This is a genomic window from Leucothrix pacifica (assembly GCF_003172875.1).
GTDB classification, from domain to species: Bacteria; Pseudomonadota; Gammaproteobacteria; order Thiotrichales; family Thiotrichaceae; genus Leucothrix; species Leucothrix pacifica.
This window is the reverse complement of the sequence record NZ_QGKM01000043.1, coordinates 1-56,494: the sequence shown is the minus strand read 5'-3', so window position 1 is coordinate 56,494 and position 56,494 is coordinate 1. Positions and strand designations below refer to the sequence as shown.

The window sequence follows — 56,494 nt, the reverse complement described above, 5'->3', positions numbered from 1 at the left end:
AAGACTTGCGATGTAAGTACGCATCGCCGATAACGGCTGCCCCAACTCATGAGTAATCGATGCAGATAATTGCCCCATTGCAGTGAGCTTACTGGTACGTCGCAGATCGGTTTCAGCCTTTCTTAATGCAGCCTCCACCTGTTTACGCTCAATAATTTCATGTTCAAGCGAGCGGTTTAACTCGCGCAGTTTACTGGACTCACCTTGGGAATCACGCAAGGCATTATGGGCATTGATCATGCGTATTAACAGCAAGGCTGCAATCGCCATCAGAGCGATGATAATTGCCTTAGACCAAAACGAGACCAACTGACTTTGCACCACAGAATACGGCACGAGGTAGTGAAGCTCCCAGCCCATTTTGCCGATATCTGCGGTCGTTTGCAGGTATTGTGTATTCTGAATCGTGACCAATAACTGGCCTTCTCCAGACTCCTTCAGCCCCAGAGGAGCGAGCGTTTCATTACCAAACTGACGTTGCTTTCGAATTTCTTCGCGCTGCTGTTGAGTGATGGGGCGTAGTGATTTATAGCGCCACTTTGGGCTACTACTTAAAATCACAATGCCATTTTTATCAGAAACAAAAACCTCTGCCTCGCTCCCTTTCCAGTTTTTATCCAGGGTCGATGAGTTGACTTTCACTGCAGTGACCGCTTTGACCGGCCCTGTCTCAGGATAGCGCGCAGAGACAAAGTACCCTGCAATACGGGTCGTCGCACCGATTCCGAAAAAGTCGCCACTGCCCTGCTCCACAGCTCGGGAAAAGTAAGGTCTGAAGCCATAGTTTTCACCAACAAAGCTTTCCTCATGGTCCCAGTTACTGGAGGCAATAGTGGTGCCATCTGCCGCCATTATGTAGATAAAATCAGCCTGAGACGCACTTCGAACCGACTCTAAAACAGCACTGGCTTGCTCTGGTTGCTCAAAGGCTTTTTCAAACAGTGCATCGTTCTTGCTGAGTACGCCGGGTAAATAATCATGCCGACTCAATGTGGCAAACAATGAGCTTCGATACACTTCAACACGCTCATTTTGTCGCGCAGACTGCTGTTCAAGATAATAACCGCGCAAAAAAAGATGCGCCAAGACCAGCGCCAATAAAACAGTCAATGCAGCGATTAGTTGAAGTGCTCTGGAGTCTTTGAATGCTTGCATAGTGAGGATAGGCTGAGCGCTGAAGTGCGCCTAACCCAAAAAGCGCTGACGGCTAATACCGTGCTTTAATAGCTTTTCATTGAGTGTACGGCGGGGAATTTTCAACAAATCACAAACCTTGCCGACGTGACCAGAACACTCTGTCAGTGCTTGTTCCAGTAGTGATTTTTCAAAATTATCAACATACTCACGCAGCTTTAAATCTTTATCTAATTTGGGCTGCGTTGACTGGCTTCGACGCGCCTGAGCTGCCTGCAGTACCTTTTCTTTCATCACGGCGGGATCAAATGGCTTTTCGATAAAATCATAAGCGCCCAAATTCATTGCTTTCACAGCGACAGGAATATCGCCAAATGCCGTCATCAAAATAACCGGCGGGGCATCTGACGTGTTATGCAGCGCTTCCAGTACTTCTAAGCCACTCATCTCTGGCATTTTCAGGTCGCAAACAACGACTCCGTCAAAATGTTCCGGGAGACTTTCCAGTAACGCCTTTCCCGAACTGAAACTGGTGACGCTAAACTCCGGCGCGCTGAAAAAAGCTTCCAGAGAGTCTCGCAAATCAAAGTCATCATCGACAATGATTAACTGAGTAGCCGGTCTATCAGTCATGTGACAGTAACTCTATTAGCACGCAGCCTCGTTCACCCTGCTCCACCGCTTCATGCGCCTGCACAATGCCATCCAAACTAAACAGCTTGGCAACACGGTGAGTAAACTGCTCTTTTTCCAGCATCTGCGTAATGTAATCGATGGCGTCTTTTTTGGCCGACTCCGGCATGGAGTAAATAATGATTGGATGAATCGAAATGTTCTTAAACATCAGATCATAAAACGGCAAGGTAGGCGTCGGGCTCTTGGTTGATGCATAACAACCAATCGCGGAATTGTCCGCCATTGCCGGTAAGTACTGCGGGAGGTTCACCCCAAACTCCACATCCACCACCCGATGAAGTAATGGGCCACCTAAGTGTTCAATCACCTTATCTGCAAAGGCTTCATCATGGTAATTGAGCACCAATTCTGCGCCTAGTTCTGCTATCGCTTCAACATCATCTTCTGATCCGACTGTCGCAATGACCTTCGCCCCCATCGCCACAGCAACCTGTACCGCATGATAACCGACGCGCCCCATGGCCCCCGTGACTAATACATTAAGCCCTTCAATATCGCCTGCAATGGTCAGGCAACGGTGCGCCGTCATCGCCGGAATACCTAAGCATGCTCCTTCGACCAGATCAGTGGCAGAGGGAAGTTTGACGGCTTGGCTATCAGGAAGATTAACTAACTCAGAGGCGGTTCCCCAATGGCGATTGTGTTGCGCTTCATATAACCAGACATTTTGGCCAATGCGTTCTTCTGACACACCTTCACCAACCGCAACGATAACACCAGAACCATCACTGTGAGGAATCACAAAGTCAGCAGGAAAGTCACCGCGCAGTCCCGCGCGTTTTTTTACATCAGAGGGATTAACACCAGAATAGTGTACTAAGACTTCAACTTCACCGGGCGCAGGTGGCTCAATATCACGCTGAGCTATTTCCAGCACATCGGCTGCACTTCCGAATCTAGAGTAAGACGCTGCAATCATAGGAATTCTTCGTGGATACAATTCCTTATTATCTCACAAAAACTCCCATTTGGAGATACTCCCTCACTCCATCGTGGTATGTAAGGGAGTTTTGTATATTTTTAATGCTTTTTAGTATTACCTGCTATCCAGTCCATCAGTGCAAAAAATACCCCCGACACAACAAAAGTCATGTGAACAATGACTTTCCACTGCAGCGTATTCTCATCACCCTCGGTCATCGTGTTATTAATATTCATAAAGGTCTTTAACAGGTCAATTGCAGAGATCGCCACAATCGCTCCAATGACTTTCAGCTTGAGTCCGGAGAAATCAACTTTACCCATCCAGGCCGGACGGTCTTCCTCGTGCGCCACATGAATTTTGGAGACAAAAATTTCATAACCGCTGAATATGATCATCAGCAATAAACTCCCCACCAGCGCCATATCAACCAGTGCCAGAATACCGACAATCACCTCACTTTCTTTGGCAACTAAGACATGTGTCAGCATGTGCCAAAACTCCTGCACAAACTTCACAAACAATAAAAACAAACTGAGGATTAGACCCAGATAAAAAGGCGCTAACAACCAGCGACTACGGAAGATGGTCGATTCTAATTTTTCTTCTATTTGTTTAAGCATGATCAGTCTGTTATCTCGGCTGTAATAATGAACGCGGGTAGATTATTCGTTTAAATGGTGCGATGCAATATACCTGCAATTACAATTCTTACATTTACTCAAATCTTACATAACTGACTGCTTTTCCTCCTTCAAAGAGAGCCAACTGTAGACGACCAACGTTGTGATGATGAGGCTACCTGCCACCGTTGTTTTTAGTGATGGTTGTTCTGATAACACCAACCACACCCACAGTGAACCCAGAATCGATTCGAGCAGGACAATCAAACTGGTTTCAGCGGCGGAGATATAGCGTAGCGACAGCACAAATAATACAAACGACAAGGGCGAGACAATTAATGTCATCAGCAGAAGCGGCGGCCAGGAGGACATTGGTATCGACAGATCACTGACAATGATCATGCAAACCAGACCCGATAAAATATTTCCCAAACCAATACAGCCCGTTAAGTTTTCTCCCGGAAACGCACGCATCACCACAAACTGTGCCGCGAGCGTGATAGCACAGATGACCGCAGCTACGATGCCCAGCCACTGACTACCACTATTTGATTGGGAAAATAGAATGGCTAAACCTACACCGCAAACCAAGGTCGCTACCCAAGTGCGGAGTTTAACCTCTTCAGCAAGAAAAATGGCAGAAAGAAAGGCACTAACAAGGGGAGCAAACGCAATGATGACCAGTACATCAGACGCATTAGTATGGCTCACGCCGTAAACAAAGCCGATCTGGGAGGAGCCGTTAAACACGATGGTGACCAAGACCCACCACACACCCACTGGGCGGAGCTGCTGAAACAGGTTTCGGCGATCCAGAAACTGGTTATAAATAAGCACCATACTGCCACCAATAACACCACGCCACGCACTAATCAGCAGTGGGTTATCACCGACCAAACGAATTAACACGGCATCGGGGGATAGAATGAAAACACCCAGTAGCGCTAGCAGGTAACCTTTTACGATTGATTGAGACATGAACTCTCCTCTTGATAAGGAGAGAAGGTAACGCGTTTCTATTGGTGGAGCTATGCTTTTTTAGCACGCCTGCTTAAGCCGTTTCACGCATTGCTTTAGAAGACAAATCAATGGCGACTACCCGGTTTCGTCCGCTCTCTTTAGCTTGATACAAAGCCTGATCTGCATGTTCATTCAAGCATGCACCCGCAATATCAACTGTTGGGATCACCGTTGCGATGCCCACACTAATGGTAAACTGAACCGGCTTACCCTCATGCATCATCGTGATTTTTTCGATATTAGCGCGAACTCGCTCACCGACTACTGCGGCATTTTTTGAACCGGTATTTGGCAGCATAATGATGAACTCCTCACCACCAAAACGTGCCGCTAAATTGCCAGACTGTCCCACACATAACTTCAACACTTTAGCCACTTTGGTTAAGCATTTATCGCCGAACATATGCCCGTAGGTATCATTGATCTGTTTAAAATGATCAATGTCAGCCATCAACAATGACATAGGCTGTTTGAGCCGTTGATTACCCGCCCAGGCTGTATTAAAAGCCTGTTCAAAGTTCCAGCGATTTGACAGCCCTGTCAGGCTATCTAAGCGCGCAAGGTTATCCAGCTTATGATTGGCCGCGGTTAGTTCGTGCATTGCTGATTCCAGCTTTTGCGTTCTTTCCTGAACCTCACGTTCCAGCTGATTGGTGGTGTCTTTTTGCAACTTTAACAATGAATTCTGTGCTTCACGCGCCTGACGCTCATTTCTTAACGCTAATTGCTGGGCACTCATGCGGGCATCACGCTCACTTTTGATGTGATTAGCCAGGGCAAATGAAATCAGTGCGGCTTCAAAGGTAGAGCCTATCATCATGGCATTTTCACTTAACCACATTGGCATCGGCACGCCCACTCGCCCTAAAGCGAACAAACAAATACCCACTAACAAAGACACCCAAGCTATTAACAATAACTGGGCGGAGCGGTTTCCCTTAAATGACAGCCTGGCTAGTAGCACCAAGGTGGTGACAGTAATCGTTACTCCTAACACCACCGTCGTGATTATCAAGGCCTGATAACTGATAAGGTAGGTATCCGTCATCACAACAGCCGCTGTCGCTGCAAACGCTGCTAATGATATCCAGATAAATGAACGGAAGATCTTGATCGTAGCGGGGTGATGACTTGGCTTTAAATTCAGAAAGTGCAGGATGAAAAACAAACTACTAATCAATAAGCAATAATTTGCCACCGGCACACTTAAGTGATTGAACAGCGTTTCACCTGGCCAAAAATATTGGAATCCTACTCCCTTTTGAATGAGCTGAAGGTAAATGACGGAAGCGGTGTAACCGACGTAATATAAATAACTTTTATGATGCGTCGAAAAGTACAGCAATAGGTTATACACCAGCATAATCGACAGGAAACCAAAAAATAAGCCAATCAATAATAGTTGGTGTTGGTCTTGCTGAAAGAAGGCATTTGCTTGCCACACTTTTACCGGCAAATACATCGCATCGCTTGTTTGAACTCTCACGATCGCACGCAACGCCTGATTTGGCTCCAGGGTGTATGGGAATAAATAATTTCGGTGTTCAATAGGACGTTGTCTGAACGGGTATTCATCACCACTGAGATAACCTTTAACGACCTTATCTCCGTCCAGTAAGAAGACATCAATCTTGTCATGTAGCGGAAATGCCATCTCTAACAACATTGACGTCGCCACCGCGTTTGGATTAACAAACGGCAGACTCAACCAAACCGTTGTATCGGTAAAACCAAAGTTAGGACTGACCTTATCTGCAATCTTCCATTGACTGGAGAGATCTTTTTTACTGACCTCATGAAGCGTCATTGTCCCTGATTTGTCCTCAAGCCAATGCATCACCCGCGACTCATCCACACCCGGACTTTGTGACACGCAAGCGGTCAGTCCAAGTAGTACGATCAGCAGCAACGGCAATAACTTACCGTTGATTTTATGGGTGAATTTCAATGCTAGCTGCCTTGCGCCTTGTCTTTATTATTTTGGTCGGTCATGAGTCTGTGTGACACCGACAGACCATCATTTGGGGGGTAACATTAATAAAATCGGCCAGGTGACAGCTTCCGTCACTTGCTATGGCCAGGTTATGGTTTATTTTTATTTTGGGTTCGACCTCGCAGATCTCAGTCTATTTTTACATTAAGCGAGGATTATCAGAAACTATTTTCGATGAACTGGCGGGAATGGGGGATATTTCAGCGGGTAACAAAACACACTCAAGATTTCCAGCTTGCAACAATGCTATAATGACGCTGTCAGAAACTCAGTACATGCAATATCAGTTATATGGAAGTAACAAATGCGAGAAGATAAAAAGAACAAGAATAGTAACGCTGTAGACACGCTTATGAGCATCAAAGGCAATGCTGTATATAAACCACACAACCCCAAGCGCGACCGTTTCATGCCCTTTTGCGCTAAAACAAGTGTCTGCGAATCGTTAAATGCTAATACAATTATTATTAGTGATAGCCCCATTGCTATAGCAAGTCAGTACCCATTTCCCCATCAAGTTGAAGCCCAGGTGAGGCTCTTGCTTGAAAACCGTACTCCTGCGCTTGTCATATTAGCCAGTAGCTCAGATATTCAAAATCACCAGCTACCTGTTTACTTCTCTGGCTCTGCGAGCTATGGAGAGTTGCAGACACAATCCAAGTTTGTAGACTACATTGAACTAAGTGAAAACACTGAAGTAAAAGTCTTTAGGTTAACAATCATATACGGCGATGACTCTGTCGAAATTCCGGTACTACATGTCCATAATTGGCTGGATCACCAAGCCATCAGCCCTGACACCACGTCTAAACTGATTCAGTTAATTGAATCAACTGTTAATAAATCCACTGCTACCCGTACCTCAGAAACTGAGACAGACTCTCAAATCGCGGGTAAAAATCTTCCGGTAATTCATTGTAAAGCGGGAGTCGGGCGAACAGGCCAAACTATCGCAGCCATGGCCATGAAAAAACACCCAGATTTAAGTTTAGAAACGATTGTCAGAGACATCCGAGCATCTCGAAATGATCACATGATCCAAACTAATAAACAAATGAGAACATTGATTAAGATCTCACTAAACACAAGTGCTGTAAAAGAACTACCAGTGACCAAGCCTACGTTTTCATGGCGCAAGGTATTTGGCATGAAATAGTCGGCTCGGAGTATAACCTCAGTGAGCCTTCCAATGGTGCTCCTCTAACATCTGCTGAATATCTTGCTTCAATAAATTTGATGCCAGATCCCCGCATGTAGTTGAGAATATGACTATTGCTCATCGATGAAGTTCTGCGACTCCATCAACATGCCAGCACTACCACAAGCTGGTTCATAAACTGTCATCATTAACGGCAAGATGAGATTCATCTAAGCGGGTAGTTTTCCACACAGTATTAGAAAACGTATTTTCATGCTTTCAAGCTAAACTCCAGTCAACTAGCACTCCAGTAGCGTCAGCGCTATACTAAAATCAACACACCAACGGATTCGACCATGGCTCAAGCACTCCACAATGAATACGTAAGCTTTGATGACTACCTCGCAGGTGAACGAGACGTGGATGTGCGCAACGAGTATGTTGATGGTCAGGTCTATGCCATGGCAGGAGCTAGTGAAACTCACAATACCATCTGCACCTCTCTCACATCCACTATCGACAATGCCTTACCGGAATCCTGCCGCGTCTGGCAGTCCGATATGAAAGTCATTGGAGAAACTCAGGGCAAGCACTTTTCTTACTACCCTGACATTATGGCAGCCTGTGGTGAAAACGAAGGCGACCAATACGCCCGAACTAATCCCGTTCTAATAGTTGAGGTGCTTTCGCCGAGTACACAGCGTGTTGATATGAAAGAAAAGTTCGACAACTACAAAAGCATCTCGTCTCTGCTTGAGTATGTCGTGATTTCTCAGGATGTTCCGCTAGTTCGTATTTTCAGACGCCGCAGTGCATGGAGTATGGAGTCGTTTTATGCGGAAGATAGTATTGAGCTTGAGTTTGTTGGTATTACAGTAGCAGTCAGCCATATTTACAGACGTGTACGCAAAGAAGTCGGCTTAGAGTCACTACTACAATAACTCACAACAATGAGCGTGAATGCGTCAACGGCGAAGCCATCAGCCGCTTGTGCTCACTAACCTGCACCCTTTCAGCCTGAAACACAGCCTGTAATGCTGGCAAGCACAAATGCGGATCTAAGCCCGCACAAAAGAACACATCAATCGCCACCATCTGCTCTTCAAACCAGGTATTCACACAGATATGTGACTCCGCCAGAATGGCGAAAGCTGTCACCCCCGCATGCTCACCAAAGTCTGACAGGTCCATTTTCAGCAAGGTGGCATGACTATCTTCAACCGCTTGCAATATAGCACTTCGAATTGCCTCTTTATCGTCGGTGCGTTTTGCCCCCCACATATCCACAAACAAATGAGTGCCAGCGTATTGAACGCCATCTGGTCGGCGGTGCAATGCGCCTTTTTGTCTATTATTATCCATCGGTGCCATCACCCCAAACTACTAGTCCTGCATTGTAAACAGGGCAGGAGTAATAATGAAGCAGTCGATTCAGGCGCTTAATGAAAACGCCTGACTAATCCCATATAGCGCGGGATTTTTGGCATTAATGACAAAGGCCGGTACTTGCTTCAGGTGTTTTCTGAAACGTCCTTTCGCTTCAAACCGCTCACGAAAACCAGAGGTCTCAAAGTAACTCCCCAGCTTTGGTACAATGCCGCCCCCAATGTAGACTCCCCGAAATGCACCCAGCGTCAGTACCAGATCGCCGGCCACCGAGCCCAATAAACAACAAAACGTGGCCAAGGCTTCTGAGCAGCAGGCATCTTCACCACTTAAACCCATTGCTGATATCTCGGCCGGCTTCAGGGGCTTTGCTTCGACACCCTCAAGCTGGCAAATCGCTTGATAAAGGTTCTGCAGGCCCATTCCGGAGATCAGTCGCTCAGCTGAAACATGTGGGAATTGCTGCCAGCATAGCTGTAAAATATCGCACTCCCGTGCAGTACCGGGACTGATACTGACGTGTCCGCCTTCACCCTCAACAGGCACCCATTGATCACCGCGCTTTAGCAAGCCCGATACCCCTAAGCCAGTGCCCGGACCAATTACTGCGACTGATGAACCTTTATTTGATGGCGCAACGCCACCAATCTGATGCAAATCACCCGCATTCAGTAGCGGTATCGACATTGCCAAGGCAGTGAAATCATTTTTGAAAATCATTTCATCAAAACCCAGCGCCTGACAGGTCTCCTGAATAGAAAAGGCCCATTGGTGATTGGTCATTTCCACCCAATCACCCGCTATCGGGTTCGCAATGGCCAGTGCTGCCTGACGGATCGTTGGCGCACCAAGCTGCGATAAATAGTGTTGAATCGCAGTAGTAATATCCGGGTAGTCCGCACAGGCCAAAATCATTTGATGGTCAATACTCCCTGATTCAGAGAGCAACGCGAACCGCGCATTGGTGCCACCGATATCGGCGACTAAACGCATTCCTGACTGCGCTTTTCCGACGATATCGACAGCCTCCGGCGAATGATGAATTACATGGTGAACCGCGGACATCAGTAGATACGCTGCTCAGTGTCAGGATCAAAAAATACCGCTTTCGACATATCGAACTGTAACGGCATTAACTCACCTACTTTACTTTGTGCCGTTGGATGAACCCGGCAGACCGTTCTAACGCCATTCAAACGAGCAGTTACCATGGTATCTGGTCCTGTCGGCTCAATGATTTCAATCAGACAAGGTATTGTCATGGTATCAGGCTTATCTTCACTCACCTGAGTAAGCTGCTCCGGACGAATACCGAGTACAACTTTTTTCCCAACATACTCAGACAAGCCCTCAATACCATTTTCCACTGGTAATTCATGGCTGGCACCACCACTTTCCAATACCAACACTAAGCCATTCATACCCTGTTTCACATCACACGGCACAAAGTTCATGGATGGGCTTCCCATAAAACCTGCAACAAACTGATTCTTCGGGTTATCGTAAATGTCTTGTGGCGACCCGAACTGCTGAATCTCACCGTCCTTCATCACAGCAATCACATCACCTAAGGTCATCGCTTCAATTTGATCATGCGTGACATAAACGATAGTCGTACCTACACGCTGATGCAGTTCTTTGATTTCACTACGCATTTCCACGCGCAGTTTAGCATCAAGGTTTGATAATGGCTCATCAAACAGATAGATCGAGGGGTCACGTGCTAAGGCTCGCCCCATGGCTACACGCTGGCGCTGCCCGCCCGATAGTTGTTTCGGCTTGCGGTTTAACAGAGGTTCGATTTGCAACATCTTAGCCACTTTCGCTACGGTGGCTTCCAGCTCATCCTTCGGTGTTTTATTGATTTCAAGACCAAACGAGATGTTCTGCTTTACCGTCATGTTCGGGTATAAGGCATAGGACTGGAACACCATAGCAATATCCCGATCCTTAGGATCAAGATGTGTCACATCACGATCGCCAATAGTGATATTACCGTTACTAACTGATTCCAACCCTGCAATCATATTTAGCAAGGTGGACTTACCGCAACCCGACGGCCCCACCAGAATCAAAAACTGACCCGGTTCGATTTCAAGATCAATACCTTTAAGCACTTTGATGCTGCCAAAGGTCTTTTCAACATTTTGAATTTTTAACGCTTTCATAATTTCCTTTAACCTTTAACTGCGCCTGCGGTGAGGCCCCGAACGAAGTACTTACCTGCGACGATATAGACTAACAATGTCGGTAATGCTGCAATAATCGCAGCCGCCATATCGACGTTATATTCTTTAACACCCATGGAGGTATTGACCAGATTATTCAGAGCGACAGTAATTGGTTGCGCATCCCCCGAGGAGTAAACCACTCCAAACAGAAAGTCATTCCAGATTTGTGTGAACTGCCAGATTACTGACACCACCACAATCGGTACGGAAATCGGCAGCACAATCCGGAAGAATATTAACCAAAAACCCGCACCATCAATGCGTGCGGCATTGACCAGTTCATTTGGAATGCTGATGTAATAATTTCTGAAAAACAGCGTGGTAAACGCCAGACCATAGATGATATGCACCATGATCAAACCGGAGGTTGTTCCGGCTAATCCCAGAAAACCCAGTGTGCGCGCCATTGGTAACAGGATCACCTGAAACGGGATCATAGTGCCGATGAGCAACATGCCGAAGAACAGATTACTGCCTCTGAAGCGCCATTTAGTCAGCACATAACCGTTCAGCGCACCCAGTATCGTTGAAATAATAACCGCCGGTACCACGATCAATACAGAGTTCCAAAAAAACCCTTTCATACCGTTACAATCAACACCTGTGCAGGCCGTACCCCAAGCCTTAGACCAGGCGTCAAAGTTCAGCCCTTGTGGTAGTGATAACAGAGTGCCGGAGCGAATCTCTTCCAAATCCTTTAGCGACGTCATCAACATGACGAACAGGGGTAACAGGTAGAAAACAGCAGCAAGCAATACCAAACTATAAATTAAAACTCGACTTAAGCTCATTGTTTGCGCTCCCTAAGTTCGGAATATAGGTATGGCACAATAATCGCTACAACCGCCATCAACATCATCATAGACGCGGCTGATCCCAGACCTATCTGGCCACGCGTGAAAGAGTAGGTGTACATAAATGTTGCTGGTACATCCGTTGCATAACCAGGCCCACCACCCGTGAGTGCCACAATCAGGTCAAAACTCTTAATAGCGATATGGGTGAGTACGATCAGCGCACTAAAAAACACAGGGCCTAGTCCGGGAATAATAATTCTACGGTAGATCAATGGCATCGATGCACCATCGACTCTGGCCGCCTTAACCACATTCTCATCAACTCCGCGTAAACCCGCTAAACACAGCGCCATGACAAAACCCGAGGACTGCCAGACACCCGCCAGCACTACGGTATAAATCGCCATGTCAGCATTGACCAACCAATCAAAACTAAAGGATTCAAAACCCATCTCCCGCACCATTCGCTGAATACCCAGCTCAGGGTTTAAGATCCACTTCCAAACCGTTCCGGTTACGATGAAGGACAATGCCATCGGGTACAGATAAATCGTACGAATCGCGCCTTCAGCCCGTATTTTCTGATCCAGGAATATCGCCAGAAACAAACCAACAAGCAAACAAATAACAATAAACAAGCCACCGAAGACCAACAGATTCTGAGCAGCCACCCACCAACGGTCATTAGCAAACAGTTTTTCGTACTGGATAAAGCCAGCCCAATCGTACTTTGGCAGCATGCGTGATGAGCTAAAGGATAACCAGGCATTCCACAGCATGAAGCCATAGATAAAAACGAGTGTGACGACAAACGTCGGAGCAACCACTATTTTTGGTAGTAAGGTTCCCAACGATTGTCGGGACGAGCTGGATACGTTCATGACAAGATGAACCCTCCTGAAATACTAAAACAGAGAAGAAACTGAGACTCAGCACTACATGCCAAGCCTCAGTCCACTGGAAAGGCTAGAGACTACTGAGCAGCCGCAATAGCATTAACCATTTTGTCAGCCGCAGCCTCTGCTGTGACAGAATCATTGTTATAGAACTCAGTCACTGCATCAGAGATTGCCCCTTGTACTGCAGAGAATGTAGACATTCCATGCGCCATACTTGGCACCAATGTTTTGTCAATTGACGAACTAACGAAGTCAACAGATGACAGCTTTGCACAGTCATCAAACTTGCTCATCGATAAGTTCAGGCGTGCTGGTACTGAACCTTTATTCAGGTTAAACACTTCCTGAAACTCAGGGCTTAGAATAGTGCTTGCCAAATCATTCTGGCCCTCCTCTAATTCCTTGTTATCCAAATCGAACATCACAAAGCTATCGATATTGAACGTGTAAGCATTCGACGTGCCCGGTGCTGCAGCACAGATATAGTCAGCACCCGGCTTTTTACCCGCAGCAGTGAACTCACCTTTTGCCCAGTCACCCATAAATTGCATACCCGCTTCGCCTTTAATAACCATCGCAGTTGCCAGATTCCAGTCACGTCCTGGTGCACCTTCATCGGTGTAAGCTTTGATTTTACGGAACGTATTTAAAGCCTTGATCATGGTTGGGCTTTTGATCGCCTCAGGGTCTAGCTTAACGAATGCCTGATTATAGAATTCTGCACCGCCAACACCCAACACAACCGACTCAAAGGTTGTGGCGTCTTGCCAAGGCTGTCCGCCATGAGCCACCGCTGTCATACCGGCTGCTTTGATTTTATCGGCCGCAACAAAGAACTCATCCCATGTTGTCGGAACGGTTGCGCCTGCTTTTCTGAATACTTCCGGGTTTGCCCACATCCAGTTAACACGATGCACGTTTACAGGTACTGCCACGTATTCGCCGTTGTACTTCATAACATCTGATACAACGCTTGGTAGTAACGCATCCCAACCTTCCGCTTTCGCTACAGAGTCGATGTTTGCTAATACGCCCTCTTCGCCCCACTCCTGAATACTTGGGCCTTTGATTTGTGCCGCTGCGGGAGGGTTACCAGAAACAACGCGAGACTTTAGTACGGTCATTGCACTTTCACCGCCACCACCAGCTACTGCAAAATCTTTCCAGCCGTGCCCTTTTTCTTCCAACATTTTCTTTAGCTCGGCGACTGACTTAGCTTCGCCGCCCGATGTCCAGTAGTGCAGTACTTCTACATCAGCCGCTTGTGCGCTCATTGACAGACCAAGTGCTAAAGCAACGCTTAAACCAATTTTTGAAATTCTCATTTCGACTTCCTCCGGTAAAAATAAATCTGCTCCGGTTTCTGGAACAGCTGCGCAAACCTTATATTATTTATTTTCCGAAGTAAATAATATAATTCACTTTGTGAACTAATTAAAATCAACTACAGATATCTGGATAGATTTGCAGTATATTGCCCAAACATCAGGAGGTTATAAGCACATGAGCAAGCAAAAACAGGGCGCATCAAGGGGGCCAGCAAGAATCAGGCACCTAAACAGAAGAGCAGTGCTTTCTCATTTACGTTATGAAGGTGACAGCTCTCGCTCGGCACTAGGACCTGCCTTGTCACTATCCGCTGCTGCTGTCTCTTCGGTGATGAATGACTTGCTTGAAGACAATCTGGTACTAGAGTCAGAAAACCGTCCACGTGACGGCAGACAAGGCAGGCCAATATCCTTGTTGTCACTTAATCCCAACGCAGCATTTGCCTTTGGCATTGTGCTACGCCCCACTAAGACCTCAACCGAGCTTGGCATGGCGTGGGTTGACTACACCGGTAAAAGCACCGCACTAGCTGATCTTAAAGTGGAAAAGCATCAGGACGCTGAGATTTTAATCAAGAGCATTGTGAAAGCCGTCAGTCTGTTAGAAGCGGCTGTTCCCTTTCCTGAGCGTGTCTTCGGACTCACTCTGGCCATACCCGGTGTTGTGGAAAACAACACCATTCCTACATCACCCAAATTAACCTGTATCGAAGGCAGTGAGTTTATTGAGTCGCTTAGGCAAGAGATTGATTATCCAATGACTTTAGAAAATGACGTCAATTTGGCAGCCACCTCTGAGCTATATCAGCAGCCACGCTTACGTGAGATTTACTTTGCTTATCTGTATCTCTACACCGGTGTGGGTTCAGGCATTTCACTGAAAGGCCAAATCCTCAAAGGCAGTGGTGGCTGGACTGGTGAAATTGGTTCCTTACATGTTAACCGTCGCGAACCCAATACTACCTCCTTTGAACACTTGTTGACGACTGATGGCAGCCTTGCAGACTTACTGAAAGAGCTGGGTGAAGCACGCGATGACCTTGATACGCTGGCGGACTACATTGACAAGCGTGATCCTCACGTACTGGAAGTTGTAGATATATACTGCGAGCATATTTGTGATGCTATCAACGTATTAAACAGCGTGCTGGATCTGGATGAGGTGCTCATTGATTTTCGTTCGGATAAATTATTCCAGCGCCTCAAGCCACGATTAGAAATCTTACTGCAAAGCTCACGGCGACAGCCTGTGATATCAACACCTTTGATGGGTAAAGAAGCGACGCTAAATGGAGCCGCTTTGGCTGCACTTAGCCACGCGCTGGAGACAATAGAAACACAGAATAAAGAATAATCTATACCCGGTGGTGCTGAGTAATTCACCATCGCAAAAGCCTGCCAGCTAAGCTATGATTAGGATTATTATAAAAATGACAGGATCAGATCATGGCCACTCTGAACTGCCCTAGTTGCGGCGGCGCCATTGAAGGAGTCTCACCGTTCATACGAAGCATCGACTGCAGTTACTGCGGAGCTTGGGTGCGTCTGAGCAATCAAGTATGGCAAGCCGAAGACGGGCAAAAAACACCGTTAGACGCACCCAGTTATCTACGCGTGGGCTTACGTGGTAACGCGCCAGATGGAGCACAATTCACCGTTCGCGGGCGCATTCGTTTTCAATACGGCATGGGTACATGGGACGAATGGTGGGTCGAGAATAATCAGGGCGATGGCTTTTGGGTTGAGGAAGATGACGGCGTTTACTACCGCCATGCACCCGGTGATGAGATCACCCTGAGCGGCAGTGAGTCAGTCGGCGTCGGTCAAATGTTATCACTCCCCAATGGCCCCAGCTTATTCATTACTGAGAAATTTGACGCGGTGATTATCGGTCGCGAAGGCATGCTTCCCAACGAGCCGGTGGCCAGTGAAACCATTACTTATATGGACGGTGTGGCCGATGGTGATGAGTATTCCTTAGAGATCGACGGCAACAGTGCCTATGTGTCTCAGTCAGAAGTGTTTAATCTGCGTGATATCAAGTGGGATCAGGCATGAAGGAATTTGAACCGGTCAGTGTCGTCAATTGCAGTAACTGCGGTTTTCCCATGCGCCAGTACAATCCAAATTCGATGATGATGGTGTGTGAGTCTTGCGGTACGCGTACGGGTGACAATGAACAACCACCCACCTATAAGCCTGAAATCCCTAATAATCCTCTGTTTAAGTTACACGCCTTTTTCGACATGGACGGCACGACCTGGCAAGTGATTGGTTGCCAAAGTTATGCCGGCGTTGTTGAGGAGTGGGACAAAGAAGACGATGCCTGGGAGCGCACCCCGTGGCATTATCACACATGGTGGGTAATCAACAGCGCACGCGAATTAGCTTGGATCGTACAGGATAAAACGGGCTATAACTGGTCGCGCAAAGCCAAAATCACCAGCGGGATTCCGGAAGGTGATATCAGTTATGAAGTGGGCCGCTGGTCACTCATGTCGGCAGTCGGAGAGTTCTCTTACCGACCGACTGAAGATGAGCAGGTGCTGACTTATGAGAAGGACAATAAAAGTCTGGAAATATTGCTGGATGAACAGGGCAATAACAAAGAAATCGAAGCCTTTGAAGCCGTCAAAATAGAGCCTACCGATTTACTAGCAGGGTTCGGTAAAACAGAAGTCATTGCCTCAATCAAGCGCGCTGGTCTGGCCATAAAACTCGCTTTCGCCACCATCATCTGTTTGGTGCTGGGCTTTTTTGGCATGTCGATGATGGAGCAGACGCTAATGACCGTGCCCTCCACCACCATTAATTCACAGCTACTAAAAAAGCCGATTGATCTCGGTAGCTTTACACTGGATAAAAAAGGCTTGGTTGAGTTTTCAATGTCTGGTTCGATTGGTTCGGGTAATGGCAGTTTTGACGGCGACTTAGTGGTTAAAGACAGCGATCAGTCAACCGTGGCAGAAGTACCGGTATCACTGTGGCGCGAAAGTGGTCGTGACAGTGACGGACCATGGACGGAAAGCCAAACCCACGATGCTCCCAGAGTGGTATTACCTGCAGGTGACCGTTATCAGTTATCACTGCTGCCGGATGAATTAAAAAACTGGTCACAAGTCACACTGCGCGGCACCATTACCAAAAACGTCGTATCGCTGTTGCCGATCATTCTTGGGGGGATTACCGCCCTGCTACTGGCCTTTTTCATTATGAGAATACGCCGCAAACGTATCCGTAAAGAGACAGGGATTTAAACATGAGTAAATTAACCCTGATTATGATTATCCTTTTTTGCGCTGCCTTAGTGCTGCTGCCGCTTTGGGCTTCCTGGCAAGGCATGGGCGAAGCGACAGTCACTAAGGAGCGGGATTCCAGTGGTCGCATTTTGTATGTTGGCTCGCGCGGCTGGGCGGGCGGCGGCCCTTCCACCGGAAAATAACCTTATTCATCAACACATCTGCATTTCGGAGTAATCCTATGAACCCACGTATTTTGGCACTTAGCCTGTTTTTATTTAGCACACCGGCAATCGCTGCGGATACCTCCTTGTCAGGGCTGGCAGGTGGCATCGTTGCAACTGTTTTATATTCATTAATTGGCATCGTGATGGCGACCATCGGCTTTAAAGTGGTTGACTGGCTAACCCCCGGCAACCTTGCGGATGAAGTCGCTCACAAAGGCAACCGCGCACTAGCGATTTTGGCTGGCAGCATGATTTTAGGCGTCTGTATCATCATCGCGAGTGCGGTCGTTGGTTAATTCTGACTCGGTGATTGAGTCCGGTCACCCCCCTCAGTCACCTAGCGTTGCTGACCAACGCCTACTGTTATTCTCGATTTTCATTATTGCTGGTTGTAGCCTCATTTATGAGCTACTTATCAGCAGCCTCTCGACGTATTTATTAGGGTCCGGTGTCGTTCATTACTCCGTGACCATCGGCCTGTTTTTGTTTTTTATGGGCGTTGGGGCGTGGCTGGCGCAGTTTGTTAAACAAGATCTGCTAGGCGCATTTGTGCGCGTGGAAATATTACTGGGGCTTGTCGGCGGCTTATCGGCGCTGCTGCTCTACGCCGCCTACGCGTGGACGCAGTATTACTACCCCGCCATGCTGATTGTAATCGCCACGATCAGCATTCTGGTGGGTATGGAAATCCCGCTACTAACCCGTGTCATCGAGCAAGACAAAGGTATTCGTCAGGGCTTAAGTGAAGTGCTGGCAACCGATTACGTCGGTGCGCTGCTGGCCTCATTATTGTTTCCGTTTATTCTGCTGCCCTACCTTGGGCATTTGCTGACAGCGTTTGCGATTGGCGCGGTGAACTTGCTCGTAGCATTGGTAGTTGTCTGGCATTTTCGTCATCAACTCATTAAACCCAAGCTGCACCTGCTGATGAGCTCGTCTGCCGTTGTGGGCTTATTGTTGATCAGCCAATTCACGACGATATTTACCGGCATTCTGGAACGCTCTTTATACCAAGACCCTGTTATTCATACCGAGCAATCGACTTATCAAAAAGTGGTGGTCACTGAGCGTGGTCGCGACCTGCGGTTGTTCTTAAATGGCAGCCTGCAATTCTCCAGTATGGATGAATACCGCTATCACGAACCATTGGTGCATTTGCCAGCCAGTCATAGTCGGAGCCTAGAACGTGCATTAATTATTGGTGGTGGCGATGGCTTGGCTGCGCGTGAGCTACTCAAATACGACACGATAAAACAGATTGCCTTGGTCGACCTTGACCCTGCTGTGACAAATCTGGGACGCGACTTGGATAAGCTTAAAGTACTCAATAAAAACGCACTGGCTAACCCAAAAGTCACCGTTCACAACACTGATGCCTGGCGCTGGTTAGAAAGCGATGGCGACCTGTTTGATGTAGTTATTATCGACCTGCCAGACCCGGATACGGCAGATATTGCCCGCCTGTACACCGTGGAGTTTTACCGAAAAGTGGCACGTCGTTTAAGTGTGGGTGGTGTGATGATTACTCAGGCATCCAGCCCATGGCTTCAGCGTAATGCGTTTTGGTGTGTGGCGAGTACTTTGGATACTGTGTTTGAATCAGTGCAGGCCGTTTATAGCCAAGTGCCGTCATTTGGGCCTTGGGGCTATGTGATGACCTCGGATACGGCATTTAGTAAGCAGCGCGCTATTCCCAAGGACACGCGCTATGTGACGGATAATGACTGGCAGTTTACGCTGGATCATCCTAGTGATTTGCCACCGCTGGAGTTACCCGCGAATCAACTGCAAACGCTGAAATTGATGCAATACTACGCGGAGGGGTATCAGGCGTTGCAGGATGGGGAGTAGTTGCTTTAGAAGAACAACAACTTAACCGCAATAATGCCGAGGGACACCATCAACACAAGGCGAATCACCTCTTCGCCTTTCTTAATCGCCGCCTTCACCGCAATCCACGCACCCAGTGACATACCCACTGCCAACGCAATTGCCGCAAACCAGTTAATATTGCCCGTTACGGTAAACAAGATCACCGCTGGTATCGTAAACACCAGCGTGATGAACATTTTGTGCATGTTCACCTTCATCAGATCCATACTGTATAGGTGGGTCAGACAAGCCATAATCACAAAGCCCACACCCGCCTGAATAAAGCCACCATAGAAGCCCACCAGAAACATCACTGGCCACTTTAACCAACCAGCCCATGCGTGATTTTTGGCGTGTTCCAACACTTTCGCTTTAGGGAATAACAAGGAGATAATGACAAATACCATGACGACACCAAGTATCTTCATAAACAGTTCGTCATCGACCTTGACCGCATAAATCGCTCCGAAAATAGCGCCGGGCAAGGTCATTGCAGCCAACTTCCAACTCATCTTAAAGTCAGAATATTTATTCTTTTTAAAAGCAGCAACACCGGTCATCGCCTCGGCTAAAATAGCGATTCGGTTAGAGCCGTTAGCAACGGTGGGGTCGTAGCCCATAAATACTAACAACGGCACGGTTAGCGCAGAACCACCACCAGCCAGCACATTCATAAAGCCAGCAACACCACCGACAAAAGCCAATAATAAAAACGTGAGGATATCTGACATAAGTACTGCCGCTGTAGAGTGAAAGCGGTGATACTGAAAGTCCCGACATGGAAAGTCAAGCGCCAGACAGGGTTGAGAGATTATCTACATTGATAAGCAATCTTCACTATTAAAGAGGTAACCCCTTATTCGAATAACATCCCCAAGCGATCCCAACGCACACCCTCCTCACCTTTGGAATACCAAATCTGCTGCGCTTTTCCAACCACATCCCGCATCGGCACCGGCCCAAACTCACGTGAGTCTCTGGTTTTACTGCGATTATCGCCCATTACAAACACCTGCCCTGACGGCACAATCAGCTCGATCATGTCCTCAGTATCAGAGGTGTACCACTGTACCTGATACTCCGCTTTGCCCAGCTGCTCAGAGACAATGACTTTACCCTCTTGCTGCTCGGGTACACCACGTGACAACGGTCGGCCATTCACAAACACTTGCTGCTGGTTGATCTCAACCCGATCACCCGGCAAGGCGATAATGCGTTTGATGTAGTATTGCGTGCGATTATTCGGGTAGACAAAAATTCCAATATCGCCACGCTCAATAGCATCGGGGCATTGCGGGCAGTTATAGCGTTTATTGGCAAATAGCACATCACCGGTCATTACCGATGGTTCCATACTGGCCGAGGGAATTTTGAAAGACTCCACCAGATTATGACGAATGTACTGCGTCATTCCCGGCAGGATAAAGATCATCGCACTGAGGAATATCAGCAGATAAGCGCCTGATGTTTGCCATGATTTCAGCGTGTACTCGCTCAGTTTACGGGCCTTTTTCCACGCATCAATGATGCCATAGAGCCACAATCCCACACTCAGCAAAATGGTAAGAGCCAACATTGGCAAGGTGAGTGCTGCCGGTAAATACAAGGCAATCATCACCACCAATGGAATGGAGCACAGCGTGAAACCAATAAATATCAGCAGTCCGCGATTGGCCTCTCCGTTATAAATCTGCCCGAACCCTGGCAAAATAAAGGACATTAACGCTGCCATTAATGGCTTTCTGGGTTTTAATTCACTCATCATCAATCTCCTTATCTAGCCTAAACTGGCAACATTCCACGCGCTAAAAATAAACGCTAAGAGCTGAAATAACGCGGGAATACCACCACTGATCAATGCTGCCCACTGCCACCATTGTGTTTTTTGATCTGTAGCTACTGGTGTCGGCAGCTGGTCAATTTCCTGCATCACTTGCTGAGTAAATCCTTCAGGTACTTCAGCAAAATCGACATTACCTAATAACTCATCCAGATCATTCTCTGAAATAGTTTGTGGTGTCGTCTGCGCTTCTGGTCTGCGGTATTTATCAGTCATGGAATGCGTCTCCATTTAAGGTGTTCTGTAATTGCTGCCGGATGCGATGCAAACGTGACTTCACTGTCCCCACCGGAATGCCTTCGATCTCGGCGATTACACTGAATTCAAGCTCTTTCAGATAGGCTAATGCCAGCAAACTTCGATCCTGTAAGGGGAGTTTTTGTAAGGCTCGCCTCAGTGCTGTCTGTAACTCAGCTTGTTGCAATGATTGCTCGGGGTCTGCTTGCTTAGTTTGAGCTAAATTGGTTTGCGCTTGATCAGATTGAAATCGTGTTATTGATGTGTCATCAATATTCACACGAGCAGCATTCAAACCTGTGCCAGAGGACTGATCAGCCACTTCAAACCGTCGCGCAGCCCGATCCAATTCATTCAAGGCCAAACGCCTGGCAATGGTAAATAACCAAGTGCTTACCGACGCGCGTTTCTCATCAAAACTTTCTCTGGCTTGCCACGCCCGAATAAACGTTTCCTGAGCAATTTCCTCAGCAACCGCTTGTGCCAGCGTCATTCTTCCCAAGTAGACAAACAGTGGTTTTTGAAAACGCTCAACCAGCGCCGCAAATGCGGTTTTGTCTCCTTGCTGGATTAGTCGTAGCGTTTGCTTATCCACATGCGTTCCTGCTGTATTGTTATTAGGTTATACAGGTGAGTCGTTGTGCGGTTCAGATTATTTCACAGGATGCGACAAGATACTTTCACCAGCGCACTATTGGCGAATATCGTTTAAGGAAGGATAATAACTTGTGTTGTTAAGCTCAAATGCTTGCCAAATAAACAAGACAGAGTATTGTATTTGACGAGGAACCCATTTTAACGAGAGGGCAGATATGAAACATAGAAAAATAATCGCCATACTGCATGGCATCCCCGAAGGCGAAATGCTGGATATCGCAGAAGCGTTAGTCAGCAGCGGCATCACCCTATTGGAAGTCTCCATGAACGGTGCACAACCTTTGCAAAAAATTCAGATGATGGTGAACCACTTCGGTCAGCGCGCCATCATTGGTGCGGGTATGGTGATACAAAAAGACCAGCCTTATGAAGTGGCAAACCTGGGAGGACGATTTATCTTCTCACCTTACACCGACACTAACGTCATCAAACAAACACTAGACTTAGGCATGTATTCATTCCCCGGATGCTTTAGTCCAACGGAATGCTTTGCGGCGATCTCCAAAGGGACGCACACGATCGGCCTGTTTCCGGCAAGTGTATTGGGGGCTACCGGGGTTGAAGCGATTCGCGGCATCCTGCCTGAAGATATTCAACTGTATGCGGTGGGCGGTGTCACTAGCTCGAATATGGCGATTTACCGAAAGGCAGGCTGTGTTGGTTTTGGAATGAAGAGCTACTTATATCAACCGGGCTATACACCTGAAATCGTTGCTGAAAAAGCGATGAAGGTTGTGAAAACCTATGACGCACTGGAAAGTATGCGCGCCTAATACAAAAAAAGCCTCCCGGGTGTGGGGGGCTTTCTTCCTTTTTTGTAATCAGTTTCTTCTGATTAGTACTCTGCCATGTGGCAAAACACGATTGTTTCGACCACTTCTAGGCTTGCTGCCTGCAGGCCTGGCAATGATCACGGTAGGAGTAACATTCGGCACTCTTACCGGATTGGCGACAGGTGCTTCCCTCACCCGCTCAGTTCCTGATGATACGAGAACTTTGCGTTCGTCTGCTTGTGGATGGGGAGTCGAGGTAGCGGCCTGAGACAGGACGAACAACGGCAGCAAGCAGAACATTCCTTTTTTCATGATACTGTCCTCTTTGTTGATATTCGGAAGACGTCTCGATTATTAAAAGAGTATTTACGGCTTCCATACTGAGTAAAGCGCAAAAGGATCAGAAAAAGGTCATTGCATATACTTATGCATGTAATGATATATTTTTATAACTAGAATAAAGACTTACAAGAAAAGAAAGCCTGTACAAGATTGAATCAACAGAGTAGTTATGGTGTTTGACGTGTCTACTGAAAATAGTTCCACTTGATTGAACAGACTCTTCCATATTGACTCAAAGTTATCATTTTTGAACTCGATCGCACTATTTAAACGTTAACTTCAGATCTGAAGTATTCGAATGTAAAGTAAAGCACTACCATATTTTCAGTATCTCACCTACAATCACTAACATCTAAGTAAACTAAAGGGCAGCTGTCATGAACCCGGATATCACCCCCGCAGAACTTCGCCAACAAATTCGTCGAGGCGACCACACAGGGAACACATCTGGCCTGTGCGCAGGCTTCGTTCAGTGCAATATGGTTATCCTGCCAAAGGATTGGGCCGCAGAGTTTTTACAATTCAGTCAACTGAATCCAAAACCTTGTCCGGTACTCGGTATGTCAGCCCCCGGTAGTTGGGAAATTCCTGAGCTGGCGGCAAATCTGGATGTACGCAGCGACTTACCCAGTTACAAGCTATTTGAAAATGGTGAATTCATTCAGGAAGTCACTGATATCAAAGAGCACTGGCGTGATGATTTAGTCACCTTTATGTTGGGCTGCTCTTTCTCGTTCGAAGAAGCGCTGCTCGCTGATGGTTTAGAAGTTCGTAATATTAGCGAAGGTTGTAATGTGCCGATGTATCGCACGAATATACCTTGTCGCACTGCCGGACGTTTCAGTGGAACCATGGTTGTGAGTATGCGGCCGTTTTTAGCCGCTGATGCGATTCGTGCTGTGCAGATCTGTACCCGCTTCCCTTCGGTACATGGGGCGCCAGTCCATTTAGGTGACCCGTCGCTCATCGGTATCGACGACATCAGCAAGACTGACTTCGGTGATCCGGTGACCTTACATGAAAATGAAATTCCCGTGTTTTGGGCTTGTGGTGTTACGCCTCAGGTGGCGCTGGAGCAGGCTAAGCCACCGTTCTGCATTACGCACAGCCCGGGCTGCATGCTGGTAACGGATGTGCCAAACAGCAAGTTGGCGATTCTGTAATAACGTAAGTGGAAGACTCCGTGATTGCCCATGTTATTGGCTCACGGAGTTTATATTGGATCTAAACATGCCATTAATCTGGCGCTTTGTGTTGCCGGATCATGACTGATAAAACAGGTAACTATTATGTCTTTAACTCTTAACTGCGATTTAGGCGAAAGCTTCGGCTCCTGGAAAATGGGCATGGACGAAGCTGTGATGCCTCACATTCACCAAGCCAATATTGCCTGCGGATTTCATGCGGGTGATGCCATTATCATGCGCCGTACACTGGCACTGGCAAAAGCCAATGGCGTGAGTGTGGGTGCACATCCAGCCTATCCTGACCTCCAAGGTTTCGGGCGTCGTTCAATGCTATGCAGCCATGACGAAATCGTTGCCTATGTGCAATACCAGATCGCTGCTATCGAAGGCATGGCGACAAATATTGGCGTGAGCATGGACTACGTAAAACCACATGGTGCGTTATATAACGACATGATGGCAAAGCCTGCTGTACGCGCGGCTGTGATGCATGCGGTTGCCGAGCATCATTCAAAGCCTGCACTGATGTTACAAGCTGTGCCTGAGAATGATCTGCACATCGAAGAAGCAGAAAAACTTGGTTTAAAGCTTCACTTCGAGGCTTTTGCTGACCGTTGTTATGACGATGACGGAAAACTGCTATCGCGTGCTAAACCCGGCGCGGTTCACACCCGTGAAAAAATGATCGCGCAGGTCAGGCAGCTGTGTAACGAAGGCACTGTCACCACCGTCAGTGGCCACACCCTGCCGCTTCGCGCCAATACCTTATGTGTGCATGGTGATAATGATGAGGGCATCGCCGCCATTGCAGAAATTCGGGCATTGGTTGACGCATGAGAATCGAAGTTGCGGGTGAAAACTCACTCATCATCTATTTCGGCGACACTACCGTGCCTGAGATATCCGAGCAGGTACAGCGCGCCTCAAAAGCCTTAGCAGAGGCATTAGGTGACCGCATTATTGATCAGGTCACCTCTTATGCCTCCTTGCTGCTGATTTTTGATCCCTTGCGATGTGACCAATTAGATATTCGGGCGGTGATCCGACGTACATTGCAAAGTACGACTGCAACACAGACAGATCAAACCGACGCTTCAGTACAGCAGTCGACATCAAACTGTGTTGAATTACCAGTGTATTACAGCGAGGAATCTGGCCCGGAGTTGACACTCATCAGCAAAAACTCAGGCTTAAGTATCGATGAAATCATCGCACTTCACCAAAGCCTGACCTACCGCGTGTACGCCATTGGCTTTGCGCCCGGTTTTGCCTTTTTAGGGCAAGTCGACGAGCGCATTGCAACACCCCGCCTTAGCACGCCACGTCTGAAAGTACCGCGTGGTGCCATTGGTATCGCGGATCGTCAAACCGCGATCTATCCGGATGTATCACCCGGCGGCTGGAACCTGATTGGCTTATGCCCGACACGCATGTTTGATCCACAAGCGACACCTACTATGCCGGTCAGCGTAGGCGATGAGGTGCGTTTTAAAGCAATTAGCCGGGAAGAATTTTTCAGCTTAGGCGGTGAAATCGGAGTGCTATCATGAGTACCGTTAACAGTGGATTCAAAGTGCTACAACCCGGCATTCTCTCACTATTACAAGATGCAGGACGTTTTGGTCAACACGCTATCGGACTCACTACCGGCGGGCCATTAGATAAGTCTAGCTTCGAGTCTGCCAATCGCCTCTGTGGTAATCCGGTCAATAGCTGCGCCATCGAAGCCAGTGTGGGCGGACTGAGCTTGGAGGCACAAGCCGACACGCAGATCGCACTGACAGGTGGCGATGCAGTGCTGAGTATCAACAAAAAGCCGGTTGCTAGTTGGCAAACCCACACCATCAAAGCCGGTGACCGGATTGAACTGGGTTTTGCGCAGCACAATACACGCCACTATCTCGCTGTTAAAGATGGGTTTAAGGTGGCTGAAATGTTTGGCAGTGCCTCAACCGTAGCGCGTGAAAAACTTGGTGGACTGGATGGCTCTGCATTAAAAGCAGGCGATATTATTCCCTACCAAACACAAAACACCGCAGCGCTGCCACAATTCAGTCTTGATGCGTCCAACCGGCCAGATTACTCCGGCGATGTCTTGCTGCGGGTAGTACTGGGTTATCAAAAGGATCACTTCTCCAGCTTGCAACAACGACGCTTTTTTACCAGTGAGTTCACTCTGGATGATCGCTGTGATCGCATGGGTTTTCGCACCACCGGCCCTGAGATTAAAGCGGATATTGACGGTATTCTTTCTGAAGGGATTTGCTTTGGCGCTATTCAGATACCACCAGACGGGCAGCCCATCGTCTTATTGAATGACCGCCAAACGATTGGCGGCTACCCAAAAATCGGCTCGGTGTTGTCACTAGACATTCCCGCGCTGACACAACGTTTACCGGGAACAAAAGTTCGCTTTGAAGCCATTACCATTGATGAAGCGCAGCGCCAGTTGCACCTCGCTCGTTTCCGTGAACAGCACATGCGGCTGATCCAGCTCGATTAAGCCACGGCTTAGTAACGCGCCCAAGCGGCCCAGAGAACACACCTATGACACAACAATCAACTGACCTAGCAAACATCACCCAACAAATCGAAGACTTGATGGTGGCACGTGATCTGCGCGGTATGAAACGCATCCAACAAGTACTGACACCGGGCTATTATCAGCGCGCAGCTGAGATACTCTACCGCTGTCGTGGAACGATTCTGATTGGTACGGGCTTTCCGGTTGATGACACGTTTGAAACAGATGGCCCTGTCGGTGCTATCGCTCTGTACGACACCCTAAAACATCTCGGTGCCGATCCGGTCATAGTCTGCGGCGACCCGCTGGCACGGGTGATTCGTGATGATTACAAAGTGTATCAAATCAGCGTGGGAGACCTGAGTAAAGGGCAGCAGGAAGCCAACGAAGCATTGCAGTTATTAAAACCGGAAGTGGTGTTATCCATTGAGCGCCCGGGCCTCACTGCTAAAGGCATTTACGCGAATATGCGCGGTGAAGACATCAGCAAACGCTGCGCCTGTTTTGACTACTTCCTACGTGAAGCGACCTGCCCGACCATAGCCATTGGCGATGGTGGTAATGAAATAGGCATGGGTAATGTGACCGAGGCACTGGCTGAGTTATCCATTATCCCATCGGTCACCACCTGTGATGAGCTATTGGTTGCTGATGTCTCTAACTGGGCGGCTCACGGTATCATTGCGCTATTAGGTTTATGGAGCAATGAAGATTTACTCTCAAAGATCAATACCTTAGATATTTTGAAATACATCTCAGCACGTGGCAGTGTCGACGGTGTAACCCGCCTCAACACGCTCACTGAAGACAGCTTAGAGTCCGGTGCCGGACAACAACTCATTGATGAGTTGCGCAGCATTACCGGCTTTAATTAGACAGATCGTATCGGGAATATTGGCTGATCAATTGATACAGTTTGCGCGGGTCAAATGGCTTACTCAGGAAGTCATTCATACCCGCCTCAAGACAGGCATCGCGGTCTGTATTCTGAGCATTGGCAGTCAACGCCACGATTGGAATAGTACTACCTGACTGACGAATCTTACGGGTTGCCTCAAAACCATCCATCACTGGCATCTGGCAATCCATCAACACCAGATGGAACTCCGCTTTTTGCAAAGTATCCAACGCTTCCACCCCGTTATTGGCAATGGTGACGATACAGCCCTGTTTTTCCAATAACTTGCGCGCTACCATCTGGTTAACCTTGTTATCTTCCACCAATAACACTTTTGCAGTAATGCCTTCCAGCGCATTCTCCTCAGACACTTGCTCGTGACGATTCTGCTGGTCAAACTCCTCTTTGGTAGCAACTTTTAGTGGTAGCTCTGCCCAAAAGCGTGACCCTTTTCCAAACTCACTCTCGACACCCACATCGCCGCCCATGAGCACGGCTAGCCGCTTCGAAATAGCCAGACCAAGCCCCGAGCCACCAAAGGTACGATTCGCCCCAGTATTGACCTGAGAGAAGTCTTTAAATAAGTCTTCTTTATCTTCCGGACTAATCCCGATACCAGTATCACGTACACTAAAGTTAAATGCTCCAGACTCCAGCTGAGTCACGGTGAGGTAGATATTGCCCTGGGTAGTGAATTTGAGTGCGTTATTCAGGTAATTGTTAAGGATCTGCTTAATACGAATTGCATCACCTTTAACATACTGGTTACGAACATCATCGTACTTTACATCCAGCAACAGCCCTTTTTCTGTGACGATGGGGCGATAGAATTGCTCGGTTTCATTTAACAAGGCTTTCAGATCAACCACATGATTATCCAGCGAGAACTTGCCCGCCTCAATCTTGGAATAATCCAGAATATCATTAATGATGGTGATCAATAGTCCTGACGATTTACGTACCGTATCCAAGTGCTCACTGTCTTCTTCCGACAATCGTTTACGATCCATTAAGTTGAGTGAACCGATCATACCGTTTAGCGGGGTACGAATCTCATGACTCATCACCGCTAAGAATTCAGACTTCGCCTTACTGGCCACTTGCGCCCGGCTTCGCGCTGATGTCAGCTCCTGAGTGCGCTCAACAATGTTACGCTGCATGGTTTTCATCGCGCCATACAACTGATTTATCTCATCCCCGTTGTCTTTAAAGCGCGGCACAAACACCGGATTATCATTAGCGATTTCATTGGCAGTGTTGGTCAACGCATTTAACTGCGAGGTAATCCGGTAACCCAAAACAATGGCGATCAAAGTACTCACTAGTAACGCCAACGCCGCAAGGAAGTACGTAACAAAGTTACTCTTTCGCACCGTCTCCACACTGTCAGAAATATCGTAGATAAAACGAATTTCACCCAGCACATCGCCATCGACTTCAATCGGATTTCTGTATTGATAGAATTGCCTTCCGGCAATATTCAAAGACTCCATCAGCTCGGCTTTGTCTGCCGCAAAAGCGCTGATAAAACGATTTTGCATCGTCTCACTTTTAAACACATCAGACTTATTAAAGTTTTCCGACAGCAGATTATTATCTGTGTTTAATACGCGCACAGCTGCCACGTTGGCAATGGAGGCAAAGTTATTCGTGGCATCATCTAAGGTTGCCAGATCATTGACTAACACCGGCGTTTTAACAATCTCCACAAAGATCTCGGTCGCCGCTTCAATCTTTTGTGACACCAATTTATCAGAGGTGCTTTTTAATGATGAGGTGTTGAACAGAACAATCAGTACAATAAAAAACGCTTCGATCAGAATAAACGACAGAATAAATTTATAGCGAAATGACATACTCAGTCTCTAACCACAACATCCAGCTTTTCCGACAGCTCACGTATCACGGAAAATTCATCATCCTCGGTACTGATGATTTTTTTCATACTCAAATCTGCCAGTAGTGCTTCCGGTATTTCCAGGAAAGCTTCAACCAGCTTGGCACGGTCATCTTCAGGCATATCAGCCCTGACCGCGATCGGATGACTTGGGTAGGCCTCGGTTTGGTAAACCTCTTTGAGTACCGCATCAGGGTTTGATGCTTTGAAATTGTTAAACGTGCGCTGTATACCACCGCCTAACTGCCCTATACCGCGCTCAACCCCCAGATACACCGAGTCATGTGAATTGACATATTGGTAGTTACCAGCCTCATTCAGGTCAACCCCAAACTTGGTCAGCATTTCGTATTTGATGATTAACGTCGCTGCGAATGCATTGGCTGAAGGAAACAAAAACTTTGTGTTTTTATCTTTAATTAACGCTTCCATTTCCGCGTCATCCGACTTCATCACCAGAATGCCACGGATCATTTTTTTAGCGCGTACTACCGCATCGTAGTGCTGACGTTCATTGGCTACTGTGTAGTGAAACGGGTTCATATACGATAAGTCGTAACCACCGTCATACAAGACTTTTTCAAACTCCGCGATGGACTTCTCAGTCTTCAAGGTCACTTTAAAGCCGGTTTTTTCAGACAAATAGTCCGTGACTGGCTTCCAGGATTTATACAACTTGATCGGGCTCTGCTGAGGAACAATGCCTAGGGTATATTCTTTGGCAAACACCGCACCTGATAAACACAGCAGACTGAAACTTAGCAACAAGGCTTTCATGACTTTCCCCTAATCCTGATGGTTATATACACGTTATAGCATGGACTATGATGATTTTTTTACAAACTTAGTCAAAATGACAATACGTGTTCCGTTAACCCGTCCTTCGATGTGTTCCGGGTTGTCGTGCACCAAGGCAATACCCCTAACAGCTGTCCCACGTTTGGCCACAAAGCTGGTCCCTTTAACGTTGAGGTCTTTGATGAGTGTGACGTTGTCCCCGGTTTCAAGTAAGGTACCATTGCTATCCAAATGTTTCACCTCATCGTCATCACCCGCAGTGTCTTCAATCGCGGCGGCCCAGCTTGCAGTTTCTTCATCCAGATACATCATATCCAGAGCATCCTGTGCCCAGCTTTCAGTGGCACTGAGTCTTTTAAGCATACGCCAGGCAACCACCTGCACCGCTGGCTCTTGCGACCACATACTGTCATTAAGGCATCGCCAGTGGTGTACATCCATCGTCTCAGACTGATCAATCTGCCCGTTGCAGTTACCACAAATCAGGACTGAATCATCCGCATTGCCCTGTGATGCCGGTGGAACCTGATAAACGGCCAAGCCTTCAGTTACGCCGCATAGTTCGCATTTTGATTCGCTACGGGCTTTTAACGCTTGTTCTGTGCTCATTTGAAAGCTGTCTCTGGTAAATTGAGCGGATTATAACTGATTCAACCCGATGAAATTTAGCTAATTAAACACTAACCACCTGATTTCGTCCCTGATGTTTGGCTTGGTATAACGCTTCATCGCAGGATTGCATTAATTGCTTAATAGAGTCATTAACACCACCATAAGCGGATACCCCAAAACTCGCCGTGATGGTAAACGATCCCTCGCCCGATTCCAGTGTTAATTCGGCGACAGCATGGCGTATTCTTTCTGCCAACTCCACCGCACCCACCAAATCAGTTTCTGGCAATATAATGGCAAACTCTTCCCCACCAATCCGTGCCTGAATATCGCGTGACCTGATAATGCGTAAGATAATATCAGCCACTTCACAAATCACCTGATCCCCTACCAAATGACCATAATTGTCATTCACCTGTTTAAAGTGATCAATATCCATAAGCACCATCGACAACGTTGTATGATCAACCTCCGCTAACAAAATCGCATCGTTACCCCGCTCGTAAAACAACCGACGATTTCCCATACCACTGAGATCATCGGTATAAGCAATTTTATCGGACAACTCTTTATCCCGGCGCAAGCGCTTCTGAACTTTTCTTCGCTCAATAATCTCCTGACTGAGACGAATATATCCACCCCACAACGCAACCATTGCCACCGTTAAAAACGATAAAACAATAATCAATACCCGAACCATTGTCAGGTTACTCGTCTCCTCGGGTGGCTTGGGCGGCTCGTAGATAAAACCATCCAGAGAATAGTCCGGTTTGATTATTGCTAAATCAGCTAAGGTATCCGCCGTATGACGCCACCGTTCAGCGTTGATATGACCAATCTCAATCAAATTTGGCAACATCAGACTTTCAATGGCTTTGGCCTCTGCCATTAAACGCCGTCGTGAATGATGCGGTGCATACTTTGCGATAATCAGATCGACAATGTCTGCCTGATGATTCATGGCATAGCGCCACCCCCGCAGTGATGCTTTGCGAAATGCCTCGACCTGATCCGGACGTACTTGCAGGAGCCGCTCACTGGTTAACAAGACATCGCCATAAAAATCAACACCATAGTGACGAGGACTGATTATTTTATACTCGATACCTTTTTCCCGCAGCTGAAATGGCTCATTAGTCGAAAAGCCATACAGTGCGTCGATGCTGTCACCCAATAGCACTGATACATTTGTTGTGTTTTCGTAGAGTTTTATCTCATTCAGCTCAACACCTTGATTGCTCAACATGGCATGAATTTCAGGAATAGGGACACCTGATAACAACATTTCCACCCTTTTTCCAACTAAGTCGCGCGGGGTGAATAAACCATCCTTCTTTTTAGTAATTAGCACAATAGGGGAATGTTGCAGAATGCTGGCTAATACAACAATCGGCTGCCCCTCAACCCGCTGTTTCACAACCGAGCCAGAGGCATTGCAAAAATCAATCTTTGCTAGCATTTTCCCATCACAAAGGGTTCCCGGGCCGCCCTCTAGTAACTCAATGTTTAAACCTGCTTCCCGGTAAAACCCCTGATCCAGAGCTGCATAATAGCCTGCAAACTGAAACTGATGCTGCCAGGATAATTGCAGTCTCAACACTGAAGGTTGAGTGTTTTTCGCATAAGTAGACATCGCCAGCATACTTAACCACAGAGTGACGAATGTTATTATTGTAATTTTCATTTTGACAAAGGCCTTAGGGATTCGTGCCTACAAAGAAGATGTGAGGAAATAATTCAAAATTACAGATTATTGACACTTTATAGCACTACCCGGCAAGGAAGTGTGATTGAATTTTATACAAAATAACATAAACCCTGCTTTGCATCCGAGGCGGTCACTTCTCCGTAAATAAACTAAACAAAACGGAGGTTTACCATGCGATTCATCAAGTCCAGCGTACTTAGTCTGATTATTTTATGCATCCCACTGTCTTTATCAGCCGCAAGCAAAAACGGCTTTGACCTCACCAATAGTCTGATTCCTGCTGATCAAATTTTACAAGGTGGCCCGCCCCGTGATGGCATCCCCTCTATCGACAAGCCAAAATTTGTGGCCGCTCGCAGTGCTAACTTTCTAAAACCCGGCGACCGCGTAATCGGTGTCACCTACAACGGCGAGTCACGCGCCTACCCGATTAATATTTTAAACTGGCATGAAATCGTTAATGACTCTATACGAGGCAAAGCCGTGTCGGTGACCTATTGCCCATTGTGCGGGACTGGCCTGGTATACGAAGGAAGCGTTAACGGACGTGCGCTTACGCTAGGCGTATCAGGACTGCTATACAATAGCGACGTGTTGCTCTATGACCGTGAAACGCAAACATTATGGTCGCAAATTCTGTCAAAAGCGATTAACGGGCCGCTATCCGGACAGAAGCTCACTATGATCAGCTCCTCGCAAACCAGCTGGGCAAAATGGCTGAAGCAACACCCAAATACCAAAGTACTGTCTACTGACACGGGCTTTAACCGTGACTACACACGCTCACCGTATGGTAACTATGACAACAATACGGAGACCTATTTTCCGGTAAACGCTCAGAGCCGCCAGTACCATCCTAAAGAGCGCGTAATGGGCATTACCATCAACGGTAAACACAAGGCATATCCTTTTGCAGAGTTAGCGAAACTGGGTACGACCCGTTTTCAGGATCAGTTTCAGGGGAAACAGCTGACGCTTGAGATTGATGTACCGAATCGTGACGGTAAAATCCTTGATGCCAATGGTAAACCGATAGATTTGGTCAATGGATTCTGGTTTGCCTGGTATGCCTTCCATCCTGATACAACCGTGTTTAAGGCCGGTCAATAAGGCACGGGGACATAGTACTGAATTGTCAGCGGGAGGATTTCATCCTGCTGGCAAACAGTGGCAAGGTTAAGAAAATCAGCAATACCCGCACGGTATGATGGAATGCGACAAAGGCCACATCAAACCCAAAAATAAGTGCCAGCACAGTCACCTCATAAATACCACCGGGTATGAAGCCCAGTACCATTTTCATCAGCCCCAGATCACCCAACCAACCTATTGTTAGGGCAACCGCACAATAAATCGAAACCACGATGACGGCATTGGTGATGGCATCCCAGAAATAACTCAGCAATTCTTTACTATCGATTTTGGAGAGTTTAGCCCCCACGCCACCACCAATCGTGATCTGAGCCAACAGAATAAACTCATTGATGCGCGGGACTTCAACCCAGCCGGTGAGGTGCACCAATGCGCTGAGAATTAATGGCCCCAGCAAGTGAGGAATCGGTATACGCAACCACTTTGCGATGAAGTAGCCGCCAATGCCGATGCCTAAAAACTCAAATAAAGTCAGTGGTGGTAACTCCAGAATACCGGGGAGCTGAGCGGTCACTTCATAAGATGCGGCAACGCCATCGCGCCCCTGAGTGAGTGCCAGCAATAAAGGAATCATTCCCACCACAATCACCACGCGCACCAGATGGCAGAAAGCAACGACATAGTCCTTATCCACCAAGTCCCGACTCAGTGCGATCACCTCTGCCTGACCACCCGGCAAGCTGCATAGAAATGCCAGGTTACGCTCATAACCACGGACTCTGTGCAGGTATTGATACCCTGCCAGCGTGGCAATCACAGTGGTAACTAACATGGCGAATACCGTGCCTGCCCACAGTGATAGCTTGGGAATCATTTCAGGATTGAACGTGGCGCCGATCAGCGTGCTTAAACCCAGCACAACTATGGTATGAAACCAGCGAGGCACGCCTAATTCGCCTAGTGAAACGGGTATAAACTTACCGGCGATCCATGTACCGAATAAACTGCCCAATAAATATGGCGCGGGTAGGTGTAGTAGCTGGAACAGAGAACCGACTACCAGACACACCATTAAGGTTAGGGCTAATTGTTTTAGGTCTTTCAGCATTGGGTGGCTGGCTCTAAAGGTAATATCTGTCAGTAACAAAGCTAATGAATCAGGCTGTCACCAGCATACTGATGATGATTAACCATCTGTATAAAACGTGTTACACACTGGTGAAATCAGCATCTAGCAAAAGTATTTCAAGCCTAAAGGTCGATACGTTAGAATTCCTCATGGATTCTAAATACCAAAAGTTACAGAAAGTACAAAGAGGGAGCTTATCCCTTCGCCGTATTAAAAAATACATCGCTCTCTACGGCGTCGGCTTTTTCTTTTGGGTAGCCCACCTCTGGCAGTTGTTGCTGGTACAACTGAAATACATCGATGAAACAACCAGCCACTGGTCATGGCGCTGGACTGTTGGCTTATTTCAGGGTGATCCACCGCCTAAGGTTTATCCTATCGTCTATGCTATTGACACGATTGGATTCATCTTATTTTTGCTTGGTTTGACCTATACCGTTTATTGGATCTATGCGGATTGTTACTGCGAGTCTGTTGAAACTCAGCAAGAGGTTTCTTTTGCCAAACACTTGGGGATAGCGGCGGTGGTTAATGTTATTACCTACGCCATTTTACGTTTGGTTATCTGAAATATTCCCGCCGATACCATTATCTACCAGACAAAATGTATTTTTTTGTGGGTTCTCGACTCCCTGCACCAGTCGCATTATATTTTTCTTATGCACCTCTCATTCCTTCACCGCCCTATTCACCTCCTAGCTGCACTTAGCCTGCTTATGCTTTTAACTGCCTGCCAAGTCTCCGCACCACAAGCGATGCTGGAAGATTACACCGCACGCATGAGCAACGTGCTGACAACCGATATCAAACTAAACTTGGGGGAGGCTGCATTAGCAATCCCGGCTTTCCCTGCAAAACGTGACCGTGTCGTAGCCACACAGGAGCTGCGAGAAGGCTTATGGGATGTACTGGATTTTCGTCAGTGCGACATGTTGTCACTGATCTCTGAGCGCAACAGTTCACTCGGTAAAGTGATGCTGCCCAGCCAAAAAATGCGATACGAATTGCGCTTTATCGTCGCCTTGCAAGCCTGCCGGAAAATACTAGTGGACATCGAGGAACCGGACGACACGCAACTTGCGTTTCAGGAGCGTTTAGACGCTATTTACCAAACGAAGTCTGACAATTTGCCACGTGAAATCTGGAACGGCATATATGGGGCGGACGAGATCAGTCAGCACTTTAAAATTGGCACGCCACCATTGGCACTGGATACTGATAGCGGTAATCCTCCGCGCTATGCGTTGCAACAACTATCCGGGTTAGCAACCTTAAGTCGAACTGATTCCATTACATTACCGGCTTGGCTGGAGCAAGTTGAGGCACCTTATGAAACGCTGCATCACAGTGAGTTTGGTGCCAGTTTACTGAGTAGTTTGGTGATGATGACACAAACGTTGGATCGCACTGCGCAAGCGATTGAAACGCGCCTCCAAGCTAAGCCTTTTTGCTTTCCCGGACATAAGCCGCCACGCGCGACAACCTTATATAACGTTTTTCAGAAGTTTTATGCGGGCAAAGTGCAGCCGTATATGGCGGTTATCCAACGTCAGGGTAGCCCCTGGTTTGCACTGCATGATGAACTGATTCAGCAATTACCGGCAACTGACTCGATGAATGATTATCGGCAGCAGGTGTTGGGCATGAATGTTGATGGCAGCCTCTGGGATCAATGGGTCAAGGCTCGACAACGCCATACTCAGGCGTGGCAAGATATCTTGGGGCAGTGCAATATGATGCCGGGGAGTCAAACGAGGACTGATTAACAGTAAGTTTACCGCATTGTATTCCAGCCTTGTTCAATAGCTACTACTGTAAAATGCATCAGCATCTCAGAGAGCAACTAACGACATTACACTTCGGGGTGATTGGTCTGTATATCCGGATGAAAAACCAACTCCGGCACACCCTTAGCGTCAATAAACAACACCGCATTCTGCTCATACTGACAGCAAAGCTCAATTGCTTGCGAGTGACTAACCGGAAAAGCCAACAAGCTATCCTCCCGGTATTCCTCACAAGGACTCGCGCCATAGCAATTCATCACAGTTTCAAATCGAGCTTCCAGATCCTTTTGTAGTAAATGGTTGGCTGCGGTGTTTTCAGCTTCATCCAAAAACACACCAAACGGATTGTGTGCGGTCATAAACACCACGCCTGAAGCACCTGCATCTGTCAGCAATTGCCTGATTTCATCAGAAGCCACACCCACGTGCAAAACGGTGTTTTTATCGGGCATTGGCACGACATAATTGGTGTTGCGGTAGGCAGCTTCAGTCTCTCTACTGATGTATTTTTTCTTCAAATCCAGACTCCCTAATGAATCTTTGAGCTATACATGGCTTGATCAACGCCAGCGCGCCAACCAAGACCAGCAGGATAAAGCCTGCACTCTAGCCCAATAAATAACGCTATGTACATATTCAATCCGTACAAATTCGACAATATGATGCCATTGCATTTTTCTGGACAAGCCTGCGGATATCAGTAACGATAATATCCCTACCTATCCGAGGACTTTCAAATGTTATTAAAATCATCACTGAGTATCGCAACGGTTTGTGTCGGCCTGTTGCTATCAACCTCTTCAGCCTTCGCAGCGGACAGTTGCGCAACCGGTAAAACCCTAAAAGATGGCGTGCTGACCATTGCCACCGGTAACCCCTCCTACTTCCCTTGGGTGCTGGATAATGACCCAAAAGCTGGTAAAGGTTTTGAGGCAGCAGTTGCCTATGAAGTGGCGACTCGTATGGGATTCGATAAAGACAACGTTGAATGGACGACTGCTTCTTTTGATGCCTCCATCCAACCGGGTGAGAAGAATTTCGATTTTAATTTACAGCAGTTTTCGATCACTGAGGATCGCGAGAAAGTAGTCGATTTCTCAGTGCCTTATTACTCAGCAGCCATGGCGGTGCTAACGCGTAAGCCAATTCAGGAAAAAGGCGCGAAGCCAGAGTTGGAATCACTGAAAGGCTTATTATGGGGAGCAAGCTCTGCAACAACGGGCGTGCCGATGCTTAACAAGTTAATCAAGCCTGACGATAAACCACTACTTTATAACGACAACAATGACGTGGTTGCAGCCATGAAAGCGAATCAGATCGATGCAGCTTTATTTGATTTACCAACCGCCATGTATTTGGGTGCGGTGGTGCTGGATGACGGCGTGGTACTGGGGCAATTCCCTGCGGACCGTAGTGAAAATCCCGACCAGTTTGGATTGTTAATGACCGAAGGTAATCCACTAAAAAACTGTGTGGATGAAGCGCTGGAAGCTATGAAAGAAGATGGCACATTAGCCAGCATCGAAGCCGAGTGGCTACAACAAACCACCAGCGTTCCTCTGATTAAATAAGCCTTATGCTGACGATCCGACAGGCGCACGCCAAACGCGTCAAGCAACGCAGCATCACGATTGCGGTTATCAGCACGATAGCCGCTATTGCACTGGTGTACTTTTTGGTGCCGCTAGCCCCCGGTTGGCCTGCGGTTAAAAAGAGCTTTTTCAACGCAGAGATATTCATCAAAACCTTCCCGACGCTGCTGGATGCGTTCATGTTGGATGTGATGATTTTTCTGTGGTGCGCGCCGTTGATTGCGATACTGGGACTAATCATTGCGCTTTGCCGCGATGTGCGCTCCCCCGCTTTGTATCCACTGCGTTTATTCGGGGCAATTTATACCGATGTGCTGCGGGGTATTCCGGTGGTATTGATTGTGTATTTGATTGGCTTTGGTGTGCCCGGATTGGGGCTATCACGACCGTGGAATAGCCCGTATATATGGGGATCACTAGCACTGATTCTCACCTATTCTGCCTATGTCGCGGAGATCTTCCGCTCGGGCATTGAGTCGGTGCATAGTTCACAACGCGCAGCAGCAGAATCTCTGGGATTATCACCGAGTGACACCATGCGTTTTGTGGTGTTGCCGCAAGCGATTCGTCGTGTGGTGCCTGCCAATATGAATATGTTCATCGCGCTACAAAAAGACGTGGCCTTATTGTCATTTATTGGGCCGGTGGAAGTATTGCGTCAGGCCGGTGTGTATAAATCGTTGTATGCCAACTTCACACCTTATGTGGCAGCGGCGGTTATCTTCCTGATTATCACTATTCCTGCGACGCGATTTGCAGATCATTTGATGTCAAAACAGCAGCGGGAGCGTAGTTAATATGCCTATAGTGAATGAATACCCCGTCGATATAACGTTTCGGAAGCCGCCATCACTATGAGCAAATTAGAGCTAATCAATATTCATAAAAGCTTTGGTGAACGTAAAGTTTGCTCGGGCATTAATCTGACGGTGAACGACGGTGAAATGGTGTGTCTGATTGGGGCATCTGGCTCGGGCAAATCGACCCTGTTGCGCTGCATGAATCTGCTGGAAGAGATTGATGAGGGCGAGATTCTCCTCAATGGCGAAGACATTTCCCTACCGGGTTTAGACCCGCAACAGATACGTCAGCAAATCGGCATTGTGTTTCAAAGCTACAACCTGTTCCCGCACATGAATGCGCTGGAAAATGTCATGCTGGCGCCGCGACGTACTCACAAGCGCAGCAAGGATGAGCTACGACCTGAGATTGAGGAGTTGTTTAAACGCTTCGGTCTGGCAGATCGTATGTTGAATTATCCTGATCAATTATCTGGCGGGCAGCAGCAGCGCGTGGCGGTGATTCGTGCTTTGGCGATGAAGCCTAAGATCATGTTGTTTGATGAGATTACTTCAGCGTTAGACCCTGAATTGGTGGCCGAAGTATTGGATGTATTGAGGCAGCTTCATCGTGAAGGTATGACGATGGTGTTGGCGACGCACGAGATGAGTTTTGCTAAGGAATTAGCGGATAAGGTTTGTTTTTTGGATGCCGGGGAGATTTTGGAGGAAGGACCGCCTGAGGCTATTTTCTCTAATCCTAAACAAACGCGGACTCAGGCGTTTTTGAAGAGTGTTTTGTAGTTATTCTTTTTCGAATCAGACTACCTCCCTCGCAACTCAATTCACTTGACTCAGCCTTTCAAAAGAAATACGGTGTCAATATGACACCACAGGAGAAACCCGATGCCCACAATAAAAAATGATCGCATTACCGCTAGGGTTAACGACGAAGTTAAAAACACACTGAGTGCTGCCGCTGAATTAGTTGGTGCCACACTAAACCAGTTCCTAGTACAAGCCGCACTGGAAAAAGCGGAATCCATTATCGAAAAAGAGCGCATGATCTATCTTTCCAAAAAAGACTGTGAAGTGTTCTTTGATGCCCTTGATAATCCACCTGAGCCAAACCAAAAGCTAAAAAATGCACTTGCTAATTATCGACTAAAGATAGGTTAAGTTCATTGCCACTTACTATTGAAGTTCTAAGTAAAAAGCACAGCCGCACAAGCTTTAGTTGTGGCGATGAGGCATTGGACAATTACCTACTTAAAGTTGCCCGACAACATATCGATAAAGGTATTTCAAGAACCTTTGTACTTGTTGACTCAGCAATGCCAACCGAGATTCTCGGTTACATGACGATTACCGTGTGCGAAGTCGCCTCCACTGAAATTCCGCAGAATTTAGCAAAGAAGTACCCTTCCATTATCCCAGCCGCTAAATTAGCCCGACTTGCCATTAGCGCCAACATTCAGCAACAAGGCTATGGCCAGTTGATGCTGATTGATGCAATGAAGAAAACCGTTGCTGCAGCTCAAAATATTGGAATAGCGGGATTATTTGTTGATGCTAAACATGAGGCCGCCAAACAGTATTACGAACAATTTGGTTTTCTTAGTTTACCGGAGCAATTAGATAATCTGTTTTTGCCCATCGCCACCATTGGTAAATTACTGAATGAATAACAAGTCTTTCAATAGAAATACTGGCAGTAATTAATCCAGTTGATTGAACACTGCGAAATACCTATTGCGCCTCACATGACAGCTTGACGTCAGCTTTCTATGAAATGATACTGATTGCTAAGTTCTTCCGGAACTTACGTAGTATAAACATAGGATGAGGAAATCGAATGAAAGCACCAATGTTAAAGAAAATTGCCGCTGGCGTTGTTCTAAGCGTTAGCATGGTAGGCAGCAGTTTCGCTGCTGAATGTATTGCACCAGCAAACCCGGGCGGTGGCTGGGACTTCACTTGCCGTACCATCGGTAAAATCATGTATGACATCAAAGCAGTCGACAAGCCAATTCAGGTTTCTAACATGGCCGGTGCCGGTGGTGGACTGGCTTATAACCACGTCGTGGCTGAGCGTGGTGACGACGCTGATGTCATTATCGCGGCATCCTCTGCAACCGCAACGCGTTTGGCACAAAACGCATACGCAGGTATGACAGCAGACCAAGTACGTTTCGTTGGCGCTATCGGTGCGGATCCGGGCGTAATCGTGGTTGCTAAAGACAGCATCTATAAGAACCTTGGCGAGCTAATGGGCGCAATCAAAGCGAACCCTAAATCAGTCACGTTTGCAGGTGGTTCTGCGGTCGGTGGATTTGATCACCTTAAGCCATTAATGCTGCTTCAGCGTACCGGTTACACAGACATCAAAAACATCAAATACATCGCGCTTGACGGTGGTGCAGATGCAATCACTCAAACAGTCGGTGGCTTCACACAGGCAATGACAGGTGATATGTCTGAAATCGTAGGCTTCCTAAAAGCAGGCGAGATTCGCGCACTGGCAGTACTGACTGAAGAGCGTATACCAGGCTTTGAAGATATCCCAACCGCGAAAGAGCAAGGCTATGACGTTGTAGCGGTTAACTGGCGTGGTATGTACATCCCTAAAGATGTAAGCGATGACACCTTCAATATGTGGGCTGATCGTCTACAAAAAGTGGCAGACTCAAAAGAGTGGAAAGAAGCCATGGTTGCTAACGGTTTAGCACCGTTCACTAAAGTGGGTGCCGACTTCCAGGGCTATGTTGACCAAGTAGTTGGCGAAGTTCGTGAGCTATCTAAGAGCTTAGGAGTTATCCAGTAATGATTAGTGACCGGATCTTTGGTCTGGTCGTGTTGATGGTCTCACTGGCATTCATTGCCAGTGCGACTCAAATCCAAACCAGCTTTTTATCTGACCCTGTTGGCCCCAAAGCATTTCCAATGCTGGTTGGTGGTATAGCAGGGTTATGTGGTTTGGTGATGATGATTCGACCCGACCCCGACCCACAATGGGCAAAAGGACGCACCCTAATCGCGCTGTTTGTAGCGATTGCCGTGTTAGTTGCTTACGCCTACGCACTCAAACCTTTTGGTTTCATTATTCCGACAGCGATTGCAGCCGCCGTGCTTAGCTATCAAATATCGCCACGTGCCGGCCCTGCTGCATTAGCAGGTATTGGCTTATCCGTGGGACTGTTTGTGCTATTTAAATATGCATTGGACCTTGGGCTGGTTGCCTTTCCAAAAAGCTGGTTCGGATAAGGGGCACACATGGATATTCTTGAAAGTTTAATGCTCGGGTTTTCCGTCGCACTCACGCCCTTCACCTTGATGTTGGCGATTGTCGGCTGTTTTCTCGGCACCATTATCGGCGCACTGCCGGGCCTCGGCCCCTCCAACGGTGTGGCGATTCTTATCCCAATTACCTTTAGCATGGGGCTGGATGCAACGTCTGCATTGGTTCTCATGACCGCAGTTTATTACGGCGCAATGTATGGTGGTCGCATCAGTTCGATCCTGCTAAACATTCCGGGTGATGAACCTGCATTGATGACCACCTTAGACGGTTATCCCATGGCCAAAAATGGTCGTGCGGGTGATGCATTAGTATTGTCAGGTGTGGCGTCATTTGTTGGTGCTTTTCTGGCAACGGTCGGCCTGATCTTTTTAGCGCCGATGCTGGCACGCGTGGCTTATCAGTTTGGCCCTGCAGAATACTTCGCACTGTATCTACTCGCCTTCTGTACGCTGGGTGGCATGTCATCCAACAATCAGGCGAAATCGGCATTAGCAGCCTGTATCGGTCTGGGAATTGCCATGGTCGGTGTGGACAACTCCTCAGGTATGCCGCGCTTTACCGGTGGTAGTTTGCACCTCATGGACGGCATCGATTTCTTGGTGGCCATCGTTGGATTATTTGCGATTGCTGAAGTGTTTTTCTTTATCGAAAGTCACGGCAAGGCCTCTTCCATTGGTGTGAAAATCGAGAAAGTGATGATCCCGTGGAAAGACATCTGGCACACTAAATGGACCATGCTGCGCTGCAGTTTAGTCGGCTTTATCGCCGGTGTATTACCCGGTGCAGGTGCGTCACTCGGTAGTTTCCTTGCTTATATGAGTGAGAAATCTATCGCTGGTGAAGAAGGCAAATTTGGTACCGGTGTACCTAAGGGTGTTGCGGCACCAGAAGCAGGTAACAACGCGGCAGCAGGTGGTGCTTTAGTACCAATGCTAACGCTGGGTGTGCCCGGCTCAGGAACCACAGCCGTCCTTTTGGCCTTGTTAATGACCCTGAACATCACCCCTGGCCCGACGCTATTTAGCGAACGTCCGGAAGTGGTTTGGGGATTGATTGCATCACTATTGATTGCCAACGTCGTTCTGCTACTCATGAATGTGCCGATGGTAAAAATCTTCGTGCGCATTCTGCAAGTCCCGCCTTGGGTTTTATTACCCGGCGTCACGATGATTTCATTCGTGGGCATCTATTCACTGTCAGGTAGCTATTTTGACCTATTACTAATGATTGGCTTTGGTGTACTGGGCTATGTATTGCGCAAGCTGGATATTCCGACGGTGCCGGTGATTCTTGGTATTTTACTGGGTGGTCACATGGAGGATGCACTGCGCCGCGCCATGGTCATTGCCGATGGTGATTTTATGTATCTGTTTAATTCGCCGATCTCAATTGGTCTGTGGATTGCAGCGGTTGTTGGTTTTATCGCGCCGATGTTTTTGCGGGGTGTGCTTAAGAAGCCGCAGCGGATTACAGATTAGGAACGTAACAAGCTGCTGTGACATTATGAGAACAATGTCACAGTAGCGACAACAGTAAATCAGCTAATACTAAGCTTCTCCCGCTATCTTGAGAACCTCACTCACCAAAGCCTCGCTTAGATATACCTCTGAGTTCGAAATACGCTCAAGGTAAGGCTTAACCGTTGTAATTAGCCCCTGATTCTTTGCCATCAACAAGATACCGGCACTACCAACAATGTTGATTCCATTATATTGAGCGGCTTTTCTGGCACGCAGATCATCAATCAACAAACGATCCGCATGTACATGTCGATATAAAGCCATTGCCTGAAGCTCACCCTGCCCTAGCCCAGGCGCAGCAATAATGAAGTCATTCAAATCAATATCCACGACCTTACCTGAGAGGTAGTGTTTTAATTTACCAGCCTGAGGTTTTCCATCTTCGATCGCCTCATCAAAGACTGCACGCGGTACTGATAATGTATCAAATAGCGTATCTAGCCAGCTCAATCCATCGCAGGTAGCTACTGCAATTAAAGCGGAGGTATCAGCGATAACCAGCATTAGTGAAGTAGCCCCACTAATTCCGCGTTTAGGTCTTCAGGGCTATAATTAACAGTAGGAACACCCTGCTTTTTACAAGTCGCCATAAAGTCATATCGACTAATTCCTGACAACTCTGTTGCAGCTCCAGCAGACAACTTACCTGCCTGAAACAGTGCAATTGCTGCATACAACTTCAAGGTATCTCCTATCTCTGGCAAACTTTGCTCAAGTGCAAATTGCTCAGGTATATCAAGCGTTAATTGCATCTTAGTCTCCTCTTGTGATAACTATCATTTTAGCAAAGTATATCTCTAAATCATTACTATTCCGGCTAATACGTCAAAACAACCGCTGTACCCCACCATCGGTATCACTTTCCAAAGTGGTAGACAAGCTAGACCTGTGACTTACAATACACTCACATTGAACGAATTAAAGGTAAGTTTATTCTTCAATGATCCGAGACATCAGAATGTTGACTTGCAACCATGGGTGACACCACGCTACATCGGTTTATCCTATGACCTTCCCCGCCCGGTTGTCATGGAAATACTCGAGATTGAAGAAGGTAGCAAGTTTCCAAAACGTCTGGACCGTTTAGCAAATAAGTTAGATATCACATTGGAAGAACTCACGGAAAAAGTTCGGGCCGCCAAGGCAGACTATGAGGAGAACAGCAATGACTGACATCATTCTGGCACTGGTTCCGGACTATGGTTTGTACATCATTATGGGAGTGACTTTCATTGCTGCCATGGGCGTGCCGTTACCCTCGTCGGTGATGGCACTGACCTCCGGCGGACTGGCTGCAACGGGTGATTTATTGCTGATGGAAGTGCTACTCGCCACCTTCACCGCCTACATTCTGGGCGACCAACTGGCCTACACGCTCGGTAGTTTGGCAAAACCGGAATGGTTAGTGAAAGCTCGCGAGTCACGACGTATCGGTCCGGTTTTTCAACGTAGCGAAGACTTCTATCACAAGCATGGTTTACTGGCTGTATTGATGAGCCGCACCGTGGTCAGCTCATTTGGTCCTTACATTGCGTATTTTTGTGGCGCGTTAAAAATGCATCGCCTGCGATTTACTGCGATAGCCCTGCTAGGTGCGGCAATCTGGACGTGCACTTATATCTTGCTGGGTTACACCTTCGCAGGGAATCTGCCGCAAGTGTCTGACTTAGTGGCGGGCTTTATCATGGCAGGCGTGGCGGCCATTTTAACACTAGGCTTCGCCACCAAACTGGCACTGGCTTGGCGGCGCTTTGAATAACGAGCTCAATAATACAAGACTCAACGATATTTCCGAGATTGATGGCTTTTATGGGTTATATTAAGTGGACTTACTACCGCTATTTAAGTCGTCATTATTATGCGCATTTTATTAGTTGAAGACACGCCCGACTTAGCCGAAGCCATCATTGAGCGCTTACACGCCGATGGTCATGTCACTGACTGGCTAACGGATGGTGAGCAGGCTAATAAACTCCTCGCCTACCAACACTACAGCCTGATTATTCTCGACTTAGGTCTGCCAAAATTGGACGGCATGAGTGTGCTCAAACAACTGCGCCAACGACGCGACAAAACACCGGTACTTATTCTGACAGCCCGCTCAGGCATAGATGATCGCGTTGATGCATTGGACTTAGGCGCGGATGACTATCTGGTAAAACCGGTTGATCTACGCGAACTATCCGCGCGGTGTCGCGCCTTAATTCGCCGTAATAGTGGTGAAATCGCCAGCCTTGTTCAGTATGGAAATTTGAGCTTTGATCGTGCTGCCGCCAGAGTGTTTGTTGGAAATATTGAAATCGAACTGCCACGTCGTGAATTAGGTATTCTCGATCTACTATTAAGCCACCAAGGCCGCACACTCAGTAAAGCGCAAATTGCCGACCAGCTCTGTTCCTTTGATGATGACGCCGAAATGCCCAGTGATAATGCCATTGAATTATACATCGCGAGAATCCGCAAAAAACTCGCCCAAAGTAGCGTCAGAATCAAAACCCTCAGAGGTATTGGATACATGATTTATGTTGAGCAGTAGCGGCTCACTTCGCACACGCCTCGCGGCACTGTTTGGTGCGGTGTTATTGGTCGGTGGTGCTATCGTGCTCTTCGCCACCAGCAACTTCGCCCAACGTGCAGCGGATGAGGCTTATGACAAACTCTTAGCTAGTGCTGCACTCACTGCGATGGAAAGCCTGAGCGTGATTGAGCGGGAGATACACTTCGACCTGCCCTATGCCTCATTAGACACTTTGTCTCTGTCCAAAGATGACCGCGTGGTATACAGACTCAAAAGTGAAACCAAGGGCTTACTCACCGGTTACGATAAGATTCCTGAGCCAAGCCCTGATGATATGAAGAAAGATTACAAAGCCGGTAAGCCACACTTTTTTACGGCAGATTATCAGGGGGAAGGCTTTCGTTTTATCGTACTAGAACGCTTGCTGGTTGAGTCTGGCGTGCAGGAAAAAGTGTGGCTGCAAATGGGGCAAAGCCGTCTGGCGCGAACAGAGCTAGCACGTGATCTCACCTTGAAAGCACTGGTCGGCATCGCGGGCTTGATCGTACTAGGCTTACTGTTTGTATGGTTGGCAGCTGGCTGGTCACTGCGTCCATTACTACGGGTAGAAGACGAATTACTACAACGCCAACCCACAGATTTAAAACCATTAGCCACTCAGGTTCCCAGCGAAGCCACTCACTTTGTCGAGGCCATCAATCGCTTTATGGGACGCTTGCAACGCAATCAGGACAGGAATCATGCCTTCATTGCAGAGGCGGCGCATCAACTTCGAACACCACTTGCCAGCTTACAGGCACAAGCCGAACTAGCGGCGGAAGATGTGGATGCAGAAGTATTTCGCAGTCGCGCAGAACGCATTCGCCGAAATGCGCAGGAGACTAATAGTCGCATCAATCAGTTATTGAGCTATGCAACGCTGGCACACCGCGTTGATGTATTAGTGCCTGAGCTGATATTACTTGAAGACGTGGTTGTACAATGCCTTGCCGACCTTGCGCCTCTGGCGATTCGTCAGAATGTTGAGCTAAATTTTGATAATCATATCGGTGCTGTTGAAGTCCTGGCCGACCCGGAAGCCTTGCGCGAAGTACTGCGTAATCTGGTTGATAATGCCCTGAAATATGGCCAGACCAATGCCGTCAAAGCAGAGGTTGATGTCACTCTGGAAGCTGCAGATAAACCGGGCTGGGTCGTATTGCAAGTGCGAGACTATGGCCAGGGACTACCAGAAGAACTCCTCAAGCAAGTCACACGACGGTTTGGTCGGGGAGAGTTTCGTCAGCAAAATGGTAGCGGCTTGGGATTGGCTATCGTTGAGCAAATCATCCACGGCATGGGTGGGACATTGGAACTGGAAAATGGCGTGAAAGGTGGTCTTAAAGCACGCTTATTACTGGCGGTGAATACATGATTAGCTTCTGCTCAAAGAGACTTATCACCTCAAAAATTAGTGAGGCTATCAAGCCCTTAGTTCTATGTATCGGCCTGCTAACTAATCTATTCTATCTACCCGCATCAGCTGGAAATTATCCGGCACCCGCTATCGAAACCGAGAAGTTACAAATCTTATCCAGTACCGATGAGTCCGTGATGAAGTCCTTGCTCACCGACTATCAACGGATTTATCCGCATGTCTCTGTCGAGTATATTGACCGCAATACCGTACCACTTTTCAATAAATTCATTGAGGATTATAAGAAAGGCAGCAGCTCAGATATCATCATCAGCTCAGCAATGGACTTGCAAATAAAGCTGGTCAACGATGGCTACGCCGCAACTCACTCAACCGAAAATATTGGCTGGGTTCCGGAATGGGCTCAGTGGCGAAAACAAGCGTTTGGCTTTACTTATGAGCCGGGTGTCATCGTCTATAACACAAAATTACTTGCCCCTGAAAATGTACCGCAAAGTCGCTTTGAATTAATCGAAAAACTGCGTGATCAGTCTGATTATTTCATGGGGCGCGTAGGCACTTATGATATTGAAAGCAGTGGCTTTGGCTATCTGCTGGCCAGTCAGGATGCGCAGCAGGCCAGCACCTGGGGACGCCTTACTGAAAACCTCAGTGCTGTAAAAGTGAAGCTCTATGACAGCACCAGCGGTATGTTGAAAGCAATTCAGGAAGGTGAATTATTGCTGAGTTACAACGTACTTGGTTCTTATGCCTATACCGCAATTGAAGAGTCTGAACAACTCGGAATGATTTTACCCAGTGATTACACATTGGTTATGTCGCGGGTAGGTTTTGTATCTAAACGCGCACGTAACGCAAAAGCCGGACACCAGTTTTTGGATTATTTACTCTCTGAGCGCGGGCAGCAATTGCTTGCGACAGAAGCGCGACTATACCCGATTCATCCGGCAGTTTCTGGTGAGGCGACTTACTCCGGACTCCAGCAGGCTGCGCAGAATCGTGGGCCGCTTAAGCTGATCAAACTAGGCCCCGCTTTGCTGACGTATCAGGACAAACTGAAGAAAGGCAATTTTCTGAAGGAGTGGCAGGAAGTGATTCGCTAAATCAATACCACCCGACGAATGGCACTCATTCCATGATGAAATACCGATACACTGCAACAGCAGAGACAACTTCCCCTGTTATTTCAGCATGATCGCATCTGGTCAGACGTCATTCAGCCCACAATATTGCCGACAGTATTTACCATTTAGGTTTCGAATCAGATCGTCGTCACCGCTTAACTAATGAAGACGGAGATGCCAATGCTCGCTACGCCAGAATCAGTACGTGGCTTAGTAATTTGTTAGTAGATGACTTTGTTAATGGTACGCTGGCCAATCCGGATATTGTGGAGGTTGAAGGTACTACCGGTACTGGCTTAGATAGTTTTATATCCCTTATCTATAGCGATCCGGGATTAAATAAACGCATTTCCACTGGCGATATGAGAGCGGGAGCCGCTGCCGCTGATGCAATGAATCAGATTATTGTGGAAGCAATCATCCAGACTGGTGTTGCAGCCGATGCTGATATTTCTCAAGATGACGTTCGGGCAATCAGTCAATACATTCAGGATAACCATTATGAAGCATGGCTATTGCACCATGGTGATGATGAAGATGGTGAGGAGACAGGTTTTCATCTGGTACAAAGTGATGGTGCTAAGACCCGCTTGCTCGGCAAGAATGCAATCAACAAAATCGCTGACGGAATTTATCACCTTGGCTTTGGCACTAATGCGAACGGGCGTCGCCTGATTGATGAAGACGGCAACAAGAATGCCAGCGTGAAACGGATAGCTGAGTGGCTCAATGCAATACTCGCGGCTGATTTAGCCTCTGGTGCTTTCGATGCGACAGAACAAGATCAGGATGAAGAGATTGCACAACCAACCTCGTAAACGATTAGTAGCTTAATCAATTAAGTGAGTTGTCAGAGCTTAGCTTTGATAACTCACTGCGCTCTAAACCCGATATCACAACTGATAAGTCTGTACCTGATTATCCCTGCATACATCGGACAGTTGCTTCGATGACAGCTCATCCATAAACAAGCCCGTCAACTGCGACACATGCCCTACCCGTACTGGCGCCGTGCGTTCCAGCTTAGTCTTATCCGCGACTAAAAAGCGTTCACGCGCATTACTCAGTATTGCCTGAGTCACACGCACTTCACGGTAATCGAAATCCAATAATGCCCCCTCTTCGTCCAGCGCCGATGAGCCAATCACCGCATAATCAAGCTTAAACTGCTTAATAAAATCAACCGTAGCCTCGCCGGTAATACCCCGGTCGGCATGACGCAATACACCACCGGCAATAATGATTTCGAAGCTAGTATTCTGCAGAAGAATATTCGCTACATTCAGATTATTGGTCACCACCATCAGATTACGATGTTGGAGTAGTGCTTGGGCTACTGCCTCCGTTGTGGTGCCGATATTGATAAACAGAGAGCTGTCATTTGGGATTTTCTGAGCACACAGCCTGCCGATGGCTAACTTCTCCTCTGAAGCTAAGGACTGTCGCTGTTCATAACGCACATTCTCAATGCCAGAGGCCAATAACGCCCCACCATGCGCACGAACCAGTAACTTCTGTTCGCACAAGATGTTGAGGTCTTTACGGATGGTTTGCGGAGTCACATCAAATGACTGAGACAAACCGTCAACCGTCACCCTGCCGACGTCACGGGCGGTGCTCATTATTTGTTGTTGACGAAGTGAAAGTTGCATGTGTGGCTCCTGATAACAGCCTTTTTATCTTACCGCAAACACCGCCGCACTAGAAAAGGAATATCCATAGTGAAAACTTGCGGTAACCGTTGGAGAGGTCGTAAGCTGGTAGCTCTTCAAACGATAGGTGGCATCATGACATTAACTCCCGAAATGATTAATCAACGAGATACCAATAATTTACCGGGTTTAATGGGGATGAAGGTATTAGAACTGGTCCCTAAACATGCCAAATTATCTTTAGAAGTCCGGCCCGATTTATTGGCGATCAATGGTTTTTTACACGGCGGCACTGTGGTCTCTCTGGCGGACACCGCAGCAGGCTACGGTTGTATGGCCACATTGCCAGAGTCAGCTGAGGCATTCACGACGATAGAACTGAAGTGCAATATGATGGGCACTGCCCGCGAAGGCACAGTGAGCTGTGTGGCAACTTGCTTGCATGCCGGACGCACGACTCAGGTGTGGGAGTCCGTTGTGACTAACGACACTACCGATAAAGTGATTGCTAAATTTACCTGCACTCAAATGGTGTTATATCCCAGATAATACAAATCGTGGCGGTTGCATTTTTAGCGATTCAACGGCCTTTTCACTGTCTGCACTAACAACTTTTTATGAAACTGAACTGCTGCTTTCCAAATCGCTTAACTTTCGTGAATAACGTCGTTATTTACAACATAAATTAATTTACCGTTCATCGGAAAAACGGAGAATAGTCTTCAAGCTTCAGGGATTGAGGTGACAACAAAACCAAGCAAAGGGGAGTCGGTGAGTGTGTATTCCTCCGGACTCACTGACGACCCGCTTGTTTTGACTTTTAATCTACGCCCGCCACTGACGGCCTTTGTGTACATTCTCAATAAAGTGATTCGCTTCTTGTGGACTTCTTAAGCGAATAAACTGCACGCCTCTAAGATCAGTAGACGCCATTAAACGAGCATAACGCTGTTTATTCGTGCTATAACTCTTTAAAAACCATAGCAAAATCGACTGCTTCGACATAAATGATTTCTGAAATGTCTCAACATTCCCCGTGTCCTTCCAAAGCTCTCGTTTGCTTGAAATTCGTTTCACTGTGCGCTTAAAAAGCTGTGCGAATGTTCTGGGGTATGAGTAGTCGAGCCAGATAATCGCATCAACATTGTTCCACTTAATATCGTTGGTGCGACTGTAATTACCATCCAAAACCCACGCGCTGCCGGACACCGCTTGCTTCACTTTTGGGAAAAATTCATCATCGTGAGATTCTTGCCAATTCTCCTTCCAGAACAATTGATCCATTTGGATATGCGGGCATTTAATCTGCTGCGCTAAACGCCGAGAGAATGTGGATTTCCCACTGCCGGTCGTACCGATTACGTTGAATTTTTTCATGTGGCAACAGTTCAAATATATAGCCGCGAGAGCTAACCGCTCAGGCAGATTGGAAAGTGTTTAGTCTGACATCAATCTGGTCAATGTCAGACGCTCTATAACAAACAATACTAATCCCATCTGGCATCGAGGTGCGTAGCTTTTCACAAAACTTACAATTCAGATTGAACTATTTTTAGTATTACGATTCGCTGGTGTTTTGTGCCTTATTTTGGTGCAGAAGAGTGTTGCTGGATTACTCATACCAGCTTTCATTGATCAGGTAAATTCTTACAAAATTGAAATAATATTCGAATTTAATTTTTTCGATCAGTCCTTATACTATTGATAAGATAAACAACATTAGGGAGATAAACAGCAGACACCGACGTTTTAAACATTCGTATTTATAACAGATTTAGGAGTTACATAATGCAAACAACTATTCACTCAAACGACTTTACTCTGACTGATGCACTGGAAAATTTCATCAAGCAACAAGTCAGTCAGTCGATGGCTAAATGCTCTGACAAAATTGAAAGTCTTAAAATACGACTTAAAGATGTTAATGATCCGAAGCAGGTAAAAGAGTGTAGTGTTGAAGTCAGATTGGCCCATCAGGCGCCAATAGTTGTGAGTAAACGAAGCGACAATGCTTATGCCAGTATTCGTGAAGCGGTATCGCGAGCCTCCAGAACGACTTTGCGTCGGGTCAAAAAACGCCGGGTAAAAAAGGCGGGTTTACAGTTATAGTAAACCGCCAGCCCTATAATACATCCTTAGAAGTACCTTCGAGTAAGCACTTCCCCCCTGGAGTAACTCGATGCTAACCCGGCTTTTGCCGGGTTTTTTTGGGCCAAAATTTATATCAGTTTTTTTCTAACTATTATTAATAATAATTCGAATTTTATTTATGTGAAAAATCATTATTATGGAGGCATGACATCGAAAGATTGTAAGTAACACTAAATGATCAACCAGCAATAGAGAGGTAAGTAAAAATGGACATGCATAACTCACACTCTGGAAATATTCTCTGGGATCACGATAAGCGATTCACTCAGACTAGCGACCAGCAAACGGTTAAGCCACTGGCTAAAACCACTCTGGGTAACGCCGACGCGGATGGTTTGATGACCTTGTTTATGAACAATCCGGCGACACGTCAACTTGCCAGAAACATCGTCCGGTTCAAAGCCAATGCCGTACTGGGAGCCCTCGCTTATAAAGCGCATGAAAACTGGCAAAGTAACAAGCCACTGACTAACATCACGCCGATCAACGCGCATGATGTGATGCAGGCTAGTCCCATCCCTGCATTCACACCTGATCTGGCAAACAGCAATGAAGGACTGCTGTTGGTTGCACTAATGAAAGCAACGACTGCGGTATCTGGCATCGCTGAGGATAGTGCTACCCGCCACGACCAGCTATTGAATGCTGCCAAGCAATTAGGTTTCGACAGTCTGGACATTGAACAGCTGAGTGAATTAATGCAGCGTGAAATACCTGCCAGCGAAATCGCTAGCTGTGTCAATCTGGACAAAGAACGAGCGGAAGTCTATCTAGCCGCCTATACGGCAAGCAGCGGAAGTTCACTGCAGCAGGAATTCCTCGTTGAACTCGCATCAGCGCTAGGACTTCCAGAGGGTCTTAGTACTTATCTGGAGCGGCAGGCAGACTTAGGCATTGCCTCTTAATGATTCAACATAAACTTGCTTGACGATAGGCCATGATTATCTCTTGAAATGATCATGGCCGTTTTTTTAAGGATATTTCGAGTGACAAACATCAAAAAAAGGAGCATCTGCAGCAATAGATGTTATTTTAATGCTTAATCCGGCTCACGTGAGACACGTTATGAAGCAATTGAATTTTCATCACCTTCAGTATTTTTACGCAGTTGCTAAAGAAGGTAGCGTAACCCGTGCCGCCGAACTGATGAACGTCACTCCACAAACGGTCAGTGGCCAGATCACTACTTTTGAAGAATACATTGGTGCGCCTTTGTTCAAACGCGAAGGTAAGCGCTTGGAACCCAATAGTTTGGGGCAAATTACGCTGCGCTATGCCGATGATATCTTCAACCTTGGCAATGAATTATCCCGTACTCTCGCCACGCAAGATGTGGGTCAGGTCGCTAATTTTAACGTCGGTATTGTTGAAGCCATTCCCAAGATGATGGTGTACGAAGTACTAAACGATTGCTTTGACCTTGAAAATCGCTTTTTACTGGAGTGCCATGAAGGTGACTTTTCCAGCCTGTTGGCCGACCTCTCCATTAATAAACTCGACATGATAATTTCCGACCAACCTTTACCGGTCGGTGTAAGTGTTCGTGCTATCAATCAATATCTCGGCCAGTCCGGGGTGACTTTTTTTGTGGCCTCAGAGCAATGTGAGCACTATCAAAAAGACTTCCCACACTCACTGCATAAATCTCCGTTTTTAATGCCTAGCCGTAAGTCAGCGCAGTTTCAAAACCTTATTTCATGGTTTGCTCAGGTCAAAGTTGCACCTACTGTCGTTGCTGAAGTGGATGACAGTGCTTTATTAAAGATTTTTGGGCAGACCGGTCGGGGAATATTCTGTGTCGCGACCGCGGTTGAACAAGATGTGATGTCGCAGTTTGATGTGGCAGTAATAGGAAGGGTGGATTCTATTTCTGACCGTTACTATGCCATTTTACCAGAACGAAAGTTTAAGCATCCTGCTGTAGACTCTGTATTAGGGGCGGCAGATAAGCTGCTAAACATAAGCTAATAAGTCATACCTGAGGTATAATTTCAGGCATTCGCTTATAAACAATCATCAGAGCAGGTGCATATTATGCAGCATGAAGAAATACCAGAAGACCATAATGATCCACTGTTAAAGCACTTACACAGGGCCATTCGCTTCGCCATCAGAATTCTGGCGGTACTCATGGTGTTGGTTATTTTCTGGAGCATCGCTGATGTTGTTTATGTACTCTACATGAGACTCAGCTCGCCACCTTATTTTCTACTCGACATCTCGGATATATTACAAACGTTTGGTGCCTTTATGTTGGTGCTGATCGCAGTAGAAATATTCACAAACATAAGACTATATCTTGGCTCCAATATACTGCCAGTTGAGTTAGTTATTGGAACTGCACTCATGGCGGTGGCTCGAAAAGTGATTGTTTTAGATCTCAAACAAGTCAGCTCAGAGCAGATTATTGGTATCGCTTTAGTGACCTTCGCCTTAGGAATTTCTTATTGGCTAGTCAGGCATAGTGACAAAGAACACGAGGAACATAAATAGTCTCTAAGGCTACACAAACAGACCTCTGGCGGGCTAAGTAATGACTACTTTTCCCGCTGATATTTGTCACGAATAAACGCCCTTGCCCCACCTATATCCAGCAATAAAACAGCAGCAAGGAAGACACTAAGTCCCGAGGATAATTGCGCCACTAACCACAACCAACCGCGCAAATCTTTTAGTAAAAACAAGCACAATCCCATTGCCACACTTGCGCCTATTATCTTTGCGATATCTCTGGCAGGAAAAGGAATCGGAAACACGCGCCGACCAAATATCACCCCGAGCGTCAAACTCACCATAAACGATAATAATGTCGCAATGGCAGCCCCTTGCATACCCAACTTAGGAATCAACCAGTAATTCAGCAGCAGATTTAACACGGCAACGACTGCGGCGATTTTAAAAATCCCCATATTGTTATTACCCAACTGAAACGGCAGATGCGCATAAAACGCACCGGCCCCCATGCAAAAAATTGCACTAGACACCCAAGGTAACAGCATGGTGACCGAGGCTTTATATTCTTCACCAATCACCAGATCAACCATATTCGGGCCGACCAATGAAAGTCCGACTACAGCGGGAACAGACACTCCCAGCAGCAATACCGCATAGGTATTAAAATATTCCAGCGCAGCTTCTTTCCCCTTAGTATCTAATAGCTTTACGATCATCGGGTAAGCCGCCAGGTTGACCGCATTCATAATCATAAGAAGACACATCAATCGTTAACTGATGCTCTACTTTTGGTGAAAAATGACTTAAATACCAATCCTGACCTTTATCGTAATAGTCATCGTAGTAAAAAAGCTCTTTGACAGGCTCGCTGGTCGCGACACCAGGGTGATGTAAGAAGTAATCATAAATATAACTGGTAGCCGTTTTTAAGGGACCAATAAAAATCACATCCGGCAATTTTTTATGCTGTTCCATGTTATTAACTGATGTTACGCAGTAG

Annotated in this window: 64 protein-coding genes (1 of these 64 cut by a window edge); 36 read left to right on the top strand and 28 right to left on the bottom strand. The window is 47.1% G+C overall.

Annotated elements, in window-relative coordinates; genetic code table 11:
* The 6 genes from DKW60_RS14500 to DKW60_RS14475 all read right to left on the bottom strand — a co-directional run.
* Positions 1 to 1,155, bottom strand: partial view of a sensor histidine kinase gene (locus tag DKW60_RS14500; protein WP_109838381.1) — the 5' portion only. The gene continues 591 nt to the left of window position 1, outside the view; 1,155 of the gene's 1,746 nt are visible here — the first part of the coding sequence; its start codon is at positions 1,153 to 1,155; its stop codon lies beyond the left edge, outside the window.
* Between the two features lie 30 nt (positions 1,156 to 1,185).
* Positions 1,186 to 1,767: a response regulator gene (locus DKW60_RS14495; protein ID WP_109838380.1), complete on the bottom strand. Its 582-nt coding sequence runs from the start codon at positions 1,765 to 1,767 to the stop codon at positions 1,186 to 1,188.
* Positions 1,760 to 2,749 (bottom strand): NADPH:quinone reductase, encoded by a 990-nt coding sequence (locus tag DKW60_RS14490; RefSeq protein WP_109838379.1) that lies wholly within the window; start codon positions 2,747 to 2,749, stop codon positions 1,760 to 1,762. Before DKW60_RS14490 ends, DKW60_RS14495 begins: the two co-directional genes overlap by 8 nt.
* 101 nt (positions 2,750 to 2,850) lie before the next feature.
* Positions 2,851 to 3,375 (bottom strand): TIGR00645 family protein, encoded by a 525-nt coding sequence (locus DKW60_RS14485; RefSeq protein WP_109838378.1) that lies wholly within the window; start codon positions 3,373 to 3,375, stop codon positions 2,851 to 2,853.
* Between the two features lie 105 nt (positions 3,376 to 3,480).
* Positions 3,481 to 4,353: a DMT family transporter gene (locus DKW60_RS14480; RefSeq protein WP_109838377.1), complete on the bottom strand. Its 873-nt coding sequence runs from the start codon at positions 4,351 to 4,353 to the stop codon at positions 3,481 to 3,483.
* A 73-nt stretch (positions 4,354 to 4,426) separates the two neighbouring features.
* Complete coding sequence (locus DKW60_RS14475; RefSeq protein ID WP_109838376.1) at positions 4,427 to 6,343, bottom strand: sensor domain-containing diguanylate cyclase; 1,917 nt, start codon at positions 6,341 to 6,343, stop codon at positions 4,427 to 4,429.
* A 349-nt stretch (positions 6,344 to 6,692) separates the two neighbouring features.
* Here DKW60_RS14475 and DKW60_RS14470 point away from each other — a divergent pair, with 349 nt between their 5' ends.
* Together DKW60_RS14470 and DKW60_RS14465 are read left to right on the top strand one after the other, a co-directional pair.
* Positions 6,693 to 7,544 (top strand): protein-tyrosine phosphatase family protein, encoded by an 852-nt coding sequence (locus tag DKW60_RS14470; RefSeq protein ID WP_109838375.1) that lies wholly within the window; start codon positions 6,693 to 6,695, stop codon positions 7,542 to 7,544.
* 338 nt (positions 7,545 to 7,882) lie between these two features.
* A complete protein-coding gene (locus DKW60_RS14465) occupies positions 7,883 to 8,467 on the top strand; it encodes a Uma2 family endonuclease (protein ID WP_109838374.1) in 585 nt (194 codons plus the stop codon).
* A gap of 1 nt (position 8,468) precedes the next feature.
* Here the strand turns inward: DKW60_RS14465 and speD are convergent, their stop codons facing one another.
* The 6 genes from speD to DKW60_RS14435 form a co-directional block, all read right to left on the bottom strand.
* A complete protein-coding gene (speD, locus tag DKW60_RS14460; protein WP_109838416.1) occupies positions 8,469 to 8,888 on the bottom strand; it encodes an adenosylmethionine decarboxylase in 420 nt (139 codons plus the stop codon).
* A gap of 69 nt (positions 8,889 to 8,957) precedes the next feature.
* A complete protein-coding gene (locus tag DKW60_RS14455; protein ID WP_109838373.1) occupies positions 8,958 to 9,977 on the bottom strand; it encodes a glucokinase in 1,020 nt (339 codons plus the stop codon).
* Positions 9,977 to 11,080, bottom strand: coding sequence for an ABC transporter ATP-binding protein (locus tag DKW60_RS14450; RefSeq protein ID WP_109838372.1), 1,104 nt, complete (start codon positions 11,078 to 11,080; stop codon positions 9,977 to 9,979). The genes DKW60_RS14455 and DKW60_RS14450 overlap by 1 nt, the downstream gene beginning before the upstream one ends.
* Before the next feature lie 8 nt (positions 11,081 to 11,088).
* Positions 11,089 to 11,934 (bottom strand): carbohydrate ABC transporter permease, encoded by an 846-nt coding sequence (locus DKW60_RS14445; protein ID WP_109838371.1) that lies wholly within the window; start codon positions 11,932 to 11,934, stop codon positions 11,089 to 11,091.
* A complete protein-coding gene (locus DKW60_RS14440) occupies positions 11,931 to 12,821 on the bottom strand; it encodes a carbohydrate ABC transporter permease (protein WP_109838370.1) in 891 nt (296 codons plus the stop codon). The genes DKW60_RS14445 and DKW60_RS14440 overlap by 4 nt, the downstream gene beginning before the upstream one ends.
* A gap of 92 nt (positions 12,822 to 12,913) precedes the next feature.
* Complete coding sequence (locus tag DKW60_RS14435; protein WP_109838369.1) at positions 12,914 to 14,164, bottom strand: ABC transporter substrate-binding protein; 1,251 nt, start codon at positions 14,162 to 14,164, stop codon at positions 12,914 to 12,916.
* Between the two features lie 178 nt (positions 14,165 to 14,342).
* Between DKW60_RS14435 and DKW60_RS14430 the strand changes: the two genes are divergently transcribed.
* From DKW60_RS14430 to DKW60_RS14405, 6 genes are all read left to right on the top strand, one after another.
* Positions 14,343 to 15,521, top strand: coding sequence for an ROK family transcriptional regulator (locus tag DKW60_RS14430; RefSeq protein WP_109838368.1), 1,179 nt, complete (start codon positions 14,343 to 14,345; stop codon positions 15,519 to 15,521).
* Positions 15,522 to 15,613: 92 nt separating this feature from the next.
* The gene (locus DKW60_RS14425) at positions 15,614 to 16,225 is read left to right on the top strand and encodes a DUF4178 domain-containing protein (protein ID WP_109838367.1); all 612 of its coding nucleotides are present in this window, start codon (positions 15,614 to 15,616) and stop codon (positions 16,223 to 16,225) included.
* Positions 16,222 to 17,424, top strand: a complete 1,203-nt coding sequence (locus DKW60_RS14420) for a hypothetical protein (protein WP_109838366.1) — start codon at positions 16,222 to 16,224, stop codon at positions 17,422 to 17,424. The genes DKW60_RS14425 and DKW60_RS14420 overlap by 4 nt, the downstream gene beginning before the upstream one ends.
* 2 nt (positions 17,425 to 17,426) lie before the next feature.
* Positions 17,427 to 17,609, top strand: a complete 183-nt coding sequence (locus DKW60_RS14415; RefSeq protein WP_109838365.1) for a hypothetical protein — start codon at positions 17,427 to 17,429, stop codon at positions 17,607 to 17,609.
* 38 nt (positions 17,610 to 17,647) lie between these two features.
* On the top strand, positions 17,648 to 17,929 hold the full coding sequence (locus tag DKW60_RS14410) for a DUF350 domain-containing protein (RefSeq protein ID WP_109838364.1): 282 nt from the start codon (positions 17,648 to 17,650) through the stop codon (positions 17,927 to 17,929).
* Complete coding sequence (locus tag DKW60_RS14405; protein ID WP_181389713.1) at positions 17,922 to 19,484, top strand: polyamine aminopropyltransferase; 1,563 nt, start codon at positions 17,922 to 17,924, stop codon at positions 19,482 to 19,484. The genes DKW60_RS14410 and DKW60_RS14405 overlap by 8 nt, the downstream gene beginning before the upstream one ends.
* A gap of 5 nt (positions 19,485 to 19,489) precedes the next feature.
* On the opposite strand, the gene DKW60_RS14400 is transcribed toward DKW60_RS14405, so the two are convergent.
* The 4 genes from DKW60_RS14400 to DKW60_RS14385 all read right to left on the bottom strand — a co-directional run bounded on the left by DKW60_RS14400 (position 19,490) and on the right by DKW60_RS14385 (position 22,177).
* Positions 19,490 to 20,236, bottom strand: a complete 747-nt coding sequence (locus tag DKW60_RS14400) for a sulfite exporter TauE/SafE family protein (RefSeq protein WP_109838362.1) — start codon at positions 20,234 to 20,236, stop codon at positions 19,490 to 19,492.
* A gap of 125 nt (positions 20,237 to 20,361) precedes the next feature.
* Positions 20,362 to 21,267 (bottom strand): signal peptidase I, encoded by a 906-nt coding sequence (lepB, locus tag DKW60_RS14395; protein ID WP_245929715.1) that lies wholly within the window; start codon positions 21,265 to 21,267, stop codon positions 20,362 to 20,364.
* 15 nt (positions 21,268 to 21,282) lie between these two features.
* A complete protein-coding gene (locus DKW60_RS14390) occupies positions 21,283 to 21,561 on the bottom strand; it encodes a hypothetical protein (protein ID WP_109838360.1) in 279 nt (92 codons plus the stop codon).
* The gene (locus DKW60_RS14385; protein WP_109838359.1) at positions 21,554 to 22,177 is read right to left on the bottom strand and encodes a sigma-70 family RNA polymerase sigma factor; all 624 of its coding nucleotides are present in this window, start codon (positions 22,175 to 22,177) and stop codon (positions 21,554 to 21,556) included. The genes DKW60_RS14390 and DKW60_RS14385 overlap by 8 nt, the downstream gene beginning before the upstream one ends.
* Before the next feature lie 217 nt (positions 22,178 to 22,394).
* Between DKW60_RS14385 and DKW60_RS14380 the strand changes: the two genes are divergently transcribed.
* The 6 genes from DKW60_RS14380 to DKW60_RS14355 all read left to right on the top strand — a co-directional run bounded on the left by DKW60_RS14380 (position 22,395) and on the right by DKW60_RS14355 (position 27,940).
* Complete coding sequence (locus DKW60_RS14380; RefSeq protein WP_109838358.1) at positions 22,395 to 23,012, top strand: 2-dehydro-3-deoxy-6-phosphogalactonate aldolase; 618 nt, start codon at positions 22,395 to 22,397, stop codon at positions 23,010 to 23,012.
* A 719-nt stretch (positions 23,013 to 23,731) separates the two neighbouring features.
* Positions 23,732 to 24,517 (top strand): putative hydro-lyase, encoded by a 786-nt coding sequence (locus DKW60_RS14375; RefSeq protein ID WP_109838357.1) that lies wholly within the window; start codon positions 23,732 to 23,734, stop codon positions 24,515 to 24,517.
* 126 nt (positions 24,518 to 24,643) lie between these two features.
* Positions 24,644 to 25,378, top strand: coding sequence for a 5-oxoprolinase subunit PxpA (locus DKW60_RS14370; RefSeq protein WP_109838356.1), 735 nt, complete (start codon positions 24,644 to 24,646; stop codon positions 25,376 to 25,378).
* On the top strand, positions 25,375 to 26,091 hold the full coding sequence (gene pxpB, locus DKW60_RS14365; RefSeq protein WP_109838355.1) for a 5-oxoprolinase subunit PxpB: 717 nt from the start codon (positions 25,375 to 25,377) through the stop codon (positions 26,089 to 26,091). The genes DKW60_RS14370 and pxpB overlap by 4 nt, the downstream gene beginning before the upstream one ends.
* Positions 26,088 to 27,044 carry a 5-oxoprolinase subunit C family protein gene (locus DKW60_RS14360; protein ID WP_109838354.1) on the top strand — a complete coding sequence of 319 codons (957 nt, stop codon included), beginning with the start codon at positions 26,088 to 26,090 and terminating at the stop codon, positions 27,042 to 27,044. The genes pxpB and DKW60_RS14360 overlap by 4 nt, the downstream gene beginning before the upstream one ends.
* Positions 27,045 to 27,088: 44 nt before the next feature.
* A complete protein-coding gene (locus DKW60_RS14355) occupies positions 27,089 to 27,940 on the top strand; it encodes a DUF4392 domain-containing protein (protein ID WP_109838353.1) in 852 nt (283 codons plus the stop codon).
* Here the strand turns inward: DKW60_RS14355 and DKW60_RS14350 are convergent.
* The 4 genes from DKW60_RS14350 to DKW60_RS14335 all read right to left on the bottom strand — a co-directional run bounded on the left by DKW60_RS14350 (position 27,933) and on the right by DKW60_RS14335 (position 32,954).
* A complete protein-coding gene (locus DKW60_RS14350) occupies positions 27,933 to 29,819 on the bottom strand; it encodes a response regulator (RefSeq protein WP_109838352.1) in 1,887 nt (628 codons plus the stop codon). The genes DKW60_RS14355 and DKW60_RS14350 overlap by 8 nt on opposite strands.
* A gap of 2 nt (positions 29,820 to 29,821) precedes the next feature.
* Positions 29,822 to 30,637, bottom strand: a complete 816-nt coding sequence (locus tag DKW60_RS14345; protein WP_109838351.1) for a PhnD/SsuA/transferrin family substrate-binding protein — start codon at positions 30,635 to 30,637, stop codon at positions 29,822 to 29,824.
* A gap of 45 nt (positions 30,638 to 30,682) precedes the next feature.
* Positions 30,683 to 31,267 (bottom strand): PhnA domain-containing protein, encoded by a 585-nt coding sequence (locus tag DKW60_RS14340; RefSeq protein ID WP_109838350.1) that lies wholly within the window; start codon positions 31,265 to 31,267, stop codon positions 30,683 to 30,685.
* A gap of 64 nt (positions 31,268 to 31,331) precedes the next feature.
* Entirely contained in the window at positions 31,332 to 32,954 is a 1,623-nt protein-coding gene (locus tag DKW60_RS14335; RefSeq protein WP_109838349.1) for a GGDEF domain-containing protein, read from the bottom strand.
* A gap of 195 nt (positions 32,955 to 33,149) precedes the next feature.
* On the opposite strand from DKW60_RS14335, the gene DKW60_RS14330 reads away from it, so the two are divergent.
* Positions 33,150 to 34,088: a DUF3179 domain-containing protein gene (locus tag DKW60_RS14330; RefSeq protein ID WP_109838348.1), complete on the top strand. Its 939-nt coding sequence runs from the start codon at positions 33,150 to 33,152 to the stop codon at positions 34,086 to 34,088.
* 25 nt (positions 34,089 to 34,113) lie between these two features.
* Here the strand turns inward: DKW60_RS14330 and DKW60_RS14325 are convergent, their stop codons facing one another.
* Positions 34,114 to 35,178, bottom strand: a complete 1,065-nt coding sequence (locus DKW60_RS14325; protein WP_109838347.1) for an AbrB family transcriptional regulator — start codon at positions 35,176 to 35,178, stop codon at positions 34,114 to 34,116.
* A 170-nt stretch (positions 35,179 to 35,348) separates the two neighbouring features.
* Here DKW60_RS14325 and DKW60_RS14320 point away from each other — a divergent pair, with 170 nt between their 5' ends.
* Both DKW60_RS14320 and DKW60_RS14315 read left to right on the top strand, forming a co-directional pair.
* Complete coding sequence (locus DKW60_RS14320) at positions 35,349 to 35,768, top strand: hypothetical protein (RefSeq protein ID WP_146203491.1); 420 nt, start codon at positions 35,349 to 35,351, stop codon at positions 35,766 to 35,768.
* Positions 35,769 to 35,915: 147 nt separating this feature from the next.
* Positions 35,916 to 36,965, top strand: coding sequence for a DUF3080 family protein (locus tag DKW60_RS14315; protein ID WP_181389712.1), 1,050 nt, complete (start codon positions 35,916 to 35,918; stop codon positions 36,963 to 36,965).
* 86 nt (positions 36,966 to 37,051) lie between these two features.
* Here DKW60_RS14315 and DKW60_RS14310 read toward each other — a convergent pair whose 3' ends face one another.
* Positions 37,052 to 37,504 carry a DUF3293 domain-containing protein gene (locus DKW60_RS14310; RefSeq protein ID WP_109838344.1) on the bottom strand — a complete coding sequence of 151 codons (453 nt, stop codon included), beginning with the start codon at positions 37,502 to 37,504 and terminating at the stop codon, positions 37,052 to 37,054.
* A gap of 219 nt (positions 37,505 to 37,723) precedes the next feature.
* Here DKW60_RS14310 and DKW60_RS14305 point away from each other — a divergent pair, with 219 nt between their 5' ends.
* The 8 genes from DKW60_RS14305 (at position 37,724) to DKW60_RS14270 (ending at position 44,136) form a co-directional block, all read left to right on the top strand.
* Positions 37,724 to 38,557 carry an ABC transporter substrate-binding protein gene (locus DKW60_RS14305; RefSeq protein ID WP_109838343.1) on the top strand — a complete coding sequence of 278 codons (834 nt, stop codon included), beginning with the start codon at positions 37,724 to 37,726 and terminating at the stop codon, positions 38,555 to 38,557.
* Between the two features lie 5 nt (positions 38,558 to 38,562).
* Complete coding sequence (locus tag DKW60_RS14300; RefSeq protein ID WP_109838342.1) at positions 38,563 to 39,375, top strand: amino acid ABC transporter permease; 813 nt, start codon at positions 38,563 to 38,565, stop codon at positions 39,373 to 39,375.
* A 57-nt stretch (positions 39,376 to 39,432) separates the two neighbouring features.
* Positions 39,433 to 40,161, top strand: coding sequence for an amino acid ABC transporter ATP-binding protein (locus DKW60_RS14295; protein WP_109838341.1), 729 nt, complete (start codon positions 39,433 to 39,435; stop codon positions 40,159 to 40,161).
* 102 nt (positions 40,162 to 40,263) lie between these two features.
* Entirely contained in the window at positions 40,264 to 40,536 is a 273-nt protein-coding gene (locus tag DKW60_RS14290) for a type II toxin-antitoxin system TacA family antitoxin (RefSeq protein WP_109838340.1), read from the top strand.
* Positions 40,537 to 40,541: 5 nt separating this feature from the next.
* The gene (locus DKW60_RS14285) at positions 40,542 to 41,045 is read left to right on the top strand and encodes a GNAT family N-acetyltransferase (protein WP_109838339.1); all 504 of its coding nucleotides are present in this window, start codon (positions 40,542 to 40,544) and stop codon (positions 41,043 to 41,045) included.
* Between the two features lie 167 nt (positions 41,046 to 41,212).
* On the top strand, positions 41,213 to 42,181 hold the full coding sequence (locus DKW60_RS14280) for a Bug family tripartite tricarboxylate transporter substrate binding protein (RefSeq protein ID WP_109838338.1): 969 nt from the start codon (positions 41,213 to 41,215) through the stop codon (positions 42,179 to 42,181).
* Entirely contained in the window at positions 42,181 to 42,621 is a 441-nt protein-coding gene (locus tag DKW60_RS14275) for a tripartite tricarboxylate transporter TctB family protein (protein ID WP_109838337.1), read from the top strand. The genes DKW60_RS14280 and DKW60_RS14275 overlap by 1 nt, the downstream gene beginning before the upstream one ends.
* Positions 42,622 to 42,630: 9 nt before the next feature.
* Positions 42,631 to 44,136, top strand: coding sequence for a tripartite tricarboxylate transporter permease (locus tag DKW60_RS14270; RefSeq protein WP_109838336.1), 1,506 nt, complete (start codon positions 42,631 to 42,633; stop codon positions 44,134 to 44,136).
* 69 nt (positions 44,137 to 44,205) lie between these two features.
* On the opposite strand, the gene DKW60_RS14265 is transcribed toward DKW60_RS14270, so the two are convergent.
* Positions 44,206 to 44,682 carry a PIN domain-containing protein gene (locus DKW60_RS14265; RefSeq protein ID WP_109838335.1) on the bottom strand — a complete coding sequence of 159 codons (477 nt, stop codon included), beginning with the start codon at positions 44,680 to 44,682 and terminating at the stop codon, positions 44,206 to 44,208.
* Positions 44,682 to 44,930 (bottom strand): UPF0175 family protein, encoded by a 249-nt coding sequence (locus DKW60_RS14260; RefSeq protein ID WP_109838334.1) that lies wholly within the window; start codon positions 44,928 to 44,930, stop codon positions 44,682 to 44,684. Before DKW60_RS14260 ends, DKW60_RS14265 begins: the two co-directional genes overlap by 1 nt.
* Positions 44,931 to 45,066: 136 nt before the next feature.
* Here DKW60_RS14260 and DKW60_RS14255 point away from each other — a divergent pair, with 136 nt between their 5' ends.
* The 6 genes from DKW60_RS14255 (at position 45,067) to DKW60_RS14230 (ending at position 50,055) form a co-directional block, all read left to right on the top strand.
* Positions 45,067 to 45,351 carry a hypothetical protein gene (locus tag DKW60_RS14255; RefSeq protein WP_109838333.1) on the top strand — a complete coding sequence of 95 codons (285 nt, stop codon included), beginning with the start codon at positions 45,067 to 45,069 and terminating at the stop codon, positions 45,349 to 45,351.
* Positions 45,344 to 45,937 (top strand): DedA family protein, encoded by a 594-nt coding sequence (locus tag DKW60_RS14250; protein WP_181389711.1) that lies wholly within the window; start codon positions 45,344 to 45,346, stop codon positions 45,935 to 45,937. The genes DKW60_RS14255 and DKW60_RS14250 overlap by 8 nt, the downstream gene beginning before the upstream one ends.
* A gap of 99 nt (positions 45,938 to 46,036) precedes the next feature.
* On the top strand, positions 46,037 to 46,714 hold the full coding sequence (locus DKW60_RS14245) for a response regulator transcription factor (protein WP_109838331.1): 678 nt from the start codon (positions 46,037 to 46,039) through the stop codon (positions 46,712 to 46,714).
* Positions 46,701 to 48,110 (top strand): sensor histidine kinase, encoded by a 1,410-nt coding sequence (locus DKW60_RS14240; RefSeq protein WP_109838330.1) that lies wholly within the window; start codon positions 46,701 to 46,703, stop codon positions 48,108 to 48,110. Before DKW60_RS14245 ends, DKW60_RS14240 begins: the two co-directional genes overlap by 14 nt.
* Entirely contained in the window at positions 48,107 to 49,216 is a 1,110-nt protein-coding gene (locus tag DKW60_RS14235; protein ID WP_109838329.1) for an ABC transporter substrate-binding protein, read from the top strand. Before DKW60_RS14240 ends, DKW60_RS14235 begins: the two co-directional genes overlap by 4 nt.
* A gap of 239 nt (positions 49,217 to 49,455) precedes the next feature.
* Positions 49,456 to 50,055, top strand: a complete 600-nt coding sequence (locus DKW60_RS14230) for a hypothetical protein (RefSeq protein ID WP_109838328.1) — start codon at positions 49,456 to 49,458, stop codon at positions 50,053 to 50,055.
* Between the two features lie 75 nt (positions 50,056 to 50,130).
* On the opposite strand, the gene DKW60_RS14225 is transcribed toward DKW60_RS14230, so the two are convergent.
* On the bottom strand, positions 50,131 to 50,889 hold the full coding sequence (locus DKW60_RS14225; RefSeq protein WP_109838327.1) for a DeoR/GlpR family DNA-binding transcription regulator: 759 nt from the start codon (positions 50,887 to 50,889) through the stop codon (positions 50,131 to 50,133).
* 135 nt (positions 50,890 to 51,024) lie between these two features.
* Here DKW60_RS14225 and DKW60_RS14220 point away from each other — a divergent pair, with 135 nt between their 5' ends.
* Positions 51,025 to 51,438, top strand: coding sequence for a PaaI family thioesterase (locus DKW60_RS14220; protein ID WP_109838415.1), 414 nt, complete (start codon positions 51,025 to 51,027; stop codon positions 51,436 to 51,438).
* A gap of 276 nt (positions 51,439 to 51,714) precedes the next feature.
* On the opposite strand, the gene DKW60_RS14215 is transcribed toward DKW60_RS14220, so the two are convergent.
* Positions 51,715 to 52,266, bottom strand: a complete 552-nt coding sequence (locus DKW60_RS14215; RefSeq protein WP_109838326.1) for a P-loop NTPase family protein — start codon at positions 52,264 to 52,266, stop codon at positions 51,715 to 51,717.
* A gap of 411 nt (positions 52,267 to 52,677) precedes the next feature.
* On the opposite strand from DKW60_RS14215, the gene DKW60_RS14210 reads away from it, so the two are divergent.
* From DKW60_RS14210 to DKW60_RS14195, 4 genes are all read left to right on the top strand, one after another.
* Positions 52,678 to 52,998 (top strand): HPF/RaiA family ribosome-associated protein, encoded by a 321-nt coding sequence (locus tag DKW60_RS14210; RefSeq protein ID WP_109838325.1) that lies wholly within the window; start codon positions 52,678 to 52,680, stop codon positions 52,996 to 52,998.
* A gap of 248 nt (positions 52,999 to 53,246) precedes the next feature.
* A complete protein-coding gene (locus tag DKW60_RS14205; protein WP_109838324.1) occupies positions 53,247 to 53,945 on the top strand; it encodes a DUF533 domain-containing protein in 699 nt (232 codons plus the stop codon).
* Positions 53,946 to 54,105: 160 nt separating this feature from the next.
* Positions 54,106 to 55,008 carry a transcriptional activator NhaR gene (gene nhaR / locus DKW60_RS14200; RefSeq protein ID WP_181389710.1) on the top strand — a complete coding sequence of 301 codons (903 nt, stop codon included), beginning with the start codon at positions 54,106 to 54,108 and terminating at the stop codon, positions 55,006 to 55,008.
* 66 nt (positions 55,009 to 55,074) lie between these two features.
* A complete protein-coding gene (locus DKW60_RS14195) occupies positions 55,075 to 55,533 on the top strand; it encodes a phosphate-starvation-inducible PsiE family protein (protein WP_109838322.1) in 459 nt (152 codons plus the stop codon).
* A 44-nt stretch (positions 55,534 to 55,577) separates the two neighbouring features.
* On the opposite strand, the gene DKW60_RS14190 is transcribed toward DKW60_RS14195, so the two are convergent.
* Entirely contained in the window at positions 55,578 to 56,240 is a 663-nt protein-coding gene (locus DKW60_RS14190; RefSeq protein WP_219988767.1) for an oligosaccharide flippase family protein, read from the bottom strand.
* A partial coding sequence (locus DKW60_RS14185) for a hypothetical protein (RefSeq protein ID WP_219988766.1) occupies positions 56,185 to 56,494 on the bottom strand: 310 nt, incomplete at its 5' end. The genes DKW60_RS14185 and DKW60_RS14190, both read right to left, overlap by 56 nt.

Bases quoted from the DNA above. Each gene is read 5' to 3' on its own strand.
- DKW60_RS14240 (WP_109838330.1), top strand. From the start codon at position 46,701: ATGTTGAGCAGTAGCGGCTCACTTCGCACACGCCTCGCGGCACTGTTT.
- DKW60_RS14415 (WP_109838365.1), top strand. From the start codon at position 17,427: ATGAGTAAATTAACCCTGATTATGATTATCCTTTTTTGCGCTGCCTTA.
- DKW60_RS14245 (WP_109838331.1), top strand. From the start codon at position 46,037: ATGCGCATTTTATTAGTTGAAGACACGCCCGACTTAGCCGAAGCCATC.
- DKW60_RS14445 (WP_109838371.1), bottom strand. From the start codon at position 11,934: ATGAGCTTAAGTCGAGTTTTAATTTATAGTTTGGTATTGCTTGCTGCT.
- DKW60_RS14315 (WP_181389712.1), top strand. From the start codon at position 35,916: ATGCTTTTAACTGCCTGCCAAGTCTCCGCACCACAAGCGATGCTGGAA.
- DKW60_RS14340 (WP_109838350.1), bottom strand. From the start codon at position 31,267: ATGAGCACAGAACAAGCGTTAAAAGCCCGTAGCGAATCAAAATGCGAA.
- DKW60_RS14335 (WP_109838349.1), bottom strand. From the start codon at position 32,954: ATGAAAATTACAATAATAACATTCGTCACTCTGTGGTTAAGTATGCTG.
- DKW60_RS14375 (WP_109838357.1), top strand. From the start codon at position 23,732: ATGAACCCGGATATCACCCCCGCAGAACTTCGCCAACAAATTCGTCGA.
- DKW60_RS14400 (WP_109838362.1), bottom strand. From the start codon at position 20,236: ATGTCAGATATCCTCACGTTTTTATTATTGGCTTTTGTCGGTGGTGTT.
- DKW60_RS14265 (WP_109838335.1), bottom strand. From the start codon at position 44,682: ATGCTGGTTATCGCTGATACCTCCGCTTTAATTGCAGTAGCTACCTGC.
- DKW60_RS14250 (WP_181389711.1), top strand. From the start codon at position 45,344: ATGACTGACATCATTCTGGCACTGGTTCCGGACTATGGTTTGTACATC.
- DKW60_RS14485 (WP_109838378.1), bottom strand. From the start codon at position 3,375: ATGCTTAAACAAATAGAAGAAAAATTAGAATCGACCATCTTCCGTAGT.
- DKW60_RS14470 (WP_109838375.1), top strand. From the start codon at position 6,693: ATGCGAGAAGATAAAAAGAACAAGAATAGTAACGCTGTAGACACGCTT.
- DKW60_RS14215 (WP_109838326.1), bottom strand. From the start codon at position 52,266: ATGAAAAAATTCAACGTAATCGGTACGACCGGCAGTGGGAAATCCACA.
- DKW60_RS14275 (WP_109838337.1), top strand. From the start codon at position 42,181: ATGATTAGTGACCGGATCTTTGGTCTGGTCGTGTTGATGGTCTCACTG.
- DKW60_RS14490 (WP_109838379.1), bottom strand. From the start codon at position 2,749: ATGATTGCAGCGTCTTACTCTAGATTCGGAAGTGCAGCCGATGTGCTG.
- lepB (WP_245929715.1), bottom strand. From the start codon at position 21,267: ATGAGTGAATTAAAACCCAGAAAGCCATTAATGGCAGCGTTAATGTCC.
- DKW60_RS14210 (WP_109838325.1), top strand. From the start codon at position 52,678: ATGCAAACAACTATTCACTCAAACGACTTTACTCTGACTGATGCACTG.
- DKW60_RS14305 (WP_109838343.1), top strand. From the start codon at position 37,724: ATGTTATTAAAATCATCACTGAGTATCGCAACGGTTTGTGTCGGCCTG.
- DKW60_RS14220 (WP_109838415.1), top strand. From the start codon at position 51,025: ATGACATTAACTCCCGAAATGATTAATCAACGAGATACCAATAATTTA.
- DKW60_RS14235 (WP_109838329.1), top strand. From the start codon at position 48,107: ATGATTAGCTTCTGCTCAAAGAGACTTATCACCTCAAAAATTAGTGAG.
- DKW60_RS14280 (WP_109838338.1), top strand. From the start codon at position 41,213: ATGAAAGCACCAATGTTAAAGAAAATTGCCGCTGGCGTTGTTCTAAGC.
- DKW60_RS14480 (WP_109838377.1), bottom strand. From the start codon at position 4,353: ATGTCTCAATCAATCGTAAAAGGTTACCTGCTAGCGCTACTGGGTGTT.
- DKW60_RS14410 (WP_109838364.1), top strand. From the start codon at position 17,648: ATGAACCCACGTATTTTGGCACTTAGCCTGTTTTTATTTAGCACACCG.
- DKW60_RS14360 (WP_109838354.1), top strand. From the start codon at position 26,088: ATGAGTACCGTTAACAGTGGATTCAAAGTGCTACAACCCGGCATTCTC.
- DKW60_RS14425 (WP_109838367.1), top strand. From the start codon at position 15,614: ATGGCCACTCTGAACTGCCCTAGTTGCGGCGGCGCCATTGAAGGAGTC.
- DKW60_RS14495 (WP_109838380.1), bottom strand. From the start codon at position 1,767: ATGACTGATAGACCGGCTACTCAGTTAATCATTGTCGATGATGACTTT.
- DKW60_RS14225 (WP_109838327.1), bottom strand. From the start codon at position 50,889: ATGCAACTTTCACTTCGTCAACAACAAATAATGAGCACCGCCCGTGAC.
- DKW60_RS14190 (WP_219988767.1), bottom strand. From the start codon at position 56,240: ATGAATGCGGTCAACCTGGCGGCTTACCCGATGATCGTAAAGCTATTA.
- DKW60_RS14290 (WP_109838340.1), top strand. From the start codon at position 40,264: ATGCCCACAATAAAAAATGATCGCATTACCGCTAGGGTTAACGACGAA.
- DKW60_RS14320 (WP_146203491.1), top strand. From the start codon at position 35,349: ATGGATTCTAAATACCAAAAGTTACAGAAAGTACAAAGAGGGAGCTTA.
- DKW60_RS14345 (WP_109838351.1), bottom strand. From the start codon at position 30,637: ATGAAAGCCTTGTTGCTAAGTTTCAGTCTGCTGTGTTTATCAGGTGCG.
- DKW60_RS14465 (WP_109838374.1), top strand. From the start codon at position 7,883: ATGGCTCAAGCACTCCACAATGAATACGTAAGCTTTGATGACTACCTC.
- DKW60_RS14260 (WP_109838334.1), bottom strand. From the start codon at position 44,930: ATGCAATTAACGCTTGATATACCTGAGCAATTTGCACTTGAGCAAAGT.
- pxpB (WP_109838355.1), top strand. From the start codon at position 25,375: ATGAGAATCGAAGTTGCGGGTGAAAACTCACTCATCATCTATTTCGGC.
- speD (WP_109838416.1), bottom strand. From the start codon at position 8,888: ATGGATAATAATAGACAAAAAGGCGCATTGCACCGCCGACCAGATGGC.
- DKW60_RS14205 (WP_109838324.1), top strand. From the start codon at position 53,247: ATGGACATGCATAACTCACACTCTGGAAATATTCTCTGGGATCACGAT.
- nhaR (WP_181389710.1), top strand. From the start codon at position 54,106: ATGAAGCAATTGAATTTTCATCACCTTCAGTATTTTTACGCAGTTGCT.
- DKW60_RS14455 (WP_109838373.1), bottom strand. From the start codon at position 9,977: ATGTCCGCGGTTCACCATGTAATTCATCATTCGCCGGAGGCTGTCGAT.
- DKW60_RS14350 (WP_109838352.1), bottom strand. From the start codon at position 29,819: ATGTCATTTCGCTATAAATTTATTCTGTCGTTTATTCTGATCGAAGCG.
- DKW60_RS14440 (WP_109838370.1), bottom strand. From the start codon at position 12,821: ATGAACGTATCCAGCTCGTCCCGACAATCGTTGGGAACCTTACTACCA.
- DKW60_RS14450 (WP_109838372.1), bottom strand. From the start codon at position 11,080: ATGAAAGCGTTAAAAATTCAAAATGTTGAAAAGACCTTTGGCAGCATC.
- DKW60_RS14390 (WP_109838360.1), bottom strand. From the start codon at position 21,561: ATGACTGATAAATACCGCAGACCAGAAGCGCAGACGACACCACAAACT.
- DKW60_RS14325 (WP_109838347.1), bottom strand. From the start codon at position 35,178: ATGCTGAAAGACCTAAAACAATTAGCCCTAACCTTAATGGTGTGTCTG.
- DKW60_RS14270 (WP_109838336.1), top strand. From the start codon at position 42,631: ATGGATATTCTTGAAAGTTTAATGCTCGGGTTTTCCGTCGCACTCACG.
- DKW60_RS14420 (WP_109838366.1), top strand. From the start codon at position 16,222: ATGAAGGAATTTGAACCGGTCAGTGTCGTCAATTGCAGTAACTGCGGT.
- DKW60_RS14370 (WP_109838356.1), top strand. From the start codon at position 24,644: ATGTCTTTAACTCTTAACTGCGATTTAGGCGAAAGCTTCGGCTCCTGG.
- DKW60_RS14435 (WP_109838369.1), bottom strand. From the start codon at position 14,164: ATGAGAATTTCAAAAATTGGTTTAAGCGTTGCTTTAGCACTTGGTCTG.
- DKW60_RS14195 (WP_109838322.1), top strand. From the start codon at position 55,075: ATGCAGCATGAAGAAATACCAGAAGACCATAATGATCCACTGTTAAAG.
- DKW60_RS14430 (WP_109838368.1), top strand. From the start codon at position 14,343: ATGAGCAAGCAAAAACAGGGCGCATCAAGGGGGCCAGCAAGAATCAGG.
- DKW60_RS14300 (WP_109838342.1), top strand. From the start codon at position 38,563: ATGCTGACGATCCGACAGGCGCACGCCAAACGCGTCAAGCAACGCAGC.
- DKW60_RS14330 (WP_109838348.1), top strand. From the start codon at position 33,150: ATGCGATTCATCAAGTCCAGCGTACTTAGTCTGATTATTTTATGCATC.
- DKW60_RS14355 (WP_109838353.1), top strand. From the start codon at position 27,089: ATGACACAACAATCAACTGACCTAGCAAACATCACCCAACAAATCGAA.
- DKW60_RS14380 (WP_109838358.1), top strand. From the start codon at position 22,395: ATGAAACATAGAAAAATAATCGCCATACTGCATGGCATCCCCGAAGGC.
- DKW60_RS14295 (WP_109838341.1), top strand. From the start codon at position 39,433: ATGAGCAAATTAGAGCTAATCAATATTCATAAAAGCTTTGGTGAACGT.